The sequence below is a fragment of the Jeotgalibaca caeni genome, assembly GCF_028863945.1.
GTDB lineage: Bacteria > Bacillota > Bacilli > Lactobacillales > Aerococcaceae > Jeotgalibaca > Jeotgalibaca caeni.
On record NZ_JARBEA010000009.1, the window covers coordinates 1 to 57,671 of the forward strand.

The 57,671-nt window shown below is 43.5% G+C and carries 53 protein-coding genes and 2 tRNA genes (1 of these 55 running past the window's edge); 18 read left to right on the plus strand and 37 right to left on the minus strand.

Annotation, left to right across the window (positions count from 1 at the left end; all coding sequences use genetic code 11):
* Nucleotides 1-145 precede the first annotated feature (145 nt).
* The 3 genes from PVE40_RS03115 to PVE40_RS03125 form a co-directional block, all read right to left on the minus strand.
* Complete coding sequence (locus PVE40_RS03115; RefSeq protein ID WP_274730415.1) at nt 146-2,044, minus strand: hypothetical protein; 1,899 nt, start codon at nt 2,042-2,044, stop codon at nt 146-148.
* Nucleotides 2,045-2,061: 17 nt separating this feature from the next.
* On the minus strand, nt 2,062-3,138 hold the full coding sequence (locus tag PVE40_RS03120) for an NAD/NADP-dependent octopine/nopaline dehydrogenase family protein (protein ID WP_274730416.1): 1,077 nt from the start codon (nt 3,136-3,138) through the stop codon (nt 2,062-2,064).
* A gap of 148 nt (nt 3,139-3,286) precedes the next feature.
* Entirely contained in the window at nt 3,287-3,883 is a 597-nt protein-coding gene (locus tag PVE40_RS03125; RefSeq protein WP_274730417.1) for a PepSY domain-containing protein, read from the minus strand.
* Nucleotides 3,884-4,009: 126 nt separating this feature from the next.
* Here PVE40_RS03125 and PVE40_RS03130 point away from each other — a divergent pair, with 126 nt between their 5' ends.
* From PVE40_RS03130 to PVE40_RS03150, 5 genes are all read left to right on the plus strand, one after another.
* Nucleotides 4,010-4,468 (plus strand): flavodoxin, encoded by a 459-nt coding sequence (locus PVE40_RS03130; protein WP_274730418.1) that lies wholly within the window; start codon nt 4,010-4,012, stop codon nt 4,466-4,468.
* Between the two features lie 21 nt (nt 4,469-4,489).
* Entirely contained in the window at nt 4,490-5,425 is a 936-nt protein-coding gene (locus tag PVE40_RS03135) for a coiled-coil domain-containing protein (RefSeq protein WP_274730419.1), read from the plus strand.
* Between the two features lie 166 nt (nt 5,426-5,591).
* Nucleotides 5,592-6,836, plus strand: coding sequence for an aminopeptidase (locus PVE40_RS03140; RefSeq protein ID WP_274730420.1), 1,245 nt, complete (start codon nt 5,592-5,594; stop codon nt 6,834-6,836).
* 652 nt (nt 6,837-7,488) lie between these two features.
* On the plus strand, nt 7,489-7,773 hold the full coding sequence (locus tag PVE40_RS03145) for an FtsB family cell division protein (protein ID WP_274730421.1): 285 nt from the start codon (nt 7,489-7,491) through the stop codon (nt 7,771-7,773).
* 78 nt (nt 7,774-7,851) lie between these two features.
* Nucleotides 7,852-7,923 (plus strand) — tRNA-Arg (locus PVE40_RS03150).
* A gap of 45 nt (nt 7,924-7,968) precedes the next feature.
* Here the strand turns inward: PVE40_RS03150 and PVE40_RS03155 are convergent.
* The gene (locus tag PVE40_RS03155) at nt 7,969-8,322 is read right to left on the minus strand and encodes a hypothetical protein (RefSeq protein ID WP_274730422.1); all 354 of its coding nucleotides are present in this window, start codon (nt 8,320-8,322) and stop codon (nt 7,969-7,971) included.
* Nucleotides 8,323-8,463: 141 nt separating this feature from the next.
* Here PVE40_RS03155 and PVE40_RS03160 point away from each other — a divergent pair, with 141 nt between their 5' ends.
* Nucleotides 8,464-9,174, plus strand: coding sequence for an MBL fold metallo-hydrolase (locus PVE40_RS03160; protein WP_274730423.1), 711 nt, complete (start codon nt 8,464-8,466; stop codon nt 9,172-9,174).
* Between the two features lie 690 nt (nt 9,175-9,864).
* Here PVE40_RS03160 and lacD read toward each other — a convergent pair.
* The 11 genes from lacD to PVE40_RS03215 all read right to left on the minus strand — a co-directional run bounded on the left by lacD (nt 9,865) and on the right by PVE40_RS03215 (nt 19,488).
* A complete protein-coding gene (lacD, locus tag PVE40_RS03165) occupies nt 9,865-10,860 on the minus strand; it encodes a tagatose-bisphosphate aldolase (protein WP_274730424.1) in 996 nt (331 codons plus the stop codon).
* 4 nt (nt 10,861-10,864) lie between these two features.
* Complete coding sequence (locus tag PVE40_RS03170; protein WP_274730425.1) at nt 10,865-11,818, minus strand: hexose kinase; 954 nt, start codon at nt 11,816-11,818, stop codon at nt 10,865-10,867.
* Between the two features lie 139 nt (nt 11,819-11,957).
* The gene (locus PVE40_RS03175) at nt 11,958-13,001 is read right to left on the minus strand and encodes a PTS system mannose/fructose/sorbose family transporter subunit IID (protein ID WP_274730426.1); all 1,044 of its coding nucleotides are present in this window, start codon (nt 12,999-13,001) and stop codon (nt 11,958-11,960) included.
* Nucleotides 12,991-13,800 carry a PTS mannose/fructose/sorbose/N-acetylgalactosamine transporter subunit IIC gene (locus PVE40_RS03180; protein WP_274730427.1) on the minus strand — a complete coding sequence of 270 codons (810 nt, stop codon included), beginning with the start codon at nt 13,798-13,800 and terminating at the stop codon, nt 12,991-12,993. The genes PVE40_RS03175 and PVE40_RS03180 overlap by 11 nt, the downstream gene beginning before the upstream one ends.
* Before the next feature lie 32 nt (nt 13,801-13,832).
* A complete protein-coding gene (gene agaV / locus PVE40_RS03185) occupies nt 13,833-14,309 on the minus strand; it encodes a PTS N-acetylgalactosamine transporter subunit IIB (RefSeq protein WP_274730428.1) in 477 nt (158 codons plus the stop codon).
* Nucleotides 14,310-14,324: 15 nt separating this feature from the next.
* On the minus strand, nt 14,325-14,624 hold the full coding sequence (gene yajC, locus PVE40_RS03190; RefSeq protein ID WP_274730429.1) for a preprotein translocase subunit YajC: 300 nt from the start codon (nt 14,622-14,624) through the stop codon (nt 14,325-14,327).
* Nucleotides 14,624-15,067 carry a PTS sugar transporter subunit IIA gene (locus tag PVE40_RS03195; RefSeq protein WP_274730430.1) on the minus strand — a complete coding sequence of 148 codons (444 nt, stop codon included), beginning with the start codon at nt 15,065-15,067 and terminating at the stop codon, nt 14,624-14,626. The genes yajC and PVE40_RS03195 overlap by 1 nt, the downstream gene beginning before the upstream one ends.
* A gap of 2 nt (nt 15,068-15,069) precedes the next feature.
* Complete coding sequence (nagA, locus tag PVE40_RS03200; protein WP_274730431.1) at nt 15,070-16,230, minus strand: N-acetylglucosamine-6-phosphate deacetylase; 1,161 nt, start codon at nt 16,228-16,230, stop codon at nt 15,070-15,072.
* Nucleotides 16,231-16,260: 30 nt separating this feature from the next.
* On the minus strand, nt 16,261-17,427 hold the full coding sequence (locus PVE40_RS03205) for an SIS domain-containing protein (protein WP_274730432.1): 1,167 nt from the start codon (nt 17,425-17,427) through the stop codon (nt 16,261-16,263).
* Nucleotides 17,428-17,443: 16 nt separating this feature from the next.
* Nucleotides 17,444-18,169 (minus strand): GntR family transcriptional regulator, encoded by a 726-nt coding sequence (locus PVE40_RS03210; protein WP_274730433.1) that lies wholly within the window; start codon nt 18,167-18,169, stop codon nt 17,444-17,446.
* A gap of 284 nt (nt 18,170-18,453) precedes the next feature.
* Nucleotides 18,454-19,488, minus strand: coding sequence for a GMP reductase (locus tag PVE40_RS03215; protein WP_274730434.1), 1,035 nt, complete (start codon nt 19,486-19,488; stop codon nt 18,454-18,456).
* A 197-nt stretch (nt 19,489-19,685) separates the two neighbouring features.
* Here PVE40_RS03215 and PVE40_RS03220 point away from each other — a divergent pair, with 197 nt between their 5' ends.
* From PVE40_RS03220 to galT, 3 genes are all read left to right on the plus strand, one after another.
* On the plus strand, nt 19,686-20,084 hold the full coding sequence (locus PVE40_RS03220) for a hypothetical protein (protein WP_274730435.1): 399 nt from the start codon (nt 19,686-19,688) through the stop codon (nt 20,082-20,084).
* A 103-nt stretch (nt 20,085-20,187) separates the two neighbouring features.
* The gene (locus PVE40_RS03225) at nt 20,188-21,354 is read left to right on the plus strand and encodes a galactokinase (RefSeq protein WP_274730436.1); all 1,167 of its coding nucleotides are present in this window, start codon (nt 20,188-20,190) and stop codon (nt 21,352-21,354) included.
* A complete protein-coding gene (gene galT, locus PVE40_RS03230; RefSeq protein ID WP_274730437.1) occupies nt 21,351-22,838 on the plus strand; it encodes a UDP-glucose--hexose-1-phosphate uridylyltransferase in 1,488 nt (495 codons plus the stop codon). Before PVE40_RS03225 ends, galT begins: the two co-directional genes overlap by 4 nt.
* 131 nt (nt 22,839-22,969) lie before the next feature.
* Here the strand turns inward: galT and PVE40_RS03235 are convergent, their stop codons facing one another.
* From PVE40_RS03235 to PVE40_RS03255, 5 genes are all read right to left on the minus strand, one after another.
* Nucleotides 22,970-23,959, minus strand: a complete 990-nt coding sequence (locus PVE40_RS03235) for a LacI family DNA-binding transcriptional regulator (protein WP_274730438.1) — start codon at nt 23,957-23,959, stop codon at nt 22,970-22,972.
* A gap of 107 nt (nt 23,960-24,066) precedes the next feature.
* Nucleotides 24,067-25,344, minus strand: a complete 1,278-nt coding sequence (locus tag PVE40_RS03240; protein WP_274730439.1) for a DEAD/DEAH box helicase — start codon at nt 25,342-25,344, stop codon at nt 24,067-24,069.
* Nucleotides 25,345-25,360: 16 nt separating this feature from the next.
* Nucleotides 25,361-26,356: a Gfo/Idh/MocA family protein gene (locus PVE40_RS03245; RefSeq protein ID WP_274730440.1), complete on the minus strand. Its 996-nt coding sequence runs from the start codon at nt 26,354-26,356 to the stop codon at nt 25,361-25,363.
* A 106-nt stretch (nt 26,357-26,462) separates the two neighbouring features.
* Nucleotides 26,463-27,326: an aldo/keto reductase gene (locus PVE40_RS03250; RefSeq protein WP_274730441.1), complete on the minus strand. Its 864-nt coding sequence runs from the start codon at nt 27,324-27,326 to the stop codon at nt 26,463-26,465.
* Nucleotides 27,327-27,411: 85 nt separating this feature from the next.
* On the minus strand, nt 27,412-28,278 hold the full coding sequence (locus tag PVE40_RS03255) for a metallophosphoesterase (protein WP_274730442.1): 867 nt from the start codon (nt 28,276-28,278) through the stop codon (nt 27,412-27,414).
* A gap of 168 nt (nt 28,279-28,446) precedes the next feature.
* On the opposite strand from PVE40_RS03255, the gene PVE40_RS03260 reads away from it, so the two are divergent.
* From PVE40_RS03260 to PVE40_RS03280, 5 genes are all read left to right on the plus strand, one after another.
* On the plus strand, nt 28,447-29,931 hold the full coding sequence (locus PVE40_RS03260) for a DUF1538 domain-containing protein (RefSeq protein ID WP_274730443.1): 1,485 nt from the start codon (nt 28,447-28,449) through the stop codon (nt 29,929-29,931).
* A gap of 1 nt (nt 29,932) precedes the next feature.
* On the plus strand, nt 29,933-30,610 hold the full coding sequence (locus PVE40_RS03265; protein WP_274730444.1) for a hypothetical protein: 678 nt from the start codon (nt 29,933-29,935) through the stop codon (nt 30,608-30,610).
* Nucleotides 30,611-30,769: 159 nt separating this feature from the next.
* The gene (locus PVE40_RS03270) at nt 30,770-31,510 is read left to right on the plus strand and encodes a methionine ABC transporter ATP-binding protein (protein ID WP_274730445.1); all 741 of its coding nucleotides are present in this window, start codon (nt 30,770-30,772) and stop codon (nt 31,508-31,510) included.
* Nucleotides 31,503-32,192, plus strand: coding sequence for a methionine ABC transporter permease (locus PVE40_RS03275; protein WP_274730446.1), 690 nt, complete (start codon nt 31,503-31,505; stop codon nt 32,190-32,192). Before PVE40_RS03270 ends, PVE40_RS03275 begins: the two co-directional genes overlap by 8 nt.
* Nucleotides 32,193-32,211: 19 nt before the next feature.
* Complete coding sequence (locus tag PVE40_RS03280) at nt 32,212-33,060, plus strand: MetQ/NlpA family ABC transporter substrate-binding protein (RefSeq protein WP_274730447.1); 849 nt, start codon at nt 32,212-32,214, stop codon at nt 33,058-33,060.
* A 125-nt stretch (nt 33,061-33,185) separates the two neighbouring features.
* On the opposite strand, the gene PVE40_RS03285 is transcribed toward PVE40_RS03280, so the two are convergent.
* Complete coding sequence (locus tag PVE40_RS03285; protein ID WP_274730448.1) at nt 33,186-33,677, minus strand: methylated-DNA--[protein]-cysteine S-methyltransferase; 492 nt, start codon at nt 33,675-33,677, stop codon at nt 33,186-33,188.
* A gap of 124 nt (nt 33,678-33,801) precedes the next feature.
* On the opposite strand from PVE40_RS03285, the gene PVE40_RS03290 reads away from it, so the two are divergent.
* Both PVE40_RS03290 and ftsH read left to right on the plus strand, forming a co-directional pair.
* Nucleotides 33,802-34,167, plus strand: coding sequence for a YbaN family protein (locus PVE40_RS03290; RefSeq protein WP_274730449.1), 366 nt, complete (start codon nt 33,802-33,804; stop codon nt 34,165-34,167).
* 137 nt (nt 34,168-34,304) lie between these two features.
* Nucleotides 34,305-36,164 carry an ATP-dependent zinc metalloprotease FtsH gene (gene ftsH / locus PVE40_RS03295; RefSeq protein ID WP_274730450.1) on the plus strand — a complete coding sequence of 620 codons (1,860 nt, stop codon included), beginning with the start codon at nt 34,305-34,307 and terminating at the stop codon, nt 36,162-36,164.
* Between the two features lie 243 nt (nt 36,165-36,407).
* Here the strand turns inward: ftsH and PVE40_RS03300 are convergent, their stop codons facing one another.
* From PVE40_RS03300 to PVE40_RS03325, 6 genes are all read right to left on the minus strand, one after another.
* A complete protein-coding gene (locus tag PVE40_RS03300) occupies nt 36,408-37,190 on the minus strand; it encodes a CHAD domain-containing protein (protein ID WP_274730451.1) in 783 nt (260 codons plus the stop codon).
* A gap of 5 nt (nt 37,191-37,195) precedes the next feature.
* Nucleotides 37,196-37,678, minus strand: coding sequence for a SixA phosphatase family protein (locus tag PVE40_RS03305; RefSeq protein ID WP_274730452.1), 483 nt, complete (start codon nt 37,676-37,678; stop codon nt 37,196-37,198).
* Nucleotides 37,679-37,802: 124 nt separating this feature from the next.
* On the minus strand, nt 37,803-39,185 hold the full coding sequence (locus PVE40_RS03310) for an MATE family efflux transporter (RefSeq protein ID WP_274730453.1): 1,383 nt from the start codon (nt 39,183-39,185) through the stop codon (nt 37,803-37,805).
* A gap of 110 nt (nt 39,186-39,295) precedes the next feature.
* Nucleotides 39,296-40,924 (minus strand): hypothetical protein, encoded by a 1,629-nt coding sequence (locus PVE40_RS03315; RefSeq protein ID WP_274730454.1) that lies wholly within the window; start codon nt 40,922-40,924, stop codon nt 39,296-39,298.
* A complete protein-coding gene (locus PVE40_RS03320) occupies nt 40,902-41,672 on the minus strand; it encodes an ABC transporter ATP-binding protein (protein WP_274730455.1) in 771 nt (256 codons plus the stop codon). Before PVE40_RS03320 ends, PVE40_RS03315 begins: the two co-directional genes overlap by 23 nt.
* A 370-nt stretch (nt 41,673-42,042) precedes the next feature.
* A complete protein-coding gene (locus PVE40_RS03325) occupies nt 42,043-43,740 on the minus strand; it encodes a M3 family oligoendopeptidase (protein ID WP_274730456.1) in 1,698 nt (565 codons plus the stop codon).
* 128 nt (nt 43,741-43,868) lie between these two features.
* Between PVE40_RS03325 and PVE40_RS03330 the strand changes: the two genes are divergently transcribed.
* Nucleotides 43,869-43,956: transfer RNA gene (locus tag PVE40_RS03330), tRNA-Ser, on the plus strand.
* A gap of 61 nt (nt 43,957-44,017) precedes the next feature.
* On the opposite strand, the gene PVE40_RS03335 is transcribed toward PVE40_RS03330, so the two are convergent.
* The 8 genes from PVE40_RS03335 to PVE40_RS03370 all read right to left on the minus strand — a co-directional run bounded on the left by PVE40_RS03335 (nt 44,018) and on the right by PVE40_RS03370 (nt 54,179).
* The gene (locus PVE40_RS03335; RefSeq protein WP_274730457.1) at nt 44,018-44,611 is read right to left on the minus strand and encodes a hypothetical protein; all 594 of its coding nucleotides are present in this window, start codon (nt 44,609-44,611) and stop codon (nt 44,018-44,020) included.
* Nucleotides 44,612-44,779: 168 nt separating this feature from the next.
* Nucleotides 44,780-45,238 (minus strand): 8-oxo-dGTP diphosphatase, encoded by a 459-nt coding sequence (locus PVE40_RS03340; protein ID WP_274730458.1) that lies wholly within the window; start codon nt 45,236-45,238, stop codon nt 44,780-44,782.
* 78 nt (nt 45,239-45,316) lie between these two features.
* Complete coding sequence (locus tag PVE40_RS03345; protein WP_274730459.1) at nt 45,317-46,672, minus strand: DUF4832 domain-containing protein; 1,356 nt, start codon at nt 46,670-46,672, stop codon at nt 45,317-45,319.
* Between the two features lie 15 nt (nt 46,673-46,687).
* A complete protein-coding gene (pelG, locus tag PVE40_RS03350; RefSeq protein ID WP_274730460.1) occupies nt 46,688-48,151 on the minus strand; it encodes an exopolysaccharide Pel transporter PelG in 1,464 nt (487 codons plus the stop codon).
* Nucleotides 48,127-49,560, minus strand: a complete 1,434-nt coding sequence (gene pelF, locus PVE40_RS03355; RefSeq protein WP_274730461.1) for a GT4 family glycosyltransferase PelF — start codon at nt 49,558-49,560, stop codon at nt 48,127-48,129. The genes pelG and pelF overlap by 25 nt, the downstream gene beginning before the upstream one ends.
* Before the next feature lie 16 nt (nt 49,561-49,576).
* Entirely contained in the window at nt 49,577-51,403 is a 1,827-nt protein-coding gene (locus PVE40_RS03360; protein WP_274730462.1) for a DUF2194 domain-containing protein, read from the minus strand.
* A gap of 16 nt (nt 51,404-51,419) precedes the next feature.
* Entirely contained in the window at nt 51,420-52,313 is an 894-nt protein-coding gene (locus PVE40_RS03365; RefSeq protein ID WP_274730463.1) for a hypothetical protein, read from the minus strand.
* Between the two features lie 15 nt (nt 52,314-52,328).
* Nucleotides 52,329-54,179 (minus strand): hypothetical protein, encoded by a 1,851-nt coding sequence (locus PVE40_RS03370; protein WP_274730464.1) that lies wholly within the window; start codon nt 54,177-54,179, stop codon nt 52,329-52,331.
* Nucleotides 54,180-54,397: 218 nt separating this feature from the next.
* Between PVE40_RS03370 and PVE40_RS03375 the strand changes: the two genes are divergently transcribed.
* Nucleotides 54,398-55,897 (plus strand): YfcC family protein, encoded by a 1,500-nt coding sequence (locus PVE40_RS03375; RefSeq protein ID WP_274730465.1) that lies wholly within the window; start codon nt 54,398-54,400, stop codon nt 55,895-55,897.
* 64 nt (nt 55,898-55,961) lie between these two features.
* Here the strand turns inward: PVE40_RS03375 and PVE40_RS03380 are convergent, their stop codons facing one another.
* Together PVE40_RS03380 and PVE40_RS03385 are read right to left on the minus strand one after the other, a co-directional pair.
* The gene (locus tag PVE40_RS03380) at nt 55,962-56,636 is read right to left on the minus strand and encodes a YtxH domain-containing protein (RefSeq protein ID WP_274730466.1); all 675 of its coding nucleotides are present in this window, start codon (nt 56,634-56,636) and stop codon (nt 55,962-55,964) included.
* 157 nt (nt 56,637-56,793) lie between these two features.
* Nucleotides 56,794-57,671, minus strand: partial view of a methyl-accepting chemotaxis protein gene (locus PVE40_RS03385; RefSeq protein ID WP_274730467.1) — the end only. It continues 1,264 nt past the right edge of the window; 878 of the gene's 2,142 nt are visible here — the last part of the coding sequence; its start codon lies beyond the right edge, outside the window — the gene reads right to left on this strand; the stop codon is at nt 56,794-56,796.

Below are 57,671 nucleotides of genomic sequence, written 5' to 3' on the forward strand. Positions count from 1 at the left end.
CAAAACTATATTTGACCATAAAAATACCCCCAAAAATTAGATTTTTTAGGTCTAACTTTTGGGGGTCGGGTCATTTTTGAACTCACTTGCACGTTTTTGGGGTTTTTGGTATAAGTGAGCGAAAATTTTGGCCTCACTTGCACGTTTAGACAAATAAGTGTTGTGCGAGCCTATATTCTATTTCGGGTAGGTGCCCAATTGCACGAGCAGCTACTTGCTCGGCACTCACAGGATTGCCTGCTTCATCTATTACTTTTACGCTGCCTCGCAGAGGTTTGGTGCGCCAACTCGTAGCATAAGCAAACTCTTCCTTTTCTGCCCAAATATACGGAGTCGGCAAAAAACCTGCTGCAAAAATCATGTAAAAACCTTCAGCGGAATAGGGATCGTCTATATGCGTTTCAATTGCATCAATCAGAACGCGAACTTCTTTGAGCAAGGTCTCCGTACGCGTTTTGACGTCTTCATTTTTCCCCATATCTTCTATAAAACCAGCACGTCGCAATCTACGGTACTCTTGGATTGCGTATTGTGTAATTTGGACGCTCTCATTAATGACGGGCGGTGTTGCCAAATGAGCCGCTTCGGAATAACTCACCACATGGACTAGCAGCGGACTCTGTTCGTTATGCGGTTCGATATCATCCATTAAAGCCGAAACCGCAGCAAGCTGGATACGCGCCTGCATAAGGTCTGGGGAAAAGTAATCCAAGCCTGCACGCGGTTGGATCAAAACGCGGAAGGTTTCATCCTCCAGCGTCCGCACCAATTGAACGGCAGCACGAGCCTTTGCCAGATCCTGCACCCCCCATGTATAGCGAGGGGTATTCAGCATAATCTGAAGGATGAATGTTTGGATGCCTGTTTTTTTCGCCAGTTTAGCTGCTAAATAGGCAGACAGTACATAGGTATTGTCATCAGCGCCGCGGAAGGAAAAGTGGTGTGGCGTGTTTGGTTCAAAGGGCTTCCCAGTGGTGGCAATGTATTTGAGAGTCTTGATGTGTGCTTTCAAATTCGTATACACATCATACGGTCCGCGACCATCCATTTTGTTGAACCACCACAACGACAACGCATGCCAGGCCGTATTCAGGTGCTCTTCATAAATTTGTGCCATTTCGGGAATGCGCTTGGTACCGGAATATGTCCGGACCAGCATAGGGCTGGCTGCTTCCGCAATCTGGCGGAATTCTTCAGGACGATTAACAGGTACACCGCCACCATTTGACTGGTCGCCCCACTCTTCACCAAAATTTGACTGCGAGAGCTGGGAGCTCCCAATGGATAGAATATCCAAATACTTCGTATTCGCTAAATGCTTGCACCACTGCAGAAATTCTTCCATATTCTCTTCCCTTGTAGCGCTAGAAGAATAAGGACCCACATGAGCGCGCATCAGTGGCGCAAAATTACTTGTCAGTGTGTGCGCCAATCGTTTCATTACCGTATCGGATTCTGTTCCCATTCCCAAATATCCTGGCCGTTCGACTGGTTTCCAATCCAAATAAGCCTTCTTCTGAATCAACTCGGCACCAAATTTCAGCAACTGTCCATCGTATTTACTGCCCTCTTTCATTTCGTGAGGAATTCGTTCAACCGGAACCCCATACTTCTGCAGCGTTTCTTGCGGTGACTCACTTCCTTGAAAAGTCAGCACATACCCGTTACTTTGTTCGCTGATTTTCTTGCAAGCATTCGGTAGCCCGCCGAAGGAGACCCCATTAATCGGCCCACCTTGAACGGCCAGCATGTGATGCGTTCGCAAGGCGTACATCACATGTCCCACCATAGAAACCGCCACCTCTTCATCCAAACGGTAACTTAATCCAAGGTGAGTAATCTGGTGCTCGTTCAGCCAAGTTACTAGTTTTTCTTGATTTACTGGATAGCGAATCTCATTCAAAATTTGTGAAAGAGCGGGATCGCCCGTCTCTACTTGGTAGCCGCAATCGCGCAACAGTTCGGCTGCTGCATTCACTCCTAATGTGTGTGCATCGAGTGATGGCTTCAACAAGGCAAACGTTTCATTCGGTGTAATGGTCATGGTCATCCTCCTGTTTGTCAAATCAAAATCTTACGCGGCGAAATATTGGTTTGGCCAATCACATCTTGTAAATTCCGCCCTTCTTTGCGAAAGTCAATATCCAACATGGTGGAGGCCAGATCAATAATCAAGCCAATGTGCTTCATTGGCAGTCCTAGTTCCTTTCCGACAGCTTCAAGCGGGACAAGGCCGGTTGGAATATCTTCTGTAACATACCGATGAAACAAGCTAGTAGGCGCAGCAATGAGATCATAAGCGTGATTGTTTTGGATCACATCATACAACGTTTCTCCTGGTACATGATAGGTGCGCTTCATCCATTCCATAGCCGACTCAATGGGATGGCCCAAAAGAGTCGCTACTGCCAGCCGCTCTTGATCCATTTTTTCAATAAATAGGGCTACGGTTGGGCTGATTCCTTGACGGTAATAGTAAAAGTCTACATCCGTCGCTTCCACCCAGCCTGTATTGAATAAAATCGGAGCGCAATGCATGATCATCCCCACATTCCCGATCGATGTTTCAATCATGGAGCTGGCCGGAATAAATTTATCCTGCAAACAAAGAGGCATTTTCCCAATCAACGCTTCATTATTGGTTCCTTCAATCGTTGAAAGGAGCACGTCATTTTTTAATGCATAAACTTCTACCCTGTTCGGAGCTTGTTTGCGGCATGTATACAAAATGGTCTGCGTCTCCGCAATCAAAGGATTGATACCAGCATTGACTTGCTTCATTTCATGGCGAAATTCCAACGCGCCAAATGTGCGGCCAGGGTTCAATATAATAATCGGCTCCGTTGTCAAAACCGCACCCATCTGCTGGGCTAATAATTTATGTGAGAATGCAGGAGTTGTTACAAAAACGATTGCTGGGTTTGCTAACGCTTCTGCTAAGTCATCGGTCACGTGGGCAATCACCGCAGCCCCTTCTATACTGCCAGAGCAATGGATGATTGGTTGGTCGATCAATGGTTCTATATGTGCTCTTGTACGGTTCCATAACGTCACTTCATCGCCGTGAAGTGACAAATGCGCTGCCATTGCTAATCCAGAATTACCCGCACCAATAACGGTGATTCTCATTCCGCTCACCGACCCTTTCTGCTTGACCTGTTGACAAGTTTTTGATAACGTTTTCATATTTATTATAAGCCTTTAGGGGACGTTCTACAAGATGGTGTCCCTTTTTATTTAGGCATACAAAAAAGCTGAGACCGAAGTCCCAGCTCTCCTATCCTTCTTAATGATCGACTTCTAAGACCTCGCCAGTTTCTGCATGAATCGTTACATCTTGGTCATCGGTTCCCCCGAATTCGATGTCATACTCTGGACGGTCTTGGTCATCTTCGACACTCAAATTCCAGCCTTCAAACGTTGCATCTTCCGCCACTTCCTGACGAGCTGTTTCCACAGCTTCTTCTGGGTCAATCAAATGATCGAAGGTTAGATAGCTTTCATCGTTATCTGTATCGTCTTCCTCGGTTCTCAGAACTTCCCCGTTCATGGCATCTATTTCCATTTCGTACTCACGGTTTTCAAAAACCCCAGTAATTTCATAGGTCCAATTTGAACGGTCGGAATCAAAGTCCACTTGTTCAATCTGCGCATCTGGATACTCTGCCCAGTACACATCTAGTGCCTCTGTCATTGGAATCGTATCCGCAATCGAATCAGTCGTTGTCATGGATGCCGTTTCCGAAGTTTGGCTCTCTGTCATTAACGTTTCACTGGTTGCTTCCTCCGTTGTCGGCGTCTCAGTCGTTCCAGTGTCACCACAAGCGGCCAACGTTACTGCTGCCAGTCCTGTTAAGCTCATCACTTTCCAGTTTTTCATCATGGTCCTCACCTTCTCTTTCTTTCTGATACGTTTAACCTAACGAAAATATTTCTGGATTACAAACATTGTGTATCCCGTCCTAAAATTTGATATACTGATAAAAAAGGTAGAGGAAGAAGGATAAAAATGACTCAAGCGTTAATCGTCTATGCGAGTTTGACCGGAAATACAGAGGAGATTGCGGAAATTACAGCAGAATATTTAGAGGCTGCCGGAGTAGATGTCGACATTGTGGAATGTGTGCAAGCCGACCCAGCGGACTTCGAAGATTATGATTACTGTATCGTTGCTAGCTATACCTATGGAGTCGACGGTGATTTGCCGGACGAGATTGTTGATTTTTACGAAGAATTAGAAGAAATCGACTTAACTGGGAAGGTATACGGTGTAGTCGGTTCTGGCGATACATTCTACGAGCAGTTCTGTACGGCAGTCGATGATTTTGAACAACAATTTGCCAAAACCGGAGCCACAAAAGGAGCTTCCGGTGTCAAAGTGGATTTGAATGCAGAAGAAGAAGACATCGAAAACATCAAAGTATTTGTCAAAAAAATGGTAGAAACACACGAATCAATGATTGGCTGATAAAATGAGGCGGTGGTCTATATGGATGTACCTGTTAACTTGGCGGAGCAAAGGGGTATGCCAATGGATTTAGGTATGGAATACGAAATTCTATTGCTGCAAATTGGTTCACTCACGAGAAAGCGATTTGCGGCTGAACAAACAGTGAAGGAACATGAGGCCCAACTAGATGAGGTGCTGTCACGTGTAGAGAAGAAAAGCGACTATTTAGAACGGCTCCAAAAGGAATCCTTTTCTAATACAGTCATGAAATTATTCGGTACGTATGAAGACGTACTAAACCGTGAATCCGAAGAAACCTTACGGGCAAAGCTCGAGTTCGACAAAGCATATGCATTGAAAGTAGCCGCCCAACGGAAACTAATTGACCTCGATGAAGAAATGGAAGAAAAGAAAAATCGCATGCGGAGTGTCAAGGAACATCTTTTGCGCCGCAATCCGGAACTGGAAAACGTAGTCTCCGAGCGCGACCAAGTATTGGTTCAATTGCAGTATGAATACGTCCAGACAGTTGAAGCCGAAGAAGCGGCCTACCAGTTACTAGAATCCATTGGTGATATCTTGGTTACCTTGGATTCTTCTGAAGCCATTTCTGGATGGGATAAGATTATGGAGATTGATGTTCTATTGAACTTCATGAAACGCGATCAGTTGGATGCAGCCGAAGCTCGATTATTGGACTTGGAACGAAAAGTACAAGCATTCGAGCGCGAACTCCATGACTTGCATTACATCTACGAGAACCAATACGCTGAAGTTACAGCTGCCCGCCCTGCCATTGAAGCCTTTATTACTGACTTATTTTCTGACTGGTCAACGAAAAAGACCATCGAGAAAAATTTACAGCAGCTGAAAGCTCTCGAGCAGAACGTTTTGACCGTGATGGAATTGTTGATTACACAGAAACGGGATCTAGAGAAAGAGTACTTAAAAATGGTTCAAACTGACCCTTCCTAGTCCTTTTATTTTTTTCAATCTGTGCTATAATAGGGTTACTGCTCTAGCAGCAGTGACATAATTAAATCCCCCCAGATTTAATTGTGGTCCTTCAGCTTCGGCTGGAGGATTTTTTGCTATAATAGGCATTAGGAATAAAATATAACCGTAAAGGAGCTTTCATCATATGGTATTACCAAACTTTGAAGAGAATTTACAGAAATATGCCCGTTTACTCATTTCAAAAGGAATTAACGTGCAACCCGGCCACACCGTGATCATCAACATTGATGTTGATCAAGCACCCCTAGCTCGCCTATTAACAAAAGAAGCATACGCATTAGGTGCCGAGGAAGTAATCGTGAAGTGGGCAGACGACATCGTTACCCGCGAAAAATATTTACACACTCCGGAAGAACGGTTAACCGATATTCCACAATACAGAATCGACGAATCCAATGACCTGATCGAACGGAAAGCAAGCCGCTTGTCGGTTCGTTCCTCCGATCCAGATGCATTGAATGGCGTTGACAGCAAGAAGTTGGCTGCCGTTATGAAAGCTTCCAGCAAAGCCTTGATGGCACAACGCATCGCTACACAAGCAAATAAAGTTTCTTGGACGGTTGCAGCCGCTTCTGGTGCAGCATGGGCCGCAAAAGTATTCCCTGATTTGGCTACTGAAGAAGAGCAAGTAGACGCACTATGGAATGAAATCTTCAAAACTTGTCGCGTTTATGAAGCAGACCCAGTCCAAGCATGGGATGAGCACGAAGCTCGCCTACGTTCAAAAGCTGACGTATTAAATAACGAACAATTCACAGCGCTACATTACACAACTCCAGAAGGTACAGACTTAACAGTCGGTATGCCTGAAAACCATATCTGGGATTCAGCTGGTGCCGTAAATGCACAAGGTGAAGTTTTCGTTGCAAACATGCCAACGGAAGAAGTTTTCTCTGCCCCAGATGGCCGTCGCATTGATGGCGTTGTAAAATCAACCAAGCCACTTAGCTACAGCGGAAACATTATTGAAGGAATGACGTTTACCTTTAAGGATGGTGCTGTTGTTGAAGTCACTGCTGAAAAAGGCGAAGAAGTTCTGAAACCACTTGTTGAAGAAAACGAAGGAGCTCGCAGCTTGGGTGAAGTAGCCCTTGTACCGCATCAATCCCCTATTTCTCAATCAGGACTTGTCTTCTTCAATACCTTGTTTGACGAGAACGCATCCAACCACTTGGCTTTGGGTTCTGCTTATGCCTTCAGTATCGAAGGCGGAACAGAAATGTCCCAAGAAGAGTTGGCTGAACGCGGCTTGAACCGTTCAAACGTGCACGTTGACTTTATGATTGGTTCTGAAACCATGAATATTGACGGAATCCGCGCTGACGGAAGCCGGATGCCAATCTTCCGTAACGGAGACTGGGCATTTTAATCATTTGAAGGAAGGAGGTGGGAGCAAAAGTCCCCACCTCCTTCCTTTTTACTATTTATCGTTGCGATAGCTTCCCTACTTTCCAGCCTATCACAACGCAAGGACTCGTTCCGTTGCGATAGCGGAGTCCATTCTCCTCCTAACGCAACGATAACGACTTTATCGTTGTGGTAGCGAAACTTCTTACTGCTCTATCGCAACGAAAGATTAATGACGACCACTTTCGAATTCATAAGGCTATTTTAGTTTCAGGCGGATGTAAGCAGGAAGCCCGATTTTGCCTTCATAATGAAAGTATACCGAAAAAAATAGCTTTCGCCACCAAAGGTCGAAAGCTATTCTCCTGATTTTTTTCTATGCTTCTCAAAAATTCTGCTCCAGCCGGTTGCGTTCATAAAGAGAAAGGTGGGTTGGATATGATTCTAAAAGGAAGATGGGAGGTCTTCTTTGATCCGAATGCTTCATCAGCTGGAGTGAACTTTTTAAGTCGGAGTCCAAAATGGGGTGTTGGTTCCCTTTTTGTGCCCCCTACTATATAAGTCCGTAATTTATCGCGATTTCCTTTTTTAATTTTAAGTTTTTTCAAAGTTTTTTTATTTCTACTGATGGTTGCGTTATAATGAAGATAATTATGGGACGGAAAGTTGGGTGAATGAGCGTGGAGAAAAAGTCGGCTAGAGAAGCCCTCGAAAACATGAAGCCAGATCCGGAAAATGAATCCCCTCGTCGTAGTTGGATGTATATTTTTATCGCCGTCTTGGTTATTTTCGGTGTGACCTTCGTTTTTCAGGAAATGAACGATGTGCCCGTCGAAACAATCGACCCTCATAGCTTCGAGCAGTTGAAAGATCAAGTACGAGATTTGAATCAAGAACTTGATTCCTTAAAGCAGCAAAACGAAGCATTGGAACAACGAATAGAAGATTTAGAGTCTTAAAAGGGAGCATATTTTGCTCCTTTTTTATTCATACAAGCTAGACAACGCAAGCATTTCATGAAATAATGGTTTTGCTTTGTTCCCGTAGTTTAACGGACAGAACAATCGTTTCCTAAACGATCAATGGTGGTTCGATTCCGCCCGGGAACGTAGATAAGAAGCCGAGGCTGGACAATTGTCCTAGCCTCTTTTTTATCACGCAAGCACACCACTTAAAACTTCAATGATGTACGTTACACCAACGACAAAGATATAGAACACATAAATAAAAACAGCTAGTACATAAAGGATCGGAAGAATTTTTATTTTTTTCTTTTCACTACTGAAAAAGTATCCTACTCCTGCATAACTAAGAATGATTATGACAATAAACGCAATCGCCGTAAACATTCCTACAAAATTAGAATCGTAAAAAATATGACTTGTAACAGACGTTCCATAAAACAAATCCTGTATCCCCTGTTCGGCTGTATACCAATCAAATGCAATTCCAGCAAGGAGGAGAAGTGCACAAAAAGCAATCAATAGAATCACTTTTCCTTTTTTCATCTGAATCATCCTCCCAAAAGTAACTTCAAACGTAAATAAAGGATAGCATATTCTTCCTTCCGAGGCCTTTTATTTGACCAATCTCCCTCTCACCTTGTATTCTTAACCCTTAGTAAAATTGAAAGAGAGGCAAGAAACGATATGTTACAGATTGATCCTTTTGCGAATGCAATGCAAATTACAGTAGCAGATGAAAATAATTTATTTTTAGTAAAAGAAGACGATGGATTTATTTTAATTGATACGGCCGTTGATGCGCCGGAAATTGATGATATTATTGGGATGATTGAGAACTCTGAACTGCCTCTAAAGGCAATTGTAATTACTCATAGCCACGACGACCATTTAGGTGGCTTAGTGAAGTTTAAGGAAGCATTCTCGGAAACGCCTCTCCTTTTCTCGCGCCGTGAATATGAATTAGTATTGAAAACAGAATTGTTAGCAAGCGACAAACAAGTTCCTTTAAAAGAAGGGATTCCTGATTCATTGCCATATGAACCTGATTTCTTATTGGAAGAAGGGGATAAAGTTGGTGAGTTGGAGGTGTTGTTCACGCCTGGCCACACTCCTGGCCATATTACACTGTTCCATCCCTTCCACCGCTATTTATTGGTGGGTGATGTGATGCAGACGCTTGGAGGGGCAGCGATTTGCGGCGTACACCGTGATGCCTTCCCGAAACCTGCCCGCTTGAATTGGGATTTGGCACAAAGTATTGATGTCGTTCATCGCTTCCTGACGCTTGAACCAATGTTTATCGGAACCGGTCACGGCGATGTGATGCGCAACGCAATGGAGGTCCTTCCAGAAACCATCGAAGAAGCAAACCTTGTTCTTGCCGTAACAAAATAAAATACACACCAAAACAGCCGTTTCTCCAAGAAGAGACGGCTGTTTTGGTTTATCATACCTGGTTTGTTTAGGCTTCCTGAAATCCTTACTCGCTGACCATTAGAAAGCGGGGCAATAAAATAAGCGGGAAGATGAATTGGTGTTTTTGTATTCAATTGGTGTGGGAGGAGCCAGCTTCAATAAAGGTTCAAGTTCTTAGTTTTCGACAAGTGAATCAAGCAACAGAACATCCGGTACCCTCCATTTTACAAAAGTATAAACTATTGTTTATACTTTTAAGCCAACTTCGCTTATGTCCCTATTATACAACCAAAAGAAATAATCTGGCAACACTCTTTTTCTTGTAAAAAAATCGCCCTTTTATCCTTTTATTATATCTTTATTGTTATACCACACTCGATTATCTTGATTTTAAGCCTTTCTAAAATGAAAATATCAAATTGAAAAGATTAAAATTTCATAAAAAATACACACATGTTTAACTATATATTACAAAAAAACAATAAAATTATTTTTTTCCGCACAAAAAAAGGAGGAAATGATCCTCCTTCTCCTGTATTTATGCTCTTTCCATCCACAGTCATTTGTGAACAGTGTTTTACAAGAAAGAACTCTTTAGAAACTTCTATTTGTCTTTTATTATTAACAACTAGAAAGTTATATTCCTCATGAATATTAAACTTTTGTTTCTTATTGGACGGTAACTTTGTCTGTCCATGGAGATGCTGATTCAGCAACTGCCACGTTCAAGTCTTCCATATTCTTGCGTCCTACTGTTTGAAGCCACTCTTGAGCTGCTTCTTTCCCATCACGGGCGAAAATCGCTACGGAATCTTTCCAAGTTGCACGGCCACATAGTACGCCGTTGAAGGTTGATCCTGCTTCTTTAGCGAAACGCACGGTGTCTTGGAACAATTCTGCAGAAACACCAGCACTTAAGAAAATAAATGGCAAGTGAGTCGCTTCTGATTGTTCACGGAAGTACTGCAACGCTTCTTCACGTGTATGGACTACTTCCCCGTCTCCAGCGAATCCTTCTACATAATTCATGTTTACAGGAACTTCCATCTTCAATACATCCACAGCGTAACGCTCGTCGGAGAAGACTTTCATTGATTCGTTTACTTTATGTGGTTTCACTTTTGCGTACTTCGCAGATTTCACATCATCGTCTGTTGCATCGTACGTTACGATTTCTAGGAAGAATGGAATGTCTTCCCCTTTACATTCAGACCCTACCCGTTCAACGAACGCATGCTTTTGATCGTTGATTGCTTCGTCTTCATCCACATCATAGTACAGTAAAATTTTCACCGCATCGGCGCCCATTTCCTTGATTCGTTTCGCTGACCAAATTGGTAACAAGTCTGGCAAACGACCAACTTCTGTAGCATCATATCCTGTTTTTTCATAAGAAATCAACAGCCCTGCGTCTTCATGGCGTAATTCAGCAGCAGGAATTCCATACTCAGGATCCAATAAAATTGCAGTTGCATATTGTGTCAACCCTTCAGAAATTTCTTTCTTGAAGTTGATGATGCCTTCGTCCCCTACTTCTTTTGAACTATTGGCAGCAATCATTTTTTTCAATGATCCGCGTTGGTCGATGGCTAAGGCATTGATCCGGTTTTCTTTATCAGACAATTTTTGTAAGTACGCATACTTATTCGGTGTTAATTTTAACATGTAATCAAACTCCTTCTTTAACTATAGTGACCGATACTTTCTCAAAATATTCATCGAACAGGACTGGATTAACGGAACCGGTAGCTTGTTCCATCGTATTCAACATCCCTGTTGTCATTGCTGTTTTCAGCAATTCTTCTGGTGACAGTTGTTGTGCAAGTCCTTTGGCAATTCCTGCTACGGTTGCATCTCCTGAACCCACTGGATTAACGACAGTAATGGCCGGAATCTGGACGCGATAATAGTCAGTGCCATGTTTGGCAAAAGCTCCTGCGCCGCCCATCGAGATGATGAGCCATTCTATTTGCTGATAGCGTTTGGATTCAAGGATTTCCTTCCACTCAAGCGGATTGTGTGAGAGCTCTTGCTTCTCGAGTGCACTCAGTTCGTCCCGATTAGGCTTCAACGCCGCAATGCGGAGTGTTGGATCCGCCAATACAGCTTCCAACGTAGGTCCCGATGTATCCAGAACGACTGGGATTTCCTTTTGATTGGCAATCTGAATCATTTGCTTATAAATAGCAGGTGTGAGCCCTTTCGGTAAGCTACCTGAAATCGTCAGCACCTTGACCGGTTCTTCATCCAAGAGCTTCTTGAAATGTGCCAGAAAACCTTCTGCTTCTTGTGGCGAGATTGTCGGACCCGACTCAAGAATCTCGGTTTGTTTCCCCTCATGCAAAATGGCGATACAGTTGCGCGATTCTTGTTCAATTTGATAGAAACGATGTCTAATTCCTTGTTCGGTTAACTGGCGAGTAATGTACCCCCCAATTGTACCACCAAGAATGCCAGTCGCCATCACCTCAAGACTCAAGTCATGCGCTACACGGGTCACATTCAACCCTTTTCCGCCCGCTGTTTTACTTACATCAGCAACGCGGTTCACATCGTCCAAGTGGAATTGTTCCAATTGATAGCCGATGTCGACCGACGGATTCATGGTGACCGTTAAAATCATTGACAGCCATCCTCCTCTTTCTGATAAAAAGCGAGCGGCCCTACAAACTGCGCAATGAGCAGACGCCGAAACCCCATTTCTGTCTCGTGTTGACATTGTTTAGTTTGTAGAGCCGTAACGCTTCATCACCTTCTATATTTTACCAAATGGACGGCCATAGACCGAACCCTGAGCCGACTAATCCAAGAATCAGCAGGAAGCCGATTGCTTTGAGCGGGCTCCAGTTGCGTCTTACAAACATAAAGTAAATGAACAGAGTCAGAGTCAAAGGAATCAATTGTGGCAAAATACCATTTAGAATTTCTTGAATGTTGATGGTAACAGGCACTTCATCGAATTCGTTATAGGTAATCGAATAGTTGCCGTTTTGCAATTCTCGGATGCTTGCTCCTTCTTGGAGTTGTGGCTCACCGGTTTCAGGATTGTTGATCACTTCTCCTGTTTCTTCATCTGTTGCATAAAGGAATTCCGCATATTCTGGAATCGTATCTTCTGTCACAATCGTAGAAATTTCTACTGGCGAGAAGGTTGTTCCGTTTGGAATCTCAACATTTAATGAAGTAGCGCCATATAAACTGGTCAGAGCACCTACTACGAAAATCCCCAAAATACTTGCCGCACGTGTAAACTCTTTTGCATTCGCAGTCAAAACGCCAATGGCTTCCGTTCCAAGACGATAAGACCAATGCATCAAGAAGTAACGAATCAAGAACTGTGCAGCATTGAAAATCAGCAAGAAGATAAATGGTGCAGCAATGTTACCGGTTAGAGCCATGTTCGATGTAATCCCAGCCGTAATCGGTACAAGAGTGAACCAGAACAAAGCATCTCCGATTCCGCCAAGTGGTCCCATTGCAGCAACACGAACCGCACGAATGGTTGGAATATCTGCCTTGTTTTGTTCAAGTGAAAGTACAATCCCCATTACAAACGTTACCAAGAATGGGTGCGTATTGAAGAACTCAAGGTTATGCGACATGGATGCAGATAAATCTTCATCATCCGTATGAATTTTCTCTAAACCAGGAAGAATACCGTACAACCAGCCGGCTGCTTGCATCCGCTCATAGTTAAAGGAAGCTTGCAAAAAGAGGGAGCGCCAAACCATTTTGTTTAAGGTCTTTTTATCTAATTGACCTGCTGGAGTTTGATTTTTATAAAAATCAGGGACATTATATGCCATCTTCGTAGTCACCTCCGTCTACAACATTACCAACTGAAGCTGTTCTGAACTTCGTTTGCACTTGGAAATCCCAATATGCAAAGGCAAAACCAATAAAGGCAAGAAGTAGTAATGCAGAGCCTGATAAGCCTTCGATACCGGCCACAATGTTCGCCAAGGCAAATCCCATGAAGTAGAAGCCCCACATTTCGCGAGAAACCATTACTTTTAATAGAATTGCAAACCCGACGTAGCGCATCATTCCCCCTGCAGCGCTTAATCCACTCATCAACCATGCTGGGATATTATCCACAACTGTTTGTCCGAATGTAGCTCCGCCAATGAAGAATAACGTTACAACTAATCCAAATGCTGTTCCTATCGCAGCCATCGTCAAGTAGTTCAAAGTAGCAATCTTTTTCGGTGCTGCTTCTTGTGCTGCTTTGTCTGCGTAGGCCATTACTGGCGAAGTAAGTGTGAAGATCAACGTAACTGCGTATTGTCCAAGCAACGAGAATGGTACTGCTGTAGCAACGGCTACTGTTGGCTCTAATTGAAGCGTAATTGCTAGGACCGTTGCCATAATTCCACCAATAACTGCGTTTGGCGGTTGTGCTCCACCGACCGGCATATTCCCGATCGTCATTAATTGATAGGTACCCCCTACAATTAAACCAGTCGTCATATCACCTAAAATTGCTCCAATCACGGGGCCCATTACAATCGGCTGGTACAAAGATTCCAAGAAACTAAATTGGTCGATTGCAGCAATAAAGGTAACGATAAATACAAGGATGACTTGAAGGATATTAACATCCATTGCTTCTTTCTCCTCTCAATTCGTGTTAAATGCTATTTGAATAATTTGGAGACCTCTTCTGCAGGCATGGAAGGAACGCGTCTAATTTCTAGCTCGACACCTTTGTCCCGCAGACTTTCGAAAGCTGCAACATCGGTCTCGTCAACCGCTACGGAAGTGGCCACTTGTCTTTTACCTTCAGACATGTGCATATTTCCGATGTTGACTTTCTTAATAGGTACACCTCCTTCTACTAAAGTTAAAACGTCAGCAGGAGATTCACAAATAATGAAAATCTTCTGACGGTCGGCTGCTTTGTGAATAATCTCAATCGTCTTCTCTAGCGTGAAGTAGCGTGTGGCAACGCCGTTTGGTGCGGCCATGTCCATCAGGCTTTGTCGCATTTTGTTTCCTGCAACTTCATCGTTAGCCACTAAAATCAAGTTGGCTCCAAGAGAAGAGTTCCACTGTGTGGCAACTTGTCCATGGATGAGACGATTGTCAATTCGAGTAAGTAAGATATTTGGCATATAAATCCTTCCTTTCTATCGGGGTTGTTTTTTAACAATTTCAGAGATTGCATAGCGAGAAACCGTCATGGTGGCACCAGACTTCACTTGAATATCGACTGTTTCTTCTCCTACTTGTTGAATCGTACCGTAGATTCCATTGCTAAAGACAACCATTTGTCCTTTTGCTAAGGACGTATGTAAATTTTCAAAGTGTGTTTTCCGCTTTTTCATTCCCTTTGCGCTGACAAAGTAATAGATGACGATGATCAAAAAGAGCATCACAAGGAGTACAATGGAAGTCGCCAGGATGATGGACCATAAACTAGTTTCCATTAAATCCCCTCCGCGTCTTCATCCAATTCGTCTGGCTCATTCGATAAATCCAATACGACGTGTTGTACGCCTTCGATTCCAACGGCAACCGAGCGCTCTGCTAAAGCCTTTACATCTGTTTCCATCAAGCGCATCATGCTTGATTCAATCAACATTGGTAAGTTTGTTCCCGTGATAACTTCGACATTTTCATAATTCACCGCTTGGGTCATCGCAGTCCGGAATGGTGTCCCACCAAGTAGATCAGTGAAAACAAGAACGCCCTCTGTTTCTGCTAAAAGTGCATCTAAAGTAAGTCGAATATTTTCTTCATAGGCTTCCAAGGAATCTCCATCTTGGAAAGCGATGACTTGAAAATGTTCTTGTGTGCCGGCAATCATGTGAAGCGCCTTGGTTAGTCCAGGCGCAAATTCCCCATGGCCGGTTATCAAACAACCGATCATTCTTATTCCTCCTTTCCTTTTTGGTACACAACCGTACCATTTAGATACGTTTCTTCAAGTTGTAGCTTCTCATCTAGAACAATAAAGTCTGCCGCATATCCATTTTTAATTTGACCACACACATCGTCAATACCGACGCTCTGCGCTGGTACCAAAGATGCCATTTTGATTGCTTCTTCTGGTGTCGCAATGCCCCATTCAACAATGTTCTGTACAGCCGTAATGAGTTCCAATACGCTTCCTGCCAGACTGCCGTTTGATTTCAGGCGAGCTGCACCATCTTTAATTAAGACTTCAAATTCACCTAAACGTGATTCACCGTCTCCAATGCCGCCACCCCGCATGCAATCCGTAACCAACATCGTCTTGTCACGTCCATGTGCATCCATTACGATACCAGCAGATACAGGATGAACATGGTGTCCGTCACAGATCAATTCAGAGAAAGCATCTTTCAAACTCATTGCTGCTCCTACTACACCTGGTTCGCGGTGATGCAATCCGCGCATACCGTTAAAGGTATGTACGAAAATGTTCGCGCCATGTTCAACCGCTGCTTTACACTCTTCATAGGTTGCTTCCGTATGGGCAATCGCTGTGTGGATGTTTTCTTTCGTCGCATATTCAATAAATTCTAAGGAGCCTTCTCGCTCTGGCGCAATTGCAATTTTCTTGACGGTTCCTTTTGCAAGCTCTTGCCATTTTGCCAATTTCTCAATCGAAGGGTCGCCCATATATTTTGGATTTTGCGCTCCTTTGTAAACTTCACTGAAAAACGGACCTTCAAGGAAGATCCCTTGAATTTTCGCACCCTTTACCTGATCAGCGTTCTCCCCAATTAGGGCACAAACTGCATCTAATTCTTCAGTTGAAGCAGTAAGCGTCGTGGGCAGGAAGGAAGTTACTCCTGTCGATAAAATTCCTTCAGCAATGACATTCAATGCTTGCACATCGTTGTCCATCACATCGTAGCCCTTGAATCCATGGATATGGGTATCGACTAAACCGGGAGCAATCTGTTTGCTAGAATAATCGAGAATGTCTCCATCCGTTGGCTTCTCCGTAGTGAAGGCGCCAAAAATGCCTTCTGAAATAGTGAGGTAGCCGGGACCGACTGTGCCTTCCGGTAAGTAAAAAACATCTGCATATACGTATTGTTTCATTTCATTCACTTCTTTTCTTCTAGATTACTTCTATAAGTTGTCGTGGATAATTACACCTTTTACCACACGATTCACTGTTCCCGTTGGACTTGGGGTATCTGGTTTATTTTCTACTTTCAGTGCAGTCAGCAACGATACAACTTGCCCAAACATGGTGTACGGCAAGGCTAGGTAGCCATCCGGAACCGTTTGATATGCTTGGCTGAAGGTAAAGCTTTCTCCCTCGTAATTGGTTTCTTGTTCTACTGAAATGCTGCATACCGTATTGGCAATTTGATCGCCTGCCAGTTCTTTCACCATATCAATGTCATATTGGCGTGTGTAACGGTCGTTGGAGACGAACAAGAAAGCAAGAGAACGTTCATCGATAAAGGATTTTGGACCGTGACGGAACCCAAGTGAACTGTCGAAGGCTGTCGCTATCTTCCCAGCAGTTAGTTCCAAGATTTTTAATTGTACTTCACGGGCAATTCCAGCAAGTGGACCAGATCCTAAGTAAATCACTCGGTTGAAATCACGATCTACAATGGTTTGGACTTCCGCTTCTCTTCCAAGCACGTCTTGTCCCATTTCGATGATTTGATTCACATAAGCAGCCTTTTCTTCCATCGCCGCTTCATCAAAGACCAACAACGCTGTCAACGTCATACAAGTAAAGCTTCCTGTCATCGCAAAACCTTGGTCATTCGAGCGTTCCGGCATCATGAGAAGCAAGTTGTCTTCATCGCCTGCTGCCTTTTGCGCTAGTTTTCCTTCTGGTGCACACGTGATCGTGATTTGATAAAAATCATTCGTCAGTTGCTTTCCAAGTTGAACGCTGGCAACACTCTCTGGGCTATTTCCACTGCGGGCAAACGATACTAAGATTGTAGGAATGTCTTTTTTGAAGTAGCTCTTTGGATTTGAAACAATATTTGTCGTTGGTACAGTTTGGAAATCAAAGGCCGATTCATCGCCCACTTCTTTCAAATATGGCAACACGGTATCTCCTACATAAGCAGAACTTCCTGCCCCCGTAAAAATAACGCGCAAACGATTGTGTTTGTCTTTGAGTCTTTTTAGAAACTGTTGGATCCGATCCGATTCTGTTTGATAATAGTCAAATGCTTCTTGCCATAATTCTGGCTGCTGCTTGATTTCACGGACGGTAATTTCTGCTCCCAACTGATTCAATTCTTCCTTTGAAGCTTGAAACATGGATAAATTCCCCCTTTTATTTGTTGAAATGTCTCATTTTGTATACAAACTGGTCTCCACGAGCAACGCTGATGGTATATTCAATTACTTTATTATCTTGGTTATAAGTCGTTCGGAAGATCCGCAAACATGCAGATCCCGACGGCACACTCAAACGCTTGGCTTCTTTCTCTTGGACAACCGAAGCGAAAAATTCCTCATCGGCATATTTAATCTCTTGTTGATAGAGATTGAACACCTCGTAGAGCGCGATGTTTTCTAATTGATCGATTGTCAAAGCAGGAATCAGGTTTGCAGGAATAAAGGTTGTCTCATACATCATTTTCATGCCATCCGCAGAACGCAGGCGTTTCAATTTATAAACTTCTTCACCGGCAGGAACGCCTAAGTTTTCTGCAATATAGGGAATCGCTTGTACCACCTCCAAGGAAAGAATGTCGGTTTGCGGTTTTTTCCCCAGTTGCTTCATTTGTTCCGTAAAGCTGTAGTACTCGGATAAATTCTTCATCTCTTTCCATAAGCCTGAAACAAACGTCCCTTTGCCATGCCGCTTATAAATGAAGCCCATTTCTTCCAACTCATCGAGCGCAGCTCGAACAGTGGTACGGCTGACATCAAACTTTTCGCATATCTCCCGTTCCGAGAGCATCTTCTCATCTACTGATAACGAAGTCTTAATATAATCCATTAGTACGGTTATTAATTGGTTATATAAAGGAACGGAACTATTTTTCTTTAACAACCTCCCCACCTCTTCCTATCGTCCGACTGTGCTGGTCATAACTTGTCATTACCAGTTCATATTCATCATAATGGTTTCGCTTTCAGTTGTCAATAGGATTGATTATCACAACATATTGTCTAGGATGCTTTTTCCACTTTCATTGCGCCGAAACCTGATATCAATGACTCTTCTTAGAAAACGAATTGAAAAAATATTGTTGGTTGGTTTTTTCTATGCTACCTTTCACCATCAAAAAAAGACAATGCCTTTACCAGTTTCGGTAAAAACATTGCCTGCTTTTCTTATAAAATCGTATCGCCTTCGCCGTACGCACTTCTGCCTGCTTCGATAATGGCTTGGTTGGAAGAGTCTCCGTTATAGATCGAGTTCTTCACGAGCACATAGTCACATTTCCGAATGGCTGTAATATCGCGTCCACCTGCGTAAGAAATAGAAGATTGTAAATCTTGTTGCATTTCTAGCAAAGTATCTGCTAATTTACCACGGTATGGAGTCAGGATTTTCTTCCCTTCCACATTTTTACGCTCGCCTTTTTGGTATTCAGACGCGCTGCCGAAGTATTCTTTATATTTTTGTCCATTGATTTCTTTGATTTGGCCTGGAGATTCTTCATGCCCTGCAAACAAGGAACCGATCATCACCATCGTTGCGCCGAAGCGAATTGATTTTGCGATGTCTCCGTTTGTACGCACGCCGCCGTCTGCAATCATCGGCTTACGAGCTGCTTTCGAGCACCAGCTTACTGCTGCTAACTGCCAGCCACCTGTTCCAAAACCAGTTTTGATTTTAGTCGTACATACTTTACCTGGTCCGATTCCAACTTTCGTAGCATCAGCTCCAGCATTTTCCAATTCACGTACCCCTTCCGGTGTGCCGACATTACCGGCGATTAGGAAAGTAGAAGGCATAACCTTTTTCACGTGTTGGATCATTTTAATTACTTGGTCCGAATGGCCGTGTGCAACGTCGATGGTCGTGTACTCTGGAATCGCATTTTGATCTACTAATTCTTGTACAAAGTCAAACTCTGCTGCTTTGATTCCAAGGCTAATAGAAGCAAACAAACCTTTTTCCTGCATTCTTTTGATAAAAGGCAAACGAGCCGCTTCATCAAAGCGATGCATAATATAGAAGTAACCTTCAGCTGCCAGCTTCTCTGCTAGCTCCTCATCAAGAATCGTCTGCATGTTCGCTGGAACAACAGGCATCTTAAAGGTGCGTCCACCAAATTCCACAGAGGTGTCGCATTCTGAACGGCTTTGCACGATACTCTTGTTTGGTATCAGCTGTACGTCTTCGTAATCGAATATTTTCATTTTTGATAATCCCTTTCTGTTAGTGCACCATTTTGGCTTTACACAGATGTCAGAACACGAACATTAGAAGGTGTTTCGCCTCCGAACGTCCTGCCCTCGTAGTACTTTACACTATCTCGTCTTGTTTGTCAAAAATCAGTTCATTCTTTACACAGCGAACGTAAGTTCTTATAATGAAGGCAAAGGGGGTGGCATAGGTGTACCGAAAAGGTGACGATGTTTATTACACACCTGATGAATTGGGTTACCAAGATAGAGGAATGGTGAAATGGCAAGGGTTTATTTTATCAGATCACAACGAATTGATGGAGGAATATGCGACAGAAAACCGCTATGTCCCGCCCAAGCCGTACCAATCTTTGGAGAAACGAGCAGAACTAGTAGCGGGTGCCTTTACTACGAAGCGGAAAGTAGCTATTCAACTGGATTACATCGAGAATGGTTCCTACTCAAAGGAACAACAAGGAAGCGTGCGACACGTGGAGGGAGGCAGAATCTGGTTTGAAACAGCGGATGGCATGCGTCTCATCGACATGGAACAAATCCGTCATGTTTCTTTTTTAGATTCAACAAAATGGTATTTCTCAGACGATTAGTTAAATTTTACTAATTATTTTACTTTTCTTTTACTTTCTTGTTGAGATTTTCTATTTGTGCGCTTACAATAGAGAAAAATAGACAGAGTAAGGAGCAACTTTTATGAACCCATTTGAAATGTTATCACCCGCTTTCCAAGAAACTTTTGGTACTTCCCCGACTCACGCGTTTTTCTCTCCAGGCCGCATCAATCTAATCGGTGAGCACACCGACTATAACGGCGGTCATGTTTTCCCTGCTACCATCACATTAGGTACGTATGCGGTAGTCGCTGCTAATCATACACAGACTGTTCGTTTATACTCCAATAACTTCCCTGAGATTGGCGTGTTGACTTTCGACCTAGAAGACTTAGAATTTCGCAAGGCCGATTCATGGGCGAACTATGTGAAAGGCATGGTGAAATACTTGAAGGAATCCGGTCACACGATTACTGAAGGATTGGATATCTTAATTGAAGGAAACATTCCGAACGCTTCTGGTCTATCCTCTTCCGCTTCCCTTGAACTATTGGCAGGGGTTATTTTCGAAAAGATGGCTCACCTTACAGTGGCACGCTTAGATTTGGTAAAACTTGGAAAACGCGTAGAAAATGAATTCTTCGGTTTGAATTCAGGCATTATGGATCAATTTGCGGTAGGCATGGGTGAGAAAGGTTTTGCTCTTTTACTGGATACGAACACATTGGAGTATGAAAAAGTTCCGGTTGCACTGGGCGAGAACGTTATTGTCATCATGAATACGAAGAAACGCCGTGAGCTCGTTGACTCTAAATACAACGAACGTTTGAGCGAATGCCAAGAAGCCTTAGCACTTTTGCAAACGAAAGCAAATATCCAAAGCTTAGGTGACTTGAGTACGACTGCCTTCGAATCAATCAAAGATGTTTTGCCAAACGAAACACTGGTGAAGCGTGCGCGTCATGCCGTAACAGAAAATGAACGGACTTTAGTGGCAGCTGAGAAGTTAAAGACTGGCGATTTGGCGAGCTTTGGCCAATTAATGAATCAATCCCATATTTCTTTACGAGACGATTATGAAGTAAGCGGAATGGAACTGGATGCTTTAGTGGAAGCTGCTTGGCAGCAAGACGGCGTTTTGGGTGCGCGTATGACAGGTGCTGGTTTTGGCGGCTGTGCAATTGCAATCGTGGAAAAAGAAAAAACAGAACAGTTTATTCGTGAAGTAGGCGCAGCATATGAAGCTGCCGTTGGTTATCCAGGTGAATTTTATGTCGCAGAAATCGGGGATGGTGCAACAGAACTATGAACGTAACCATTGATCAAGCAATTGTTGATATAATCGAATATGGCGTGGAGAAAACATATATTCATCCACTTGACCGAATTCTAAAACAGAATCAGTTGTTGGCTCTGTTGCAAAAAGATTCTCTGGTAGATGACATATCTCCCAGCTCTCCTCTGCCGGAAGCAAAAGACTTGCTCCCTATTTTTGTGGAGCACGGACGGAGCAGCGGATTGATTGATGATAGCCCTACAGAGCAAATGATTTTTACCGCTCAAGTCATGGCGTTTCTAACACCTGATCCTTCTGCTTTGAATGATCATTTTTGGAAGAAATATCAAGAAACCCCTGCTGTTGCGACCGATTATTTTTATCAACTCAGCATGGATAATGACTATATCCAAACGGAGGCCATTGCAAAAAATATTCAATTCCACTACGACTCCGATTATGGCGACTTAGAACTTACCATCAATCTTTCTAAGCCGGAAAAAGATCCTAAGGCCATTGCGGCAGCGAGAACAGTTGTTACTGCTCACTATCCGAAGTGTCAGTTATGTGTAGAAAATGAAGGCTACAAAGGAAACTTACAGCATCCAGCACGGGCGAATCACCGTATCGTGCGCTTCCCATTGAATGAAGAAATTTGGGGATTGCAATATTCTCCTTATGCCTATTATACAGAGCACTGCATTTTCTTGGCGGAGGAGCATCGCCCGATGAAGATTGGCGAGCACACGTTCCGTAATTTATTGGCGATTGTCGGTCAATTCCCACATTACTTTGCCGGTTCGAATGCTGACTTGCCGATTGTTGGCGGCTCGATTTTGTCTCATGACCACTATCAAGGTGGCCGGTATACTTTCGCCATGGAGAAGGCTCCGTTAATCAGCACGTTCAAAGTGGCTGGTTTCCCAGATATCACAGGCGGAATGGTGAAATGGCCGTTATCGGTTATTCGTTTAGAAGGTTCAAATCCAGAGACATTAGTAGAAGCATCCACTCACATTTTAGAAAAGTGGCGTGCTTACTCGGATGAGACGGTTGGGATTCATGCCTTTACCAATGACACTCCGCACAACACGATTACGCCGATTGCTCGACGTAACGGTGAACAGTATGTGATGGACTTGGTGCTGCGTAACAACCGCACTACCGAAACGTACCCAGACGGCTTGTTCCATCCACATCCGGATGTACAGCACATCAAGAAGGAAAACATTGGCCTGATTGAAGTCATGGGGCTGGCTATTTTGCCGCCTCGCTTGAAAGAAGAACTTGCTGACGTAGCCGATTATTTATTAGGCGAAACACAGTCAATCAACCCGATTCATCTTGATTGGGCAGATTCCATTCCTGTAGCGGAACATGCTACACGAGAAGAGGTTGAGCAGGCAGTCGAACAAGCTGTTGGAGCCGTATTCCAGCGAGTACTAGAAGATGCCGGTGTATTCAAGCTCGATGAAACCGGACTTGCAGCATTCGAACGATTTATCAAAAATCTATAAAATAATCCCCCCAGTTGATACATAAAATTCCTTTATGTATTAACTGAGGGGATTTTATTTATTCACTTGATATATAACTTTCCTTTATGTATCAACTCGAGAGATTATAATGACTCATTTGATATATAAATCTACTTTTTCGTAGATTCGCGTTCCATATAGAGCGTAGAGAGCGATACTTTCTTGGCGATGGCTCGTTTCGTTTCGATTCGGTCGAGCAGCACATCTACTCCAGTTGCACCTAATGCCTCTGTATCCACTTTGATAGTAGAAAGAGCTGGATATACATAGCGCGCGACATTGCTATCATTGAAACCAATCATGCTCACTCGATCGGGAATGGCGATTTGCGCATCTTGCAGTTCTCGCATCGCACCAATGGCAATGGAATCATTCGCAGCAAAAAAGATGGTCGGCAAATCATCTTGATGGTCAGCGATGGCTTGCTTCATCAATGCTTGACCTGATTCGGTTGAAAAACTGCCGGAGTAAAAGTAGCTTTCTTGATACAGCTTGAGCCGTTTTAAGTTTTGACGGAACAATTCTTCTCTTGGATCCTTGATTTCATAGGCTTTGTCTTGCGTATATTCTTTCCCGCCCAAGAAGCCAATTCGTTGGTGACCTGCAGCAATCATCTGGTCGACGATGGTCTGGACCGCGTATTCGAAGTCAATCACTACGCAATCTTCCCCGAAACTCATTTGATCAGAGTCGATGAAACAAAGAGGCTTCTGATAGGTCTTCAGCTTCTGTACTTGCTTGGTACTAAATTTCCCGATTGCGCAAATCCCTTCAATATCTTCTGCGACTTCTTCCGGCACCTCTTGGAACAGATTAACAATTTCCAAGTTTTTTTCCGCAGCACGGTTTTCTACTGACAGACGAACCGATTGATAGTACAAATCGTCTAGTTCTTCTTCTCGGCTGTACCACTGAATTACTAAAATTTTCCGCTTCGGTGTTTTCTTTTTCATTTTCTTATACTGCATCTCTTCAGCAATTTCCCATATTTTCTTCCGCGTCTCTTCTCCAACTGATAACGTTTCGTCATCATTCAATACCCGCGATACGGTAGCCGTGGAAACCTTCGCTCGATCTGCAATGTCCTTCAACGTAGCCATCGCTTACCTCCTTTTAGTAAAATTAACTAATTTTTACTAAGTATACCTTCTTTGGATAAAAAAATAAAGAGACGGGAGTTTTTGTGAACTCCTGCCTCTTCAAATCCTTACTTCTTCCGTGCGCCTTTATTTTTTTGGTCACGGGTACGTGCTTTCTTTTTGATTTTCTTTACCGGTGCTGCCTCCGTGCGTTCTTTCTTAGGAGGAGCTTTTTTGACTTCTGGCTTCACTGTTTTCACTGGTTTTATTGGTTTCTCACTCATGTTATCCGGAATCTCACTTACTAAATCACCACTATAGAGGTACCACCGCTGAAACTCATCGGAACGGGGAACCATTTTGCGGATTTCACGAATTCCACGTTCGGTTACAAGAGAAACTACGCGGCCTTCTTTCCCCATTCGTCCGGTACGGCCAGAACGGTGCAAGTAAACTTCCCGAGTCAATGGCAAGTCGTAGTTGATAACATAAGGCAAGTCTTCAATATCAATCCCACGAGCAGAAACATCCGTCGTAAGCAAGAAGACGGCTTCCCCGTTACGGAAACTTTCCAGTGCATGCTTGCGCTGGCTTGGACCGTAATCGCTGTGCAGCATCCGTACCGGAACTCCCTCGTATGTCATTTTTTCTGCCAGATAATCGAGTTCTTGAACAGAATTAACAAAAACCAGTGCTTGCATCCCTTTGATATTGCCCAAACGGCGCAATGATTCAGCGCGGCGTCTGTTTTCCACTTCCAGATACCCATGAACGGTCTGGTCACGGATGCCATCTTCGCTCGCTGCATCGAAAACAACAGGGTCTACATTGAACCACCGATCAATCTGAGATAGTGTTTCACTATTCGTTGCGGAAAAGAACGTCATTTGGCATTGTCCAGGCATTTTCTTCACTAACATGCGTAAGTTCGGCAAGTGTTCGTCCTTCAACAAATAATCTGCCTCATCCAAGACAACCGTCTTTAACTGATGCAGTTTTAATTTTCGTTGTTCTGCCAATTCGAGCAGTCGCCCGGGTGTCCCAACTACCACTTCTGGCTTTTCTTTCAGCTTTTCAACTTGGCGCTTGGTGTTCGCGCCGCCGATAATGGTTTGGACTTTTAAGTCTTTCAGGCCACCCCATTCTTCTACCACTCTGCCGACTTGAACGCCGAGTTCTTGGGAAGGGGTCAAAATGACCAGCTGCAATTCTCCATTCGGCTGTGTTTTTTGTAATAACGGCAATGCATATGCCAGTGTCTTACCGGTTCCAGTTGGCGAAAGGCCAATCACGTCTTTTCCTTCCATTAACGGTTCAAATACGCGCTCTTGGATCGGTGTCGGCAGTTGGAACCTTAACCCTTTCCAATAACGCTGGAAGTTTGGGTTCATTTTTTCAATCATCATTTCGTAAGCCACTCCTTTATTCGTTCGAGTCGGCATCAAAAAAGATGCCTGCCTCTTTTCTTAATTTCTCTAACCATTGGTGCACAGTGTGGCTTTGTTCTTTCCATTCTTCGTACTCTTTTGTTTCAGTTGGCTCGGACAAAACGCGGGCAAATGCGTTTACTTCATCTAACATAAAGTGTTCGCTGACCGGTAAGGCTCGCTCGCTCTTTTCTCCCGTTCGTCCGTCATGCACTTCAACCTTCGTTGTGTTGCTGACACCGTCCAGCAGCAAAGTGAACTGTCCACTATGGATTTCGGATTTCGACAGCAAGTTTGAAATTTTGGATACGTGCAGAATCACATCAAACGTTGAATAGCGAAGAACAACCGTACCTGCCCCATCAACGCCGGTCGCGACAGGTTTATAGAAGTATTGCCCCGATTCCGGCTCCCCGAACCAGCCTAGTGCTGCATAAAGGGAATAAACGCCTAGATCCATAAGAGCCCCACCTGAAAAATGAGGAGAGAAAATATTTGGTTCCTCTCCTTGCAGTACGGCGTCGTAACGGGAAGAGTATTTACCAAACTGCAAAATTGCTCCATCAATCATTGGTAGCTGTTGAATTTCTGCTTGCACCTTCTTGAAGTTGGGGTCATGAAGATGGCGTGCTGCCTCAAATAGGAACAACCCTTTTTCCTCCGCCAGCAGGAACGCTGCTTCCCATTCTTTTGTATTCGAAAAGGCCGGCTTTTCCACAATCACGTGTTTGCCATGATTCAGAGCTTCCATCGTCTGTTCAAAGTGAAGACTGTTTGGGGAAGCGATGTAGACTACTTCAATTTCAGGAGTCATCAACATATCTTCCAGTTGGTCATAAAACAAGTCAGCCCCATATGGTTGGCCAAATTGTTCCGCTTGTGAATACGTACGACTATAAATGGCCTTTACTTGGAACTTATTGGATAACACAAGTGCTTTGGCAAATTCATGAGCAATGCTGCTCGTTCCGATCATCCCTACAGTAAACATGTTGATTCCTCCGCTTCTTCTTTCCGTTGTCTCCTCTATTCTACTACAGTTTCGCGCGCAAAGAAATGAGGCGGAGTTCGAACTCTCGCCTCGCTTCTGGTATGATCTATCTTCTTGAGCCGTGGCGTTTATTTTTGTTCGTATCAGAAGAACGCTTCGCCGCTAGCTTCTGGCCCATGTTGTTTATGGTGTCCATATCTTCGTCGCTTAATTCAAAATCAAAAATTTCTAGATTTTCTTTCATCCGCTCGTCATGGCTTGTTTTGGGAATCGGTACGACTTCACGATCGATGCACCATTTCAAGGCTATTTGAGCAGGTGTTTTGTCATACTTATTCCCAATTGTCATTAACTTCTTATCTTTATGGACCTTCCCAGCACCTAACGGACTGTATGCCATGATAACCATATTCTTACTGCTGCAAAATTCATCTAAATCTGCATTCATATTGCCGGGACTGACAGGGATTTGGTTAACGGCTGGACGAATCCGCCCTTCTTTTAATAGCTCATTCAATTCACCGCGGTTAAAGTTTGAAACACCGATGCTGCGCACACGGCCCGATTCCTTCAGTTCTTCCAGAGCACGCCAGGTATCCACATTCTTTCCTTCTGCTTCGTGCGGCCAATGGATTAAGTACAAGTCCATATAGTCGAGACCCAGCCGAGCTTCGCTACGTTGAAAGGCATCCATGGTCTGTTCGTATCCCATTTCATCCTTCCATGCTTTTGAAACGACAAAGATGTCTTCACGAGAAATACCGGCATTGATAGCCTTCTGAATCCCGCGCCCAACCCCTTCTTCGTTCCTGTACCAGCTAGCTGTATCAATCAGGCGGAATCCACGCATGATCGCCTTGAAGACCAGCTCTTCTGCTTCTTCATTCTTAATTCCGGAGGTTCCATAACCAATGACGGGAATTGTATATCCATCATTCAGCGGCAAACGATCTAATGAGCTTTTCACCATTTCTAAAACACCCCTTTTGCTATTTCCTTCATTCTACCTGTTTTAAGCATGGCTGACAAAGGAAGTGGTTGCGTTTCCACGTTTCTTATTCCGCGCTAGAATGGTGCAAGGTCACAAGGACGAGTTCTGGACGGTTGTTGATGCGGAATGGGAATTGGGAAGGCCCCAAACCTCTGCTGATCACCAATTTTTTAGAATGGTCATTTCGATAAGCAAAGACCCCGCTCGTATGAGCTGGCATTCTTCCTTGCCCCGGCGCAAACAACCCACCGATTCCTGGAATTCGAATTTGACCACCATGCGCATGTCCAGAAAAGGTAACATCCGGCGCAATCGTTGGATCTGTATGGAATTTTTCAAAGTCTTCTGGATGATGGGCCAGCAACAAACGGGTTTGCCCAGCCCAGTCAGGACGCAATGCGATATTCCGCAGTGGTTGTCTCGTTTGTGATTTCATTAACCGGCCCGCTTCCGCTAATCCCATTACAACCAGCGCCTTTCTCCCAGGCAGTAATAGGGAGTACGCGTCGTTTTCCAAAAAGGTAATGCCAGAACGGCGATAAAGAGCCACCAAGTCACTCTTGTTTGGCGAATTGATGTCATGATTGCCATTCACCGCATAGGTCGGCGCAATATGCCGTAATTTACTTAAAAAGGAAACCGACTCTTCTAGATGAAAGGCATTCCCTGCATCCACTTGGTCCCCTGTCAGAAAAACAAGGTCTGGTGCCGCTTCTTTTACAGCTTTTACTAATTGATCTAGGTTAATTTTTGTATTCGGCATATGCAAGTCAGAAAGGTGTGCAATCTTCAACCCATCATTTTCCCTTGCTAAGTTCGGCACTACCAAGTCGTATTCTGTTTCTTGAATCCAAGTATTTTGTAAATACAGGTAGGTAGCTACCCCTCCGGCCGCTGCTACAGTTTTCATTACTTTATCCGTTACACTCACTTGTCCATCACTCCTACGTTTGCTTCTCACTTTGTCTTAGGTTTATTTTACGGCTTCTTGCTAAAATTCGCCAACTTTTCCCGTGGGTTTCTCTTCTTTCGTATGTTATACTTTTTATATCCATAAATTTATTTTAACATTACAATACTCAATGAAAGGAGTTCATCTATGGAAATATTTCTAGATAAAGTAAAAGAGGTCCTTCAAGCTACGCTTCCCATTACCTTGCTTGTGGTGATTCTCCATTTTACCATTGCACCCTTACCAGGTGTCGAGTTTCCACGTTTCTTATTCGGAGCTTTTCTTATCATTTTAGGCCTTTCGATTTTCCTGTTTGGTGTGGACATTGGGATTACACCGATTGGGAACTATCTGGGGAAAGAGATCGCTCGAAGCAACAGTCTTCGATTCGTGCTGGTCATGGGATTGATGCTCGGTTTTTTCATCTCCATTGCCGAACCTGACCTTATTATCTTAGCTAACCAAGTTAGCGAAGTAACGGAAGGTGCGATTCCTAGTAGTTTGATGCTCGTCGTCGTTTCAGTCGGAATTGCCTTCATGATGACAGCTGGACTATTTCGGGTTGTTTATCGTTATCCGCTCAAGAAACTATTTACCGTTGTTTATGCTCTCATCTTCTTGATTGCTATATTCAGCTCAAATGATTTGTTTGCCATCGCCTTCGATGCATCTGGTTCAACGACCGGTGCACTGACCGTTCCATTCATGCTCGCTCTCGCAATGGGGGTCGCTTCCTTGAACCATGATTCCAAATCCGCTGAAATCGACAGCTTCGGTTTAGTGGGAATTGCTTCAAGTGGGGCTATTTTGGGGGTTTTGATTCTCGGTTTGTTTACGGGAAACAGTGACATTTCGGGGACATTAACGGTTGATGCGAACAATTATACGAGTTGGGTTACTCCATTCGTCGAGACTCTGCCCCACCTAGCTTGGGAAACCATCATCTCCATTGCACCGATTCTTTCTATTTTTGTTGTTTATCATCTCTTCTTTGCAAAGGTGAAAATGCACGCTCGAGAAATGAAACGAATCTTTCTTGGAACCATTTACTTGTATGTTGGGCTTGTGTTATTCTTAACCGGTGTAAACGCAGGATTCTTGAATGTCGGACGACAAATCGGCATGCTGGTCGGCGGTATGGAAAATAAAATACCGGTTCTCTTTATTGGATTGTTACTCGGTCTCGTAGTGATTCTTGCAGAGCCGGCGGTTTACGTGCTCACCCATCAGATTGAAGCTGTGACAAACGGCTCCGTAAAACGTGGCGTTGTCCTCACTTTCCTCTCGGTTGGGGTAGGTTTGGCTGTTTTCCTTTCCGTTGTACGCGTACTCGTACCCGCTATCGAATTATGGCACTATCTTGTTCCCGGCTATATTATTGCCCTCGCACTCGCATTTCGGGTTCCGAACTTATTCGTTGGGATGGCTTTTGATGCAGGGGGCGTTGCCTCTGGTCCGATGACCGCTACGTTCATTCTTGCCTTTATTCAAGGGGTTGCAGAAATTACCCCTCATGCAAATGTTTTATTGGAAGGTTTTGGAATGATTGCGATGGTCGCAATGATGCCTATTCTTTCTTTACAAATTTTGGGTGGCATTTATCAACGCAGAGCGAAAAAGGAGGATCTCTAATTTGAGTGAGCAACCAATTAACAAACGCTATTTTGACTTAATCGTCACAATCGTAAATATTGGCAAAGCCAGTCGCGTTTTGGAAGAAGCAAAGAAACAGGGAGTTACAGGAGGCACCATCACCCTTGCACACGGTACGGTAAGTAGTGGGTTATTGCGAAAACTTGGTTTAATGGAAGTCCGAAAAGAAGTTTTGTTCATGGTCAGTGATCGGATGTTTACGAATGATGCGATTGATCACTTAAATGAAACATTCAAGTTGAATGAACCGAATAAAGGAATTATCTTCTCCGTCCCTCTTTCTAATATTTTAGGAACACAGGGGCAACGCTTCGACTTGCATGAGACGGATCCAATTGAAGATGCAACCCATGAACTGTTCTTCTCGATTGTTCCGAACGGTGTGGGCGATGATGTTGTCGATGCAGTTCGCTCCATTGGGGCATCTGGCGGGACCATTCTTCATGGTCTAGGCGCCTTCGCTGAAACGGTGACAAAAGTATTCGGAATTGAAATTAATTCTGAAAGAGATATCGTATTAAACTTAGTCGACAAAGCGATTGCTGACCAAGTTGAGGAAACATTAACCACTAATATTAATTATCAAGACCGTGATTCCGGCATTCTATTCAGTATGGATGCTCATCATGTTCGCGGAATTTATCAAAAGAAAAAATAAGGTTTAGGAAGAGGCTGGGATTTCCCAGCTTCTTTTTTTACTTTAGAGATACAGTTTATTTTAACTGTACTCATTCAGAATTGCTTTCCTACTTTTGAAATGATATAGTGGAAAAGGAAAGAAAACGCTTATGCATGTTTGTTAAAGGGGAGGGTCCGTTTGATTGAATTAAAGCAAGTTTCCAAACAATATACCGGACAAAACGGCATTTTTAACGCAGTACATCAAGTTGATTTGACGATTCAGCAAAATGAAATTTTTGGAGTCATTGGTGAAAGTGGTGCGGGAAAATCGACCTTGCTTCGATTTATCAATGCCCTGGAAACGCCGGATGTGGGTCATGTAATCGTGAATGGAATGAACATTCATGAAATGAGTAAACAGCAATTAAGACTGTACCAAAAAAATATTGGAATGATTTTCCAACAATTTAACTTGCTAAGCAACAAAACAGTGGAAGAAAATATTCGTTTGCCGCTTGAACTTCACGCTTATCCAGAAAGTATCCCAATGGATCAAATTCTGGCATTTGTTGGTTTAACCGATAAGCGGAATCATTACCCTGCCCAACTGTCTGGCGGGCAGCAACAACGTGTTGGAATCGCTCGCGCTTTAATCACTCGCCCTTCCATCTTGTTGTGTGATGAACCAACTTCAGCGCTCGACCATCGGACCACGCAGGATATTGTGAAACTACTGAAACAAGCCCATGAAAAATTCGAGATGACCGTTGTCATTGTTACGCATGAATTAGAAGTCATTAAAGCGTTATGTGAACGGGCAGCCATTTTAGAAAATGGTACATTGCTAGATACGATTGCGGTCAAACAAACGAAAAGAAACGAAGATCCAATCAAATCGTATCACCAACAAGCGCTGGAGGTATTGACTTATGAGTAATACACTTACGCTCTATCTCGAACGGGTGGTTGAGTATTTGCCGCGTTTATTAGAAAGCTTGCAGGAAACAGGAATCATGATGCTTTTCGCTACGGTTGCTGCCATTTTGATTGGACTGCCATTGGGTACTATCATCTTCTTAACCAGTCCCGGCAAGCCGTTGGAGCACCGCTTCTGGAATCGGTTGGTGAATGTTTTCGTAAATATTATTCGTTCCTTCCCCTTCCTCTTATTAGTGATTGCCTTGCAGCCAGCCATTCGAGCCGTTTATGGACGAGCCACTGGAGATCCGATTGCGGCGTCATTTCCGGTAATGGTCATCGCCATTGCTTTATATGCTCGCTTTGTGGAACAGTCTTTACTGGATATCTCAAGAGGTGTTTTGGAAACTGCGCAGTCGATGGGCGCGACCGTTCCGCAATTAGTATGGAAGTTTTTGTATGTAGAGGCACGCAGTTCATTAATCATTGGCTTCACGACTGCGTTTGTAAGTTTTATTTCTTACTCGACCATGATGGGAGTCGTTGGTGGTGGTGGAATCGGGGACTTCGCTATCCGTTACGGCTACCAACGTTATGAAACAGATATTATGTACACCGCAATTGTGGTAATTATTTTATTCGTGGAACTGGCTCAGTGGCTAGGGCTACGAATCGCAAGACGCTTTGACAAACGATCATAATTAAAGGAGAGATTTATCCATGTGGAAAAAAGGTTTGGTTTTTAGTGGATTGGCATTGTTATTGGCAGGTTGTGCATCAGAAAATCCAGGTTCTTCTGATGCTTCAACAGATGAAGTGGTAGAACAAGAAGAAATCGTCATTAAAGTTGCTTCCCATTTGCCGCCAATGACTGATATTGTCGAACTAGCAGGCGATGTCATTGCAGAACCTTATACGATTGAACTGGTAGAAGTTTCTGATAATATTCAATACAATGAAGCCTTGTTAAACGAGGAAGTTGATGCCAACTTTGCGCAGCACGAACCCTTCATGGAGCAGTTCAATGAAGAGCGTGATGGCAATCTTGTTGCACTTCAAACCATCTATAACCCAATCGTCGGGTTCTACTCTCCTGTCTACGATTCAATTGAAGATATTGAAGACGGAGCAGAAGTTGCCATCCCAAGTGACGGTACCAATGAAGCTCGTGCGTTACTAGTGCTTGACTCCCATGGGGTGTTGACGGTGGATCCAGAAGTTAGCGCGTTTGCAGTAACAGTGGATGATATTATCGATAACCCACACAACCTTACCTTTACACACATCGACTTGTTGAACTTAACCAGTGCCTATGAAGACGGTGTTCCTTTGGTATTCAACTACCCAACCTATATCGACAAAATCGGTTTGAAAACAGAAGATGCTTTGCTGTTAGAAAATGACGACAGCTATACATTTGCCCTACAAGTTATTGCACGAGAAGACAATCAAGATTCTCCTGAAATCAAGGCTCTGCTTGAAGCATTCACTTCCAAAGAAGTGCATGATTATCTAGATGAATTATCGGAGATTGGACATCTAGAACCTGCCTTTGAAGTGAGCGAGTAAAATCAGCAGTAGTTATTTGCTTCCATCTCTGCTATAATCGAATGCGGTACAAATGAATACTTGTTATTCTTGTTCCTTCACACTAGAAGCGGCTCAGGGAATCCTGGGCCGCTTCTTTTGTCTATTTAAAAAGTAATCGCATGTGCCTCTAGGTTCAACAAATATTCTTTCACTGCCAGTCCGCCGCCATACCCCACCAAGGCACCATTACTGCCGATTACCCGGTGGCATGGGGTTACAACGGAAATCGGATTGCGGTTATTGGCCATACCGACTGCTCGAACGGCTTTCGGATTACCGATAGCGATTGCTAACTGTTTATAAGAACGTACCTCTCCATAAGGAATTTCTCGCAATGCCTGCCAGACAATTTCCTGAAAGGGGGTTCCTTTCGTCGAAAGTGGCAAGTCAAATTCAGTACGTTGACCTTGGAAATATTCGAGCAATTGTTTTTTTGCTGTTTTTAGTAACGGTGTTTCGATTTCCTTCATTTGAGTCAATTCGGCTTTTCGAACAGAGTCTACTTCGGACTTCAGATGTTCGACAACGGATATCCCTGCTCCATTTTCCACAATTACATATGGGCCAATCGGTGTGTCTACTACTTGGTAGTACATCTCGTCGCCTCCTTTTGCTTCATCTTAATTCTTTGCCGGGCATGCGTCAAGGGAAGATGGGATCGACAAATCTTATTTTATATAGTAAACTATATAAAGTTTAGCAACGAAAGAAGGATTTCTTGTGAAAAATATCTTTTACGTTACAGTTGGTTTCTTGTCCTTCGGCATTGGTTCTATCGGGGTTTTACTTCCCGTACTACCAACTACCCCTTTCCTATTGCTCAGTGCTGTCTGTTTTGCTCAAGGGTCTGAAAAGTTTGAGGTATGGTTGAGAGATACAAAAATTTATCAAGCATACGTAGCCGACTATTTGGAAACAAAGACCATCGCCAAAAATCGTAAATGGAAAATCTGGCTAAACATTCTAGTGCTCATGAGCATTTCCATTTATTTTGCTCCTCTGCTGCCTGTCAAAGTTTTCCTCAGTTTGTTGACGGTTGGCATTACGCTCTATTTATTTTTCGTTATTCCGAGTTCTACCAAATAGATATTTATGAGGCAATCACCTTCTCCGTTTCAGGAAAGGTGGTTGCTTTTTAAATTCATTAAGAGATAATTCACTATTTTTTCACACTTTTGTTCTATACTGACTAATAGAGTGTCAAATGACAAAGGAGCGATCGAATGAGTGAAAATGATCAAAAGAATAAACGAAATCTAAATTTCAATAATAGTCCGCAGAACCGAAAACCTGCATTGTTCTATTTTTTCATCATTTTTATATTGGTGGTGTTGGGAAATACGTTGTTAGTCCCTTCGATTGAAAAGCGCAGCGTAATTGAAGTACCGTACAGTGAGTTTCTCACCGAAGTAGAAGGCGGCGACGTCAGTGAGGTTGTGATGGAGCAAAATGAAATCACCTTCGTGGCATCCGATGAAGATGGAAATCGCCAGATTTATAATACCGGTGTGGTGGATGATCCTGATTTGGTGAACCGCTTGACGGAGGCGGATGTCGTTTTTGCAAAGGAAATCCCTACCGAAGCCTCCCCTATCCTTTACTTCTTGATGTCATGGATTTTCCCATTGCTTATTTTCTGGGCATTGGGCAGCTTCTTGGCACGCCGGATGTCGAAACGAATGGGTGGCGGCAACAGCCCTCTTTCCTTTGGTGATTCCAAAGCGAAAGTATACGCAAAAACAGGCGACTCCAAAACGTTCGCTCAAGTAGCAGGACAAGACGAAGCGAAAGAAGCATTGAGCGAAGTAGTCGATTACCTGCACGATCCAAGTAAATATCAAGCGATCGGAGCCAAGAATCCAAAAGGGGTCTTGTTGGTGGGACCTCCTGGAACAGGGAAAACCTTATTGGCACAGGCCGTTGCCGGGGAAGCGGATGTTCCGTTCTTCAGCATTTCAGGTTCAGAATTTGTCGAGATGTTTGTCGGACGCGGTGCTGCGAAAGTACGCGACTTGTTCAAGCAAGCAAATGAAAAAGCTCCTTGTATTGTTTTTATCGATGAGATTGATACCATCGGGAAAAAGCGAGATGGCGCTGGATTCAGTGGTAACGATGAACGCGAGCAAACTTTGAATCAATTATTGGCAGAGATGGATGGATTCGAAAGCAATAAAGGGGTTGTCATTTTGGCAGCTACCAACCGTCCGGAATCATTGGACGCCGCACTCTTACGCCCTGGTCGTTTTGACCGCCGTGTGCCGGTTGAATTGCCGGACTTACGTGGACGCGAAGACATTTTACGTGTACATGCGAAAAATTATATCATGGCAAACGATATCGACTACAATACAATCGCCCGCGCAACGAGCGGTGCTTCTGGAGCTGAGTTAGCGAATATTGTAAACGAAGGAGCCTTGCGCGCTGTTCGTGAAGGCCGCCAGCAAGTTTCCCAAACTGATTTAGAAGAATCTGTGGAAACGGTCATTGCCGGTTACCAAAGAAAGAGCGCAGTCATTTCTCCGAAAGAGAAAGAAATTGTTGCCTACCATGAAATTGGGCACGCATTAGTAGCAGCGAAGCAGCTGGATTCCGCTCCGGTACACAAGATCACCATTGTACCGCGGACATCTGGAGCGCTTGGATATACGATGCAAATTGAGGAAGGCGAAAAATTCCTTATCAGCAAAACGGAACTTTATAACAAGTTGGTAACATTAGCGGGTGGACGTGTAGCTGAGGAAATCATCTATGGCAGTAAATCTACTGGTGCCTCCAATGATATTGAGCAGATGACGAAAATTGCTCGCGCCATGATTACACGTTACGGGATGAGTGACACATTCGGGATGATGCAGATTGAAACGCAGACCAATCAATACTTAGGCGGTGACACTTCCTTGAATGTAGCACCAGGCACTGCAGAACGCGTCGATCAAGAAGTGATGGAATTGATTCAATCCGCTCACCAAAAAGCAGGCGAAATCATCAGCGATAACCTCAATAAATTGCACGAACTTGCGCATTATCTCCTCGTCGAAGAAACCATTACTGGCGAAGAGTTTATGAAGATTCTAGAAGATTAAGATTGAAAAGTGCTCTCACTCTCCTGATTGATTAGGAGAGTGAGAGTATTTTTTTGTCCTCTGTGATTATCGTTGCGATAGGATTCAGTTTGCGTTTTCTATCACAACGATAAAAGGGTTACCGCAGCGATAGGGTTTCAGCTGAGCGCTCTATCGCAACGATAAAGGAGTTACCGTTCTGTTAGGAGCTCGTTCGCGTATGCTATCGCAACGATAGAGAACTTTTCGAATAAAAAAACTTTCTTACACTTCGAAATTCTGTTTGCGTTCCTTTTGCTGCTCAATCATTAGATGCAGAAGTTCCTTTACGTTTTCCACTTCCACCTGATCAGCATATCCCTCTAATAAGCCTATGTTCACATGCAGATCTGTGTAGCGACCTAATTGATCCTGAATGGCTTCGGCTTCTTTGCGAATCTTTTTCGCTTTCTTGGTCAACAACTCGCCAAAGTCGTCTGCTACATACCGTGCTTTTTTCGCCTGAATTCTTGTTTTATGCACACTTTGATAGTCTTCTAAGTCCAGTTGATCCATTCGCTTCTGTAGCTTCTTCATCCGTTTCTCCAGACGATTGCCCAGTTTCTTCTCCCAACCTTCCTCTGGCTGCCAGTGTTCTAGATATTGCTGGAGGGTATCGAACGTTGATTCAATCAAACGAACATTCTGAACATTAAACGTTCGGCGCATTTCCTTTCGGCGTTCCTTGTCCAGATATCGGAACAATTCTCGGTAATGAAGGCTTTGTTCCGGCTGTTCCAAAGCAATCTCACCGCAAACTTCTAATAAAACATCCAATTCTCGTACCGGTTCGTACTTCTGAGCGGTCTCGCGTAGCAAGCCATTCAAATTCGCATACGTTTCTTCCCCAAGTTCTTTTTTTACAAAGTTTAACAGCGCACGTAACTTGCGCGTTTGGACACGTAATTGGTGCGCCGTTTCTGGAACGTAGGGATTATTTTGGTAATTGCGGTAGGCACGCCGTAGTTCACCCAATCGATTCCATACAATTTGTTTACTCTTCTCCATTTTATTCACCACTTTTTTGCTTCTTTCGGAGCTAATTTCCAATCCAATTTTCCATTTGCACTGTTTTTGTCATCAAATACAATAGTCATTACGCCACCTTTAGGAAAAGGGACATGAGCACCGGTCAGTTCCTTCGCCCATAAACTCATAAAGGGTTCGTGGCCGACACACGCGATCGCAAACCCGTCTTCTTCTGCCTTCAGTTCTTGTAATAGTTCCTGGATGTCACCATTAGCTAAAAATTCTTTCTCTTCTGCTTCTGCTATTTGGACTGCTTCTGTCAAAATGGCAGCCGTCTCTTTTGCTCGCACAAGTGGACTTGTCCACACTTTCAATCCTTCCTTATCCTCCAGTAAAGGAACGAGGACTTCCATGAAAGCAGTGAATTCATCCACCCCTTTTGCGGTTAACTTGCGGTCAAAGTCTGATGGATGGGCATCTTTATCTTCTGCCTTTCCATGACGAACCAATATCAATTCCCCGATCATCTCGCTTCCTCCTTCTCGTATGGTTGCGTTTTCTTGTTTTTAGTATAACATGTTGTATTTGGAAACCCGAACAGAGTGATACAAAAAAAGACGACCGAAGTCGTCTTTTTAGATTACTCTATTATTAAGCAATTTGATGGTACTTCCATTTTCCGGAACGGAAACGGAATCGAATCAAGATCCAGCGAACGAATTGGTCGATGACGATGGCAATCCATGCCCCAATCAGACCAAAAGCAAACACGCGGATAAAGACGGTCGCTAGAACGACACGAATTCCCAAAACCCCGATGAACGTAGAAACAAGTGGGAAGCGGGTGTCCCCTGCTCCACGCAAGGATCCGGCAACAATCAGTTGGTTCGCTTGGAAAGGTTGAATAATTGCGGCAAGTCGAAGCGCAGTTGAAGCATTCTCAATTATCGCCGGATCGTTGGAGTAGAGCCCAACCAGCACTTCCGCAAAGAGGAACATAAAGATTCCTAATCCTGTCCCCGCCATACTTCCTAACATCGAAGAGTGGTGGGCATACTTTTCTGCCATATCTGGATTTCTGGCTCCTAACGCCCGTCCCACTAAAGCAGAAGCGGAGATACCAAAGGATTGACCAATCACAAATGACAGAGATAATATATTCATTCCAATTTGGTGCGCTGCGAAGATGACGGTTCCGAGTCCAGAAACAACTTGAACGAACATAATGATTCCTGCTCGCATCACCAACTGTTCCATAGCTGAAGGAAGGCCGATTTGAACTAAATTCTTCAGCGTTCTTCTAGAAAAGCTGAACTTATTCTTGAACGAGAAACGTAGGTCGCTCTTTCCAGACATGAGGTAACGAATCATCAAAATACTTGCGACAGAGTTCGCAGTAGCAGTCGAAATGGCCGCTCCTACCACACCTAATTGCGGTAAACCAAACAATCCATAAATTAAAATCGCATTCCCAAGAACATTCAAGAAGTTCACACGAATATTGATGCTCATTGGTACTTTTGTTTCCCCGATACCGCGTAATGATCCGGTTACCCCGAAGTTAAAGGACTGGAACAAATAACTCACACAAATGATACGGAAATAATCTTTCCCTATCGCAACGGTCCCAGGTTCTGCTCCCATAAAGGCCATAATTTGTTCTGCATAAATAAATCCAAAAAGTGCAATAGGAAGAGCGAGCGTCATACTGATAATCAATACATGCTTCGTCACGTTTTCCATCTGATCTTTTTTCCCAGCACCGAAGTAGCGTGCAATAATTGCTGTCCCACCTACGTTAAGTGCCTGAACGACGGCGAGGCCTAGAAATAAGGGTTGGTTGGTCACCCCAACAGAAGCCACCGCTGCTGCGGCATAGTCGGCGTCCGCTATATTTCCTAGCATCATCATATCAATCATCCCGAAAACAGAGCTTAGAATCAGTTCAATCAAGACTGGCCAAGCGATATTCATGATATCGTTATAGACAGGATTTTTGAAATTAAATTTCTTTTTCCTTATGCCCTCTGACATTTTTATTTCCACATTCTTTCTGTATTCATTTTTTCAAAATCTATTTTCCATTATACGCTATATTGGGTAATTTTCAAACAAACAGATTTTGATAGAATGAATCAATTTCGTTATATTTCAAACGACTGCCAGAATGTCTTGCGGTAGTTTTTCGAACGAATGACGGTAAACATGGTTGGAGCCGTTACTAGAATGATAGAAAAAATCAGTTTGCCAATGGCAGAAAGGTTCGACATCAATGAAACGACTAACAAAACAATCAAAGTTCCGACAATGAGGACGCCAAAAATTCTCATCGCTTGGACGATGTTTCCTCCACCACGATTATACAGTTCCGTTAAATTCTGCCATTCCACATTTAACAAGCGGTGATCCCGCACAAAGTAATACTCACTCAATCCATAAATCCCAATTCCCACTCCTGCTAAAAAGCATAAAATGAGCAACCATGGCAATTGGATATAGAGCATCATGGCTAAAGCAATGATGAGAGGCAAGATCAACTCCAAGGCAAAGGCAAACCAGAACTTGGTTTGTAAATAGTATTTCATCGAAAACGGCAGCGATTTGATGTAATCATAATTTTCTCGGTCTAAGGAAATGATTACCCCGACAATTGAAATTGCGTTCAAGGTCATGTAGGCATATAAATAGCCGATAAAGAAAATCAAGCCCCACCACGACTCCGCAGATAAATTCATGAATGAAAATCCTTCGCCGGTTAAGAGAGGTACAATCAACAAAACAGGAAAGACGACGTTAGAGCTCAAGTACTGCATCATCAAGGTTCCATCTTGAATCAAGCCGAAGTTATATTTCAATAACGTCTTTCTCATGGAGAGCGGTTGTCGGCTGGCTTGTCCTTTTTTACGTAAAACGGTGTGCTCACTTGAACGGTTCTGTTCGGAATCTTCATAAATTCCTGGAAGAATAAACTTGTAGACTAGTATAATTAATACTGCTACTGCAAGTACCCACGCACCGATCCCAATTAATCCACTCTGACTCATAGGATCACTGATAAAAGCATGCAAATAATGTAAGAAAGGAATGACCCGGTTATCCGGCAAAACTTGGCCGTATGTGTTTGGTGTATCAGAATACGTTAGCAAAAAGATAACTGCCACCAACCCCATACTCGAGATACTATACAAAACCGTAGTCATTACTTTTTTGTGTGTTTGGAATAAGGAGATGCGGCTAATCAGGTGGACCACTCCAATCGAAAACAAAAAGACAAACAACGTTACGATTAGAAATACTAGGAAAGATAAAAGGATATTCCCTAATAAAGGCCGACCTACATCTTGGCCTAAGTTAAAGAAAACAGCATACGTAGGAGCCAAATAGGGAATAAGCGTAATGACAATGACAACCAGTTTCGCCAAGAAGACTTCACTATTCTTAAAGGGCAATGGCAAATAATAAATTAAATCCTTACTCTCATAAAGCAAGTTATAAATAATATAGAACCCTTGGAGCATGGTCATCAAAATAAAAATGAGGGTATAGAAGGTAAAATAACCAGGATAAACGGTAAAGTCAAAACCAATCAACATGAGTCCATAGATGAAGCTGAATAAAACAAGAATCAAGACACTCTGCATAATCATCGACATTGGTGCAGAGAGGAAGGAACTTCTTCCATCAGCCTGTTGATTCCGTTTCTTCTCCAACAGTTGCGGATTGGCATACAGCAAGTTAACCTTTATCAGTTCAGTCAGCTGTTTCCAACGCATCGTCGCTCTCCTCCCTTCGTACCTTCTCATCTTGACGACCTGCCAATTTCAAATACGTTTCTTCCAACGATTCATTTTCGTTTTGCTCGAGAAGGTCTTGAATGGTGCCGTCATAGAGTACCTCCCCTTTTTTCAAAATGGCGATGTGGTTGCACAACTGCTGGGCCACTTCCAAAACGTGGGTGGAGAAGAGGACAATGTTTCCTTCCGCTGCGTGTTGCTTCATTAATTCCTTTAAGTCATAAGAAGCTTGTGGATCAAGACCGGTCATCGGTTCATCTAATACCCAGATTTTCGGATTCGGCAGCAGCGCACCGATAACAAACGTCTTCTGACGCATTCCGTGAGAAAAGGAAGCTATTACTTCATTTTGATGTTCTGTCATATCAAATAACGTCGTCAACGATTCCAGTTGCTTCTGCTTTGACTCTGCCGAAATTTCATAAGCGACCGCAATCAAATTCCAATATTCCGCCGCAGTAAGGCGAAGGAACATGTCGGGCGAATCAGGTACATAGCCCATTTTCTTCTTCATTGCTAGACGATTCTCTTCGAGCCGCTCCCCGTCAATCCAAATTTCTCCTTCGGTCGGTTCAATAATGCTTACTAGAGACTTAATGGTTGTTGATTTCCCAGCACCATTATGACCAATCAGACCAAAGATTTCTCCAGGCTGGATGGTAAAGCTGACTTCCTTTAAGGCTTTCTTTTCTCCATAATTTTTCGAAACGCGTTTGAATTCAATCATTGTCGTACTCCCTTCTTAAATAACTACCTCTATTGTACCGTTAAACCGAGGAGTTGAAACCAAAAATAAGCAGTTTCTATCCTGTTTTCATAAAAATAACCCCAGTTGATCCCTAAACAAGTTTTATGGATCAACTGAGGCTATTCACATTTTTTGACTAGATTATACCGGTAATCAAGATGACTCCTAACACTACAATCATGACCACAATGAACCAGCTCGCTGATGGATTCACGTAACGAACGTTCATCATCCACTAATAAAATTGAATACACTGTTCCTTCCTCCTTTGAAAACATCATCAAATAAGCGCAGGCTGAGCTCTGCTCTCCTGCGCTTACTCGATCGAGCCATTACACTCTATTCTCTATTATAACCGGGTGTCGTCAACTGCCGACAATACTTCATCAATCGCCTGTACGATTTCTGTTAGTGAACCTTCCTCGAAAGGTGACTTCAAGTTCGCAATGTCAACGAGTTCTAGGAAACTCTTTGTGCCGCCTACTTCACAAATGGCTATGTAGTCTTGCCATGCTTCCATGTCTTGGTCATGGATGGCCCGTTTCCAGAATTGGAACGCACACACTTGAGCCAAGGCGTAGTCAATATAGTAGAATGGCGTCGTGAAAATATGTCCTTGGCGGAACCACAATGTTCCTTGGTCTAAGAATTCATTCTCACTAAAATCTTTGTGGGGGTTATACATTTTTTCCAGTTTGCGCCAAGTTGCCTTCCGCTCTGCTGGGGTCATCCAAGGATTCTCATATACTTCGTGTTGATAGTGATCCACCAGCACTCCATACGGCAAGAACTGCAAGGCTCCTGATAAATGAGTAAACTTGTATTTTTCTGTTTCTTCTTTGAAGAATAATTCCATCCACGGGTAGGTGAAGAACTCCATGCTCATCGAATGAATCTCTGCACTTTCACTGGTTGGGAAGACAATTTCTGGCTGCGGAATCCAACGTGATTGGAACACTTGGAAGGCGTGACCCGCTTCATGTGTCAATACATCAATGTCTCCGCTCGTTCCATTGAAGTTAGCAAAGATAAAGGGAGAGTCGTATTCAGGAATAAAGGTACAATATCCGCCACTTGCCTTTCCTTCTTTGGTTTCCAAGTCAAGCAACTCATGGTCATACATATAATCAATGAAGTGAGCCGTTTCCGGTGACAATTCATGATACATTTTCTTGCCCATTTCCATAATATAAGCTGGATCGCCTTTTGGTGTAGCATTCCCATCCAAGAAATCCAGATTTAAGTCATAGTAATGGAGTTTTTCCACATTGATGCGTTTTGCTTGGCGTTCATATAGTTTATTCGTAACCGGCACTACTTCTTCCAACACTTGCTTCCGGAAGGTTTGTACCATCTCACGGTTATAGTCATAGCGTTCCATCCGCAAATAACCGAGCTCCACAAAATCTTTGAAGCCTAATGTTTTGGCAATTTGATCGCGTACTTTTACCAATTGGTCATAGATTGTATCAATCTCTGCTTCTTTTTCTTGGAAAAAGCGGAAGTACGCTTCTGAAGCAGCCTTTCGTACACTGCGGTCTGTAGATTGTTGGTAGGGTCCTAATTGAGAAAGGTTCAACACTTTCCCGTCAAATTCAATCTTCGCGCTGGCAATTAATTTATCATATTTGCTGCCTAACTCATTTTCTTGTTGCAACAAGGAAATGGCTTCAGGGCTGAACGTTTTTAGGCGGTATTCTGCCATTTTGAAGTATTGTTTGGTTAATACCAACTCTAATTCAACACGAAACGGTGAACCGAGTAGAGCGTGATAGTATTCATTATATAATTCCTCATACAAAGGACCATATTCGTTCCAATAATCATTCTCTCCCTCATAGAAGGAATCATTCGTATTGATGCTATGTCGTACATAGGCGATTTGAGATTGTTTCTCTGTTTCTACCATCAAATTTTTCATGACCGTAACGGCAGCGATTGCTTCGTCATCGTCTTTCGCCATCTTTAATTTTTCAATTGCTTGTTGTGCTGCCAACTTATAAGAAGAAAAATCGGGACGTTTGTATTCATATTCTGTAAACTTCATTTGTCAGCCACCTTTTCTGAGTTGTTCTATAACATAGTATACCAAATGTATAGAAATAAAAGACACATTCTCGAAAAAAATTCGGAAAGCACTTATCAACGCATGGAAAAAGTGATATGATAAAAAACGGAGAATTACTCAAGAGGCTGAAGAGGCCGCACTCGAAATGCGGTAGGCGTCGTAAGGCGTGCAGGGGTTCAAATCCCCTATTCTCCGTACTTAAAAAATCACGAGAGTGGGACAACAATCCCAACCTCGTGATTTTTATTTTAACTTTTTATTCCCAACTACCTGTTTCTAAATCGAAGCGGAAGGTTTGATTTCCTGTCGCATCATATTGGTACATACCAACCAAGTTCGTATGATCCCCTTCAGGTGAATCTGCATAGAAATCGTATTGGTATACATAATTGGACGGGGTACTTTCGATGATAAACGAGTAAGCCGGAAGGTCATACGCTTCCAGAATGAACGCCAATCCGCTTGCGGCTGTTTCAGATACATACCATGTTTGAGAGATTTCTGTTGGGATGACTTCTTCGACTTCGCCGACATCACGCTGGTGAAGCTGATCGTAAGTGAGTTCCTCTGTTTCTACTATTTCTACCGTTTCTACGTCTTCCACAAGTTCTTCTGTTTCTACAACTTCTGTGACTTCCTCCAATATTGGTTCTTCAGGGATAAATTCAGCGACTGGTTCTTCTATTAATACAGCCTCTTCATACTCAACAGATTCCCAGACTTCTTGTTCGACATACATCGGTACATGGATGGGTGATCCTGCAAACAATCCGTTCACGTGGCTTCCAGACAAGTTGCTGCCAGCTAGAACAATTCCAATAAACATACCGCTTGTTAGTAAGTTTTTCATGATGGCTCCCCCTATCAAAAAAACAGATGATCATTGCCTGTATCATGGATTGGAATCCCCCTCTCTATTATGTAACCGTTTTCCTTAATTCTATTATAAGCTATTTTATGCAATCTGTCATTTTTCTATTAAAAAAAGAAGACGCATCGATAGGCGGCGTCCCGCTTCTTACAACAACTTCAATTCCCATTCTTTTTCTTCAGAATGATAATAGTAGAATTCACTTAACTCTTCCGTTTCCATGACCTCTAGCATTTTCTCGAAATCATCTGCTAAAGGATACGTCATTAATTCTTCTCGCTTTACCCAAAAGACTTCTCCTTCAGAGGAAGAACGGAGCTCGCCATGATACTGATTCGTTTTATAGAAAAAGACCATGTAACGCGCATCATTTTCATCTTGAAATTGCTTCATGCCACATAAGACCGGTCGTTCAATCGTTAAGCCTGTTTCTTCCCAAACTTCTCGCTTCACTGCCTCTACAAAGGATTCCCCTTTTTCTACATGACCACCCGGAAACGTAATTCCCGGCCAATCTTCACTGCTTCTTTCTTGAACCAGAACATTTCCTTCATCATCATAAACCATGCACATATTGGTGAAAACTGCTAATTCATTTCTCGCCATTTGACTGCTCCATTCGATTCATTTTCTTAACTGTATCATAGGCAGTCTTGTTTTTACACAATGAACTTTTCTTTTTTGTTATTCCCATTCATACAATAAATACAAATAATCGTTCCTCTCTTGATTGGAAACAAGCGGCACTGCTGGTTGTTGTGTCATCGGGTCTTCAATACCGATGTATAAGGAAGCCGCCTCATCGAGTAGCACATGGCGCGGTAATTCAGTAACGGTTTTTATTTTCTTGCCTGGCAAAATCTTCGTCAGTTGTACATAGAGCGGAACCTCAAACAGCAACTCTTGATTTTTGTCATACCCATATAACGAAACCGGCCAATTCCAATACATCGGTGCCACTCCGTTATTTTCAAACTCTATCTTCACCTTCGTCGAATGACCCATAAATGGTTGAACGAGACTGAACTTGGTGATTCCAATCCGATAACCCATTACACGTGAGATCGCCTCTGCTTCCACAGCTGGTATGTTTGGTCCGAGAAAGGTGGTATGAGAATCGCGAATCAACTGAACCGTCTGTGCTTGATTTACACCAAGCATCGTACCCATTGGAATATCACTCGTGAATTCTCCGCCAATCGGAGCTGTTTTCCAGGCGTCTTCCATGGGCACCAAGGCTTCTTCTCCAGTTTGCTGGTAGACACCGCCGTTCTCCATCCAGTCCAACCACTCTTTGGTTGCTTGGGGATGTCCGGCCATATCGTTGTAGACACCCATGTCCCACTCCTCCGCAATCTCAAACGGTCGGCGCATCACCAATTTCGCCAAAGGAAAGGCGTCCACATAAGGCAATACGTACTGACGCCGGAGATCTGCTTTCGGTAATGGACGGACCCCGCCTTCTAGATACGTATGCCACTCTCCCCAATGACCTAGACTACCTAGTTGCACATAACTGAAAAAAGAATCTTTTCCATACCGCTCTCCCAGTTCCTTTATGGCTTCGGCATGATAGGCAATGAACGTCGGATTACTGTAATTGGGTGAGTATCCTTTGCCATACGCATGATCATAGAAGTCACCGTCCCCGCCTGTCTCTTCATATAACCAATCCGGGATATCCATATGTTCATCTGGCATCGGGTAATCACTTATAAACCGAAAAACGACATGCTTCCCTGCTGCTCGCCAATAAGACAAGTGATTTTCTTGTTCAATAGTCAAAAAATCAAAGCGGTCTTTCTCCGGCCATAGTTCTCGAAACGTCACATCTACATAAACCAGTTCATGTTCCAGCTCGTTCGATTGATTTCTTGCATCTGGAGCGAATCCCGTCAATGGACTTGATACCTTTTGCTCGGTCATTTCAAATGTTTTGGTAATTTGTTTATTCAGTAAGGACATCTCATTCCACTCCGCTACCATCAGGATAAGGACAAGCAGGAGGAGAGCAGCTACGATCCTTGTTCCTTTCTTCATAGCTCTCTCCTCCCCTTAGTCATGCTTCTTCGTCTGGCGTAACCGTTCCATTCTGTCGGCGAACTGAACCATTACTCCATGCCGCTCGATTTCCTGTAGCGGCTGTTGGGCGATTACGTGATAAATCAAATTTTTCGTGTACCAGTTCAAACGCCAGTAAACAAATAAGCAGAAGAGTCCAGCTCCCAAAAGGAACCCCATTCCGTAGTAACTACTCTCCCACCCTTTACTAATGAACGTACATACATTCGTGCTTACCGCCAACACGACTGCTCCACAGAAAGCTCCCAGATGGTCCTCAAAATACAAGAGGATTAACATCGTGCTATTCCCAATTGCATACAAGGCATACCCGATACAAAGAATACGGAAAATGCCCAACATATCACCGGTAAACCCCAGCGCCATGTTGTCCAGAATAACCGTCCCGATGGTAATGAAAAAAATGGTCGCAATCACTTGTTTGACGAGCAAGGCTTCTAACTCGTCATGCAGAACCCGAAGCATTTTCTTTTCTTGATAGGCAATGTCTGTAATCGTTCCACCATCGTTCAATAAGGAGAAGTATCGGCGATACTCGGGATAAAACCGAACTTCTACCGAAATGACAAAACTAATGGACGTGATCAAGGTCGATAAAATGGCGACTAAAGCTGAAACGTCATAGGTTGGCGCCCCACGAAACCAACCCATGACCGTTACTTGTAGCGGGCTAAACCACATGATGAAGAGGTGCCCGTACAATCCAACCGGGATGAGCATTCCTAAGAAAAACAATAACGGATGGTGCTCAATCCAGCGCAAGAAATGGAAAGGGGAATGTTTGCTCGGCGAAAAGTATTCCAGCAGCAACGCGTAGTAGCGAATACCCATGACTCCATATGCTGCCCACGCCGCTCCAAGCAGCGCGACCGTCGTATCAAGTTTCGTAAAACGAGTAAGGACAAACCCTACTGCTATGAGTATTCCAATCGCTGCCGCAAAGGTCACCATGACATTTTTGTAGTCATTGACCGCTGATAAGTACGTCATTTCAATCCAAACAAACAATACAGTCATATAAAATAAAAAGGAAAGGACTTGATAAGCAAAGGGAATTCCTGAAAATAGTAAAAAGGTTCCATAGAGGAGGCCGCCGACGAGGAGGGCTAACCCTGCACTCCCATAAAAGGATGGGAGTACCAGATTCTTTCGTTTTAAATACAAGGCATCCGCTACGTACCGGGTGCAAATGACGGACAAAACACTGGACGTGATGAGAGAAAATAATAATCCATAGGTCAGCAGTGACAGAAGCATTTCCCGTTCTCCTAGAGGAGCACCATCCATTTCTGCTAGCTTCAATACCGCAAGTAACAGGAAGATCCCCAGTATCATCGGCCCGGATATGACGGAGCTGGCATAGCTATATGCGCGGATACGAGCAGCAATCCCGTCTTTTTCAAATAATCGTTTTAGTTCAAAGCCAATGCCTGCCATTGTTCCAACACCTCCTCATAATTTGTTTCATAGTGACGAATCATCTCATCACGGCGGTAATGGTGCTGGACGCGTTGCTTGCCAACTTCTCCCATCCGAAAACGTAGTTCCGGGTTCAGGCAGAGCTGCTCCATCCGTTGGGCTAACAGTTCAGAATTCATCGGTGGAATCACAAAACCAGCACGTCCATATTCATCTCCCGGGAAACCTTCCAATAGTTCGCGGCAGCAACCGACATCGGTGGTTACACAAGGCCGTCCTGCAGCTAATGACTCCAAAACGGATAAAGGTTGCCCTTCAGAAATACTGGTCAAAATTGTAAAGTCCAGATGTTCCATGTAGCGAACGATATCTACATTTCCCGTAATGGTTACATCAGTAATTTGCAACGCCTTGATTAAGTTTTTGCATTCATTGTAATACCTCTCATCGTCAATCCCTCCCAACAGATGAAAACGGGCTTGCGGGACGGTACGTTTCAGCTCGTAGAACCCATAGAGCATGGTCTTAATATCCTTGATCGGATGGAACCGCACGATGGCGCCAATGTCTATGCTGCCGTCTCCTTCCTTGTGAGGAACGAGAGCGAAGCGTTCGACATCAATCCCGTTTCGAATCACTTTCAACTTCTTCGTTTCACTGCCGAGTTCGGCTTGCATCTCTCCTGCGCGGACGAAAAGTGACGTTACCGAAACTGCTTCATGGTACGCAATTTGCGCCAGCAGGTTGAACAAACGAATCCAGAGTGGCTTGAAGTAGGAGGAAACCCATGTAGCTCGGATAATTTCTTCTTCCCGTTCACGTGTGTAGATGCCGTGCTCCGTTAACACAAAAGGCTTCTCCTTGACCGCTGTCGCAATCGACCCGAGTAGACCGGCATATCCAGTCGACACAGCATGATATAGATCCGCTTCTGGAATCTCCTCGGAGAACATATGCAAGATTGGCAGAAACATCGACCGAATGGCATGGAAGAACTCAGCCATTGGAATGAACGGATATTCCTTTTCTACCATCTGATAAATATCTTTCAGGAACACCTCGCTTGTCAGAAATTGGTGTACGTGGCGTCCTTTGCTTCCATATACATGAGACAATTTTGCTAAATCAGGAAATTCAAAATGGAACAACGCTTGATGTGCTTCGATTTCTTCTAACGTAAGTGGTTTTTCTCTTCGCCTTCTTCGACCTGGAGGCTTGGCTGAAGCCTGATCTAAAAATACTTCCCTTACTTCAATAACATTTTCCGGCAATTCATACTTAAAGTTCCCTTGATTTTCTATACTTGCTCCAATAACCCACAAAATAAATTCGTGCTGCGGCATGGCCTTGATGTAACTGTCGGCCCATGTGGAGACACCACCGCGTACATATGGGTAGGATCCTTCTAAAATCAAACAAATTCTCACTTTGTTTCGCCCCCTTCTATTCAAACGTAATCGTGACCGTTGCCTCACTTGCTTCCAGCAAATATAATTCGCCGCCAATGGAGGTGAGTTTCCCACCCGTCACTGATTGAATTCTGTCTTCTCTAATCCGGACCATTCCATAAAATTGATCATAGAAATTCTCAATTTCCATCCGAAACTCATTTTCACCTTCGATTCGTTTTAACTCGACCACATGATATCGTTGAACAGCTCGGGCTGCATCGCTCGCCTTTTGATGACGTAATTCTGGGGCCGCTTCTTCGAGCCAATCCAAGTAGCTGAGGAACTTTTCCTTTAAATATTCCCATCCTTTATCGGCGCCACGGTCTTTATCCAGCAGATCATCTGGGTGGAAAAAGATACTATTGACATAGTGAAACGTCAGCTCGTTAAGCCCTAGCCACTGATCGTAAATGGAAAGGTCCAGTCCCGAAACGGTACGGGGCAGCTCGACAATCCCATCTGGAGCAACGGTGAATTCTTGCTCGTATTCATTTCCAGTTACTACATAGAGTCCAGAGATTGTTTTAATACCAGGCAAGTCGGTCGTAAAGCGCTCGCGGGCTTCGCTCGACAAAATGTTAGAAGGCGGCACATATACGCTCACTTCTTGGTTAGGAAATAGCCATTTCGTATTTTCAGCCAAGGTATTCATTGCTTCCATCATGTTATCGGTCGATTCCCATGGTTGATATCCCAGCGCAGGGTCAAGTGGAAAATCATCAAGGACGAGCGGCTGATGATTGTAGCCGTGATACCCAATCTCTCCGCCTAGTGATAGGAGCAAGTTGCCATAAAAGGTAAACAAGTGCTTATCAACCGGCTCATTATAAGGCGGTGCTGTACTGTTCTTGTACGTATTGATCATCATATTGGTAAACGGAATCTCATAATCACGAGAAATCTTCATAATATCGGGTAACCAAATATTGGCAAAGAAGGAGGGAACATCCATGTCGTAGAAGCGACTAATGGATTCGTGGTGCCCTTCTGGGAAAGGCGCGGGGAAATCATCAATGAAGTAAACCGAGGAATTAATAACGGGGTAGGCGAAAACATCCAGCAACAAACTATATTCTGCTGCCAACATGCCTCGTGTTGTTTTTTCAAACATGTCAATATTGTTGACGACGATTCGCCCCTCCCCTAGCTCCGTTTCCCAAACGATTGGCGTATCCGTTTTTTCTTGCATAATATGTACGGTGGAACCTTCGGCAATTTTTACATTCATCGCATACGTAGAGAAGCCTTCCAGGTCATATTGAAATCCTTTTGACCCTACCATGAAGTCTGTTTGAATCTCCATTTGTTCCACCGTTATTTCACCTGGTTCAAATGACAAGAGGCCAAACTCTTCCTGATATTCACTCATAGCCCTGGCATAGGCATTCGGAATAATCGTTAGAAAACGCCCACCTAAACGAACCCAGTCCATAATCTCCTCTAACCCGCCTTGGTTCATTAAGTGATCCATTTGAACACTGCTCAAGACCACCGTCTGGTACGCTTGCAAGTCTGGGAATGGTTCGCTGTCTGTTTCTTTAATCGTGTAGACATCATAATCTACATCCATGGTCGTCAACACGTACGTGATTTGCTCGGTATAAATCTGAGAGACCTCACTCTCATCAACCAGCAGCAAACTCTCCTTTTCCTGCCCGATTGTCTCGATTTGACTAGCAAGATACGCTTGGGGCAACTCTTCCATAGCAGACTTTTGATCCCCTGCCACAATCCCGAACCGTTCCACCATCACAAAAGCTGCAATCAAAATCAGTAATCCCACAAATGCGTGAGTCATGGTAACGAATCTTCGTTTCAAAGATACTCCTCCTCTCTTATGCTAGCCAAAAAGCAATCACGCTTCTGGTATCAGGTGACAAGTAAACATGTGTGGCTTCTGCTCTTGAGATTTCCGCTCGCAAAGCAGCAATGTTTTGTTCCAAGTAGTAGTACTTCAGTTTTGATAAAAATAAAGTCTCATCATCCGGCCAGGTTTCTTGTGCTTCTACCAACCATTGGAATGCCTTTTCGAACAAACCTAGTTCGAGTGCATTGTCGACCGCAATGACACAATACGTATAATCCAACGCTCCTGCTTCTAAGTAATCGGTCAGAGTGGTATCGAGGTGGCGTCTTTGGATTCGTTCTGCATTTTCAGGTAAGAGACCACTCTTGATATACTGATCCAGCGTTGTGATATACGCTTTTTGGCTATCTTGCGTTTTCATTTTCAGCATGTTCGCAGCTTCGTTTTGAACACTTACCTCATAGTCGTTTTGAATCTGCATCAGTGCCGCCGAAGCATAGTGACTGACCTCTGTATCCTCGCTTAGGCAACTGCGCCGCAAAACTGCAACAAAGTCGCTCGGATTTTCTTGTACCAAACTCTTCATCAATTGACGTCGCAACATTGGATCTTCTAAGAGGAGTGCTTCTTCCAAAGAAATGAGTGTCTTCGCTTCCACTTCGTCTTCAACGAATGGACGTGTTAAAAATTCTGTCTGGTGCTCGAAGCGCTGCAAGTCCAACGCCCGGCTCCCTGCTTTCCCGTTCTTGACAGCAGAATGAGTAATCCAGAGCACCACCATTCCCCATACCGGAATGACACCTGCTAAAAAAAATACCTCAGTTGGTGCTTGGATTCTGTTTCTTTTCTTTAGAAAGAAAATTCCGCAACAAGCGGCTCCATGTACCAACACAAAAGAAAGAAAAAATTGATTGATCGACATATCTTTCCCTCCTTCTTATTGGCTTATCCGTTCTTTTGCGATTCCAGATTGCATCGCCTCCATCGTTACGATTTGTGGCAACGACGAAACGAATTCCTTTTCTGTAGATTGATAGAGGTGATGAATGGAAGAACTCAACAAAATTCCCGTCAGCTTGAATAAGTTTTCTTGATACGCATTCAATTGATCAAATGGCACATCATGGATGACAAAAAGAATGGTCGATTGCTCGTCGAGGATAATCGGGTAGAGATACACAGGTTCTCCTGCTTTTTTGGTTTTATTCATCCAGCCTTCGTTTTTGCTTGCTGCCTTTTGAAGCAGTGCAAAATTGGAAATCGTTAACTTTTCTGGGATTTGATTTTGGACAGCCGTAGATGCGGTAATGCGGTACGCTACCATGGAGTTGTTTGTGAGGTGATAAAAACTGAGGCTGTGATTCTGGAGTAATTCTTCGATGCTATGGAGGGCTTCATGGAAATAACGGGCAGGTTCGGCCTCTTCCAATTTTCTCAACGTAGAAAACAATCGGGCAAAGTTTTCTTGTGAACTAATGACTTTCTTCTCAATCTGAAGCTTGCTGTTCATCAGTTCGCTGTAGCGTTCATTCAAGAACACATAACGATCCGCCCATGATTCGTTTTCTTCCGTCAAGTTGGTCTCTGTCGTACGATGTTGATCGCGCAGGAAGCCTAACGTTGAACCAATTAATAAGTACAAGGCAAAAGGAATCCAGTTGGCAACGTTGTATAGTAACAGGCGCCAATCCATTTCTAAGGCGGCGTAATCCAAGAACAAGGCAAGTTGGGCGAAAACAGCGGCAGAAATTCCTGCTTTGTGTCCATGCGAAGCGGCAATGAAGACAACGAACACCAAACGGAAGTCAATGGTCCGGAAAGGAACCAGTCCGCTTGCTACAGTACTCAAGTAGCTCATCAAGAGATACCCGAGAACCATTTCCAAAGCAATAAACCATGTCGTATGGTTCTTCCGCAAAGATTGCCAATACTCCAAAATGGTGGTGCGATGCTTCGTTGCTGTCTTTTCAATTTGCTCCATTGCAAGGTCAATTTCATCCCTTACATCAAGTTGCGGACTCCAGCGAAATGCTTGAAAGGCAGGATCTGGATCAGCAGGCGGCGTTTTTATCCAGGGCATTCCTGAAAGGTAGATTTTTGCTTCTGGTCGTTTATTTTGTAATACTTGGGCAAATTCTTCGATCGTCAAACGGGTTTTTCCTGGTACTTCTAAGTGGGATACTTCTCTCTCCGGTTCCAAGAGGAGTCGTTCGATGAGAATGGCTAAATCTATTTGCGCTAAAAAGCTGATGCTCTCATGCGGCGTTCCGTCGAGGTGGATTTCATTTTCTGTAATCAATTGGGTTAAGGTATGGTGTAAATAATGATGTTGAGAAGCACTGCTGAATAAAAAGGGGATGTGAAGCACAGTTAGAGGGAGATGAAACTGTTGCTTGTATAGGGAACACAGTTCTAAACAGGTAGAACGAATTCTGCTTTCTTGATTTATTTCTTGTTCAAATTCATTGGCAGAAGAGACAATGATTATTTTCTTCACTTGATAGGTCGTGGCCGCATCCAAAATTTGGACCAACTTGCCTACTTCATCCATTTGCGAGGGGCCTTCTTCAGGTCGGTTCAAAAAGTACACGATATGGTCACATGCATGGGCAGAAAAAACACTATGGATTTGTTCTTGCCAGTGCTTTGGAGCTAATACCTTCGTACGTTCATCTGAAGCAATTTGATTCGTATGGTTTCCAACAATTAAGAGATGGCTGTGTTTCTTTAGGGGCTGATAGAATCGTTTGGACAACGAATCAACGTGTCCGGTGATGATTGTTTTCATGATGGAGTCCTCCTTTGGGGGGAAAGAAAATGGGGGCCGCACGTGGGGGGGTGAATAGCGCTTACTTTTTATTAGGTTAATATAGCACGTCCTCCTTCCATTGTCACGTAAAATTCCAACAATATTAAAAGCAGTTTAGAAGCGCTGCGCTTTCTTCGCAAAATGTTGTTTTTACCCTATAATGAGAAAGGATATTATTTTGATAAAGGAGTTTAGAGATGAATATACAAAAAAAGCGGTGGAAAATGCCATCTGCTTATACAGTTTTACTGGGAATTATATTAGTTGTTGCCGTCCTTTCTTGGATTATTCCGGCAGGCACATACGAAACAGATCCCGATGGAACGATTATCGCTGGAACGTATCAAGTTGTGGAACGTAATCCGCAAGGGTTGCTGGACGTCTTCATGGCACCGATTAAAGGAATGATTGGGACAGAGACTACGCCTGGTGCCATTGAAGTGTCCTTGTTTATTTTATTTATTGGTGGATTCTTAGGGGTCGTGAGCCAAACAAAAGCTTTGAATGCGGGAATCACCCAAATTGTGAAACGCAACAAAGGGAAAGAAAAGATGCTGATTCCAATCTTAATGGCCGTCTTCCTGTTAGGCGGGACAACGTTTGGGATGGCGGAAGAAACGATGGCCTTCTATCCTTTGATTATTCCGGTTATGGTTGCGGTCGGGTTTGATGTAATCGTCGCAATTGCAGTGGTGTTGTTAGGTTCTGGGATTGGCGTACTTGCTTCAACCGTCAATCCGTTTGCGACGGGCGTTGCATCGCAAACACTCGGCATCACACCTGGTGATGGAATTTTCTGGCGTCTCCTCTTGCTGGGTGTCCTGTACCTCGTTGCGGTCTTCTATGTGTACCGTTATGCCGCTAAAGTAAAGACCGATCCAACTTCTTCTCTTATGCACGGGATAGAAACCGAAGAGTTAGACGATCCCACGTCTGCTTCAGAAGTTTCTTCGATTACAAAACAACAAAAAAGGGTACTGGGACTCTTTATCTTTACCTTCTTGCTGATGGTTATTGGGTTGATTCCTTGGTCCAGTATCAATGAAAATTGGACATTCTTCGAGACCTTCCACCAATGGCTAATCAGTATTCCTTTCAGCCAAGCGATTTTAGGTCAACAAAGTGCTCCTCTTGGAACGTGGTACTTTGAGGAAATTACCTTATTGTTCTTCGTCATGTCGATTGTAGTAGGCCTCGTTGCCCGTCTTTCGGAAAAGGAAATCGTCTCCCATTTCTTTGAGGGAGCCAGAGATTTCTTAGGTGTTGCTCTAGTAGTTGGCGTGGCACGCGGCATTCAAGTAGTGATGAATGAAGGGATGATTACTGCAACCGTCCTTCATTGGGGTGAACAAAGTCTAGCTGGCCTTTCCCCTGTTCTGTTTATTATCTTTACTTATATCTTCTATTTACCAATGGCGATTCTCATTCCTTCCACTTCTGGATTAGCGGCAGCAACGATTGGGATTATGGGACCTCTCGGAGAGTTCGTCGGGGTGCCGGATCACTTAGTTATTACTGCTTATCAATCCGCGAGTGGCTTAGTCAACTTGATTACGCCGACTTCTGGTGTGGTGATGGGAGCATTGGCTCTTGGAAACATTCCGCTAACAAAATGGTGGAAGTTCACTGGTAAGTTAGTGGCTGTGATTTTCATTGTAACGTGTATCGTCTTATCGATAGGCGTTCTAGTAAGTTAGACAAACGAAATAGACCCAATCGAGTCTCTAAGAGAGCAAACTCGATTGGGTCTTCTTTTATCGATTAGGATTTGTTGTCGTCCAGCAACTCATCTTCTGAGTCCACACCTACGTCTTCCAATGCTTCATCCAGTTTATCAGCTGGAATCGTTTGATCTCCGTTTGGCTCGTCAGCTGAACCATGCACATTGCCTTCTGTTACAACAGGATCATTTTCCATGTCAGATGAATCGAATGCTTCTTCGGCTTTGCCGACATATTCATCCTTCATTTCTTTAGCTTGATCAGCCACTCTGCTCATTTTTTCTGTTCCGGCTTCTTTTAAGTCTTGAGCTTTCTCCATGCCGGTTTCTTTCCAGTCATGCGCTTTTTCAGAACTTACTTCTTTTAAGTGTTGGGCTTTTTCCATCCCTACTTCTTTCCATTCTTGCGCTTTTTCCATACTCGTTTCTGTTACGTCACTAAACTTGTTTTTGATGTCTTTTCGTAGCTCTTTACCAGATTTCGGTGCCAATAATAATGCGGCTACTGCCCCTGCTGCTGGTAAGAGAATCATCTTCGCTATTTCCATTTTCTTCACTTTAGCAGGCATTGCGTGACTGATTCCTTTTGCAATTTTTGCGTCAGCCTTCATTTTAGACTTGGCTAACTGGTGAGCGGAAGGAAGATAATCCTTAGCTACATCCATTGCGTCCATTGCATAATCCTTACTCATGTCCATCATTTTTGATACTTTCATCTTGTTCGTGCTCCTTTCAAAACCATCTTTTTTGAAAAAGAAATAGAAAGCTTCTACCCATACTTTATACCAAAATTCGCTTAATCCAAAATAAAACGATTTTTGAAGCAGCAAAAAACGAGCATATCCCTAAAAAGGGACTTGCTCGTTTTCAGAATTACTCATTTTCTTCTAGTTTGAAGTTTTTCACTTGTTCTTGCAAGTTCACAGCGATTTCTGACAAGGTTTCGCTTGCATTCGATACATTTTGAGAAGAACGGAATTGTTCTTGGGCAATGGCAGCTACTTCTTCCGTTGTAGCGGAATTTTCTTCTGCAATGGCAGACAAGTTTTGTACGACGCCAGACAGCTCATTGTTCTTCGTCATGATGTTATCAGAAGAAGTTTGCAGCTTCTCAACGACTTCCTTGTTCTTTTCAATTGCATCGGCAATGTGTTCGAACTTCACTTTGGTTTCTTCTACTTTTTGACCTTGGTTGGTTAACATTTTCTTGGTCTCATTCATGACTTCTACACTGTTTAAGGACGTTTCCTTCAACTCATTGATTACTTTCTTGATTACTTCGTTGAATCCGCGAGATTCTTCGGCCAGCTTCTTGATTTCATTTGCCACTACGGCAAAACCATTTCCAGCTTCACCTGCACGCGCTGCTTCAATGGAAGCGTTGAGAGCCAATAAGTTTGTTTGTTCTGCAATTGCTTCTACCATACCGCTCGCTTTTTCAATTTCTTGCGACTTGCGGTATGTTTCTTCAATCGTTTCATTTACTGCCCCATTGGTTTCAGTCGTTACGTGAATCAGTTCAATCAATTCTTCCAATACGGCATGACCTTCATCTTTCGTTCTTTCAATGTTGTCGGTTGCTTTGACTAATTGAGTCAGAATTTCAAAGTTCTTGTCCACGATGGTTTGAATGTTTTCTACGTTTTCGGAAGCTTCCTGAGTATCCGTTGCTTGCGCCGTCGCACCTTCTGCAATATTTTCGATTGCGGTGGCAATTTCATTTGCGCTTGCTGCAGAATCTTCGGCTGTTG

Coding starts and splice junctions, on each gene's coding strand:
- PVE40_RS03115 (WP_274730415.1), bottom strand. CDS start 2,044: ATGACCATTACACCGAATGAAACGTTTGCCTTGTTGAAGCCATCACTC.
- PVE40_RS03125 (WP_274730417.1), bottom strand. CDS start 3,883: ATGATGAAAAACTGGAAAGTGATGAGCTTAACAGGACTGGCAGCAGTA.
- PVE40_RS03130 (WP_274730418.1), top strand. CDS start 4,010: ATGACTCAAGCGTTAATCGTCTATGCGAGTTTGACCGGAAATACAGAG.
- PVE40_RS03135 (WP_274730419.1), top strand. CDS start 4,490: ATGGATGTACCTGTTAACTTGGCGGAGCAAAGGGGTATGCCAATGGAT.
- PVE40_RS03140 (WP_274730420.1), top strand. CDS start 5,592: ATGGTATTACCAAACTTTGAAGAGAATTTACAGAAATATGCCCGTTTA.
- PVE40_RS03145 (WP_274730421.1), top strand. CDS start 7,489: ATGAGCGTGGAGAAAAAGTCGGCTAGAGAAGCCCTCGAAAACATGAAG.
- PVE40_RS03155 (WP_274730422.1), bottom strand. CDS start 8,322: ATGAAAAAAGGAAAAGTGATTCTATTGATTGCTTTTTGTGCACTTCTC.
- PVE40_RS03160 (WP_274730423.1), top strand. CDS start 8,464: ATGTTACAGATTGATCCTTTTGCGAATGCAATGCAAATTACAGTAGCA.
- lacD (WP_274730424.1), bottom strand. CDS start 10,860: ATGTTAAAATTAACACCGAATAAGTATGCGTACTTACAAAAATTGTCT.
- PVE40_RS03170 (WP_274730425.1), bottom strand. CDS start 11,818: ATGATTTTAACGGTCACCATGAATCCGTCGGTCGACATCGGCTATCAA.
- PVE40_RS03175 (WP_274730426.1), bottom strand. CDS start 13,001: ATGGCATATAATGTCCCTGATTTTTATAAAAATCAAACTCCAGCAGGT.
- PVE40_RS03180 (WP_274730427.1), bottom strand. CDS start 13,800: ATGGATGTTAATATCCTTCAAGTCATCCTTGTATTTATCGTTACCTTT.
- agaV (WP_274730428.1), bottom strand. CDS start 14,309: ATGCCAAATATCTTACTTACTCGAATTGACAATCGTCTCATCCATGGA.
- yajC (WP_274730429.1), bottom strand. CDS start 14,624: ATGGAAACTAGTTTATGGTCCATCATCCTGGCGACTTCCATTGTACTC.
- PVE40_RS03195 (WP_274730430.1), bottom strand. CDS start 15,067: ATGATCGGTTGTTTGATAACCGGCCATGGGGAATTTGCGCCTGGACTA.
- nagA (WP_274730431.1), bottom strand. CDS start 16,230: ATGAAACAATACGTATATGCAGATGTTTTTTACTTACCGGAAGGCACA.
- PVE40_RS03205 (WP_274730432.1), bottom strand. CDS start 17,427: ATGTTTCAAGCTTCAAAGGAAGAATTGAATCAGTTGGGAGCAGAAATT.
- PVE40_RS03215 (WP_274730434.1), bottom strand. CDS start 19,488: ATGAAAATATTCGATTACGAAGACGTACAGCTGATACCAAACAAGAGT.
- PVE40_RS03225 (WP_274730436.1), top strand. CDS start 20,188: ATGAACCCATTTGAAATGTTATCACCCGCTTTCCAAGAAACTTTTGGT.
- galT (WP_274730437.1), top strand. CDS start 21,351: ATGAACGTAACCATTGATCAAGCAATTGTTGATATAATCGAATATGGC.
- PVE40_RS03235 (WP_274730438.1), bottom strand. CDS start 23,959: ATGGCTACGTTGAAGGACATTGCAGATCGAGCGAAGGTTTCCACGGCT.
- PVE40_RS03240 (WP_274730439.1), bottom strand. CDS start 25,344: ATGATGATTGAAAAAATGAACCCAAACTTCCAGCGTTATTGGAAAGGG.
- PVE40_RS03245 (WP_274730440.1), bottom strand. CDS start 26,356: ATGTTTACTGTAGGGATGATCGGAACGAGCAGCATTGCTCATGAATTT.
- PVE40_RS03250 (WP_274730441.1), bottom strand. CDS start 27,326: ATGGTGAAAAGCTCATTAGATCGTTTGCCGCTGAATGATGGATATACA.
- PVE40_RS03260 (WP_274730443.1), top strand. CDS start 28,447: ATGGAAATATTTCTAGATAAAGTAAAAGAGGTCCTTCAAGCTACGCTT.
- PVE40_RS03275 (WP_274730446.1), top strand. CDS start 31,503: ATGAGTAATACACTTACGCTCTATCTCGAACGGGTGGTTGAGTATTTG.
- PVE40_RS03280 (WP_274730447.1), top strand. CDS start 32,212: ATGTGGAAAAAAGGTTTGGTTTTTAGTGGATTGGCATTGTTATTGGCA.
- PVE40_RS03285 (WP_274730448.1), bottom strand. CDS start 33,677: ATGTACTACCAAGTAGTAGACACACCGATTGGCCCATATGTAATTGTG.
- ftsH (WP_274730450.1), top strand. CDS start 34,305: ATGAGTGAAAATGATCAAAAGAATAAACGAAATCTAAATTTCAATAAT.
- PVE40_RS03300 (WP_274730451.1), bottom strand. CDS start 37,190: ATGGAGAAGAGTAAACAAATTGTATGGAATCGATTGGGTGAACTACGG.
- PVE40_RS03305 (WP_274730452.1), bottom strand. CDS start 37,678: ATGATCGGGGAATTGATATTGGTTCGTCATGGAAAGGCAGAAGATAAA.
- PVE40_RS03310 (WP_274730453.1), bottom strand. CDS start 39,185: ATGTCAGAGGGCATAAGGAAAAAGAAATTTAATTTCAAAAATCCTGTC.
- PVE40_RS03315 (WP_274730454.1), bottom strand. CDS start 40,924: ATGCGTTGGAAACAGCTGACTGAACTGATAAAGGTTAACTTGCTGTAT.
- PVE40_RS03320 (WP_274730455.1), bottom strand. CDS start 41,672: ATGATTGAATTCAAACGCGTTTCGAAAAATTATGGAGAAAAGAAAGCC.
- PVE40_RS03325 (WP_274730456.1), bottom strand. CDS start 43,740: ATGAAGTTTACAGAATATGAATACAAACGTCCCGATTTTTCTTCTTAT.
- PVE40_RS03335 (WP_274730457.1), bottom strand. CDS start 44,611: ATGAAAAACTTACTAACAAGCGGTATGTTTATTGGAATTGTTCTAGCT.
- PVE40_RS03340 (WP_274730458.1), bottom strand. CDS start 45,238: ATGGCGAGAAATGAATTAGCAGTTTTCACCAATATGTGCATGGTTTAT.
- PVE40_RS03345 (WP_274730459.1), bottom strand. CDS start 46,672: ATGAAGAAAGGAACAAGGATCGTAGCTGCTCTCCTCCTGCTTGTCCTT.
- pelG (WP_274730460.1), bottom strand. CDS start 48,151: ATGGCAGGCATTGGCTTTGAACTAAAACGATTATTTGAAAAAGACGGG.
- PVE40_RS03365 (WP_274730463.1), bottom strand. CDS start 52,313: ATGTCGATCAATCAATTTTTTCTTTCTTTTGTGTTGGTACATGGAGCC.
- PVE40_RS03370 (WP_274730464.1), bottom strand. CDS start 54,179: ATGAAAACAATCATCACCGGACACGTTGATTCGTTGTCCAAACGATTC.
- PVE40_RS03375 (WP_274730465.1), top strand. CDS start 54,398: ATGAATATACAAAAAAAGCGGTGGAAAATGCCATCTGCTTATACAGTT.
- PVE40_RS03380 (WP_274730466.1), bottom strand. CDS start 56,636: ATGAAAGTATCAAAAATGATGGACATGAGTAAGGATTATGCAATGGAC.